The 55835-nt window shown below is 70.2% G+C and carries 53 protein-coding genes and 3 pseudogenes (1 of these 56 running past the window's edge); 26 read left to right on the top strand and 30 right to left on the bottom strand.

The genetic code is table 11. From position 1 onward, the window contains the following. Positions 1–52 precede the first annotated feature (52 nt). On the top strand, positions 53–688 hold the full coding sequence (locus tag ABZ815_RS45825) for a hypothetical protein (protein ID WP_357708106.1): 636 nt from the start codon (positions 53–55) through the stop codon (positions 686–688). A 316-nt stretch (positions 689–1004) separates the two neighbouring features. Here the strand turns inward: ABZ815_RS45825 and ABZ815_RS45830 are convergent, their stop codons facing one another. From ABZ815_RS45830 to ABZ815_RS45840, 3 genes are all read right to left on the bottom strand, one after another. Then, a complete protein-coding gene (locus ABZ815_RS45830) occupies positions 1005–1316 on the bottom strand; it encodes a hypothetical protein (protein ID WP_357708108.1) in 312 nt (103 codons plus the stop codon). Between the two features lie 825 nt (positions 1317–2141). Continuing rightward, on the bottom strand, positions 2142–2993 hold the full coding sequence (locus ABZ815_RS45835; protein ID WP_357708109.1) for an SDR family oxidoreductase: 852 nt from the start codon (positions 2991–2993) through the stop codon (positions 2142–2144). 72 nt (positions 2994–3065) lie between these two features. Then, a complete protein-coding gene (locus tag ABZ815_RS45840) occupies positions 3066–3959 on the bottom strand; it encodes a LysR substrate-binding domain-containing protein (protein WP_357708110.1) in 894 nt (297 codons plus the stop codon). Between the two features lie 98 nt (positions 3960–4057). Here ABZ815_RS45840 and ABZ815_RS45845 point away from each other — a divergent pair, with 98 nt between their 5' ends. From ABZ815_RS45845 to ABZ815_RS45870, 6 genes are all read left to right on the top strand, one after another. Continuing rightward, positions 4058–5236, top strand: coding sequence for an acyl-CoA dehydrogenase family protein (locus tag ABZ815_RS45845; RefSeq protein ID WP_357708111.1), 1179 nt, complete (start codon positions 4058–4060; stop codon positions 5234–5236). Beyond that, positions 5233–6411, top strand: a complete 1179-nt coding sequence (locus ABZ815_RS45850) for a CaiB/BaiF CoA-transferase family protein (protein WP_357708112.1) — start codon at positions 5233–5235, stop codon at positions 6409–6411. Before ABZ815_RS45845 ends, ABZ815_RS45850 begins: the two co-directional genes overlap by 4 nt. Next, positions 6408–7139, top strand: a complete 732-nt coding sequence (locus tag ABZ815_RS45855) for an enoyl-CoA hydratase/isomerase family protein (RefSeq protein ID WP_357708113.1) — start codon at positions 6408–6410, stop codon at positions 7137–7139. The genes ABZ815_RS45850 and ABZ815_RS45855 overlap by 4 nt, the downstream gene beginning before the upstream one ends. 11 nt (positions 7140–7150) lie before the next feature. Further along, the gene (locus ABZ815_RS45860; protein ID WP_357708186.1) at positions 7151–7990 is read left to right on the top strand and encodes a 3-hydroxyacyl-CoA dehydrogenase family protein; all 840 of its coding nucleotides are present in this window, start codon (positions 7151–7153) and stop codon (positions 7988–7990) included. Positions 7991–8031: 41 nt separating this feature from the next. Continuing rightward, positions 8032–8721 (top strand): OB-fold nucleic acid binding domain-containing protein, encoded by a 690-nt coding sequence (locus ABZ815_RS45865; RefSeq protein ID WP_357708114.1) that lies wholly within the window; start codon positions 8032–8034, stop codon positions 8719–8721. 71 nt (positions 8722–8792) lie between these two features. Further along, on the top strand, positions 8793–9917 hold the full coding sequence (locus ABZ815_RS45870) for an FAD-dependent oxidoreductase (protein WP_357708116.1): 1125 nt from the start codon (positions 8793–8795) through the stop codon (positions 9915–9917). A gap of 86 nt (positions 9918–10003) precedes the next feature. On the opposite strand, the gene ABZ815_RS45875 is transcribed toward ABZ815_RS45870, so the two are convergent. Then, on the bottom strand, positions 10004–10816 hold the full coding sequence (locus ABZ815_RS45875) for a MurR/RpiR family transcriptional regulator (RefSeq protein WP_357708117.1): 813 nt from the start codon (positions 10814–10816) through the stop codon (positions 10004–10006). Between the two features lie 55 nt (positions 10817–10871). Between ABZ815_RS45875 and thrC the strand changes: the two genes are divergently transcribed. Further along, entirely contained in the window at positions 10872–11936 is a 1065-nt protein-coding gene (thrC, locus tag ABZ815_RS45880) for a threonine synthase (RefSeq protein ID WP_357708119.1), read from the top strand. A 185-nt stretch (positions 11937–12121) separates the two neighbouring features. Here thrC and ABZ815_RS45885 read toward each other — a convergent pair whose 3' ends face one another. Both ABZ815_RS45885 and ABZ815_RS45890 read right to left on the bottom strand, forming a co-directional pair. Continuing rightward, positions 12122–13789, bottom strand: coding sequence for a hypothetical protein (locus ABZ815_RS45885; RefSeq protein WP_357708120.1), 1668 nt, complete (start codon positions 13787–13789; stop codon positions 12122–12124). A gap of 582 nt (positions 13790–14371) precedes the next feature. Beyond that, positions 14372–15325 (bottom strand): NAD(P)-dependent alcohol dehydrogenase, encoded by a 954-nt coding sequence (locus ABZ815_RS45890; protein ID WP_357708121.1) that lies wholly within the window; start codon positions 15323–15325, stop codon positions 14372–14374. A gap of 104 nt (positions 15326–15429) precedes the next feature. Here ABZ815_RS45890 and ABZ815_RS45895 point away from each other — a divergent pair, with 104 nt between their 5' ends. Continuing rightward, a complete protein-coding gene (locus ABZ815_RS45895; protein WP_357708122.1) occupies positions 15430–16014 on the top strand; it encodes a TetR family transcriptional regulator in 585 nt (194 codons plus the stop codon). Between the two features lie 66 nt (positions 16015–16080). Further along, positions 16081–16827, top strand: coding sequence for a hypothetical protein (locus tag ABZ815_RS45900; RefSeq protein WP_357708123.1), 747 nt, complete (start codon positions 16081–16083; stop codon positions 16825–16827). A gap of 86 nt (positions 16828–16913) precedes the next feature. Here the strand turns inward: ABZ815_RS45900 and ABZ815_RS45905 are convergent, their stop codons facing one another. Beyond that, positions 16914–17927: a winged helix-turn-helix domain-containing protein gene (locus tag ABZ815_RS45905; RefSeq protein ID WP_357708124.1), complete on the bottom strand. Its 1014-nt coding sequence runs from the start codon at positions 17925–17927 to the stop codon at positions 16914–16916. 67 nt (positions 17928–17994) lie between these two features. Here ABZ815_RS45905 and ABZ815_RS45910 point away from each other — a divergent pair, with 67 nt between their 5' ends. Further along, on the top strand, positions 17995–18903 hold the full coding sequence (locus tag ABZ815_RS45910) for an oxidoreductase (protein ID WP_357708125.1): 909 nt from the start codon (positions 17995–17997) through the stop codon (positions 18901–18903). A 20-nt stretch (positions 18904–18923) separates the two neighbouring features. Here ABZ815_RS45910 and ABZ815_RS45915 read toward each other — a convergent pair whose 3' ends face one another. Further along, positions 18924–19592, bottom strand: coding sequence for a hypothetical protein (locus ABZ815_RS45915; RefSeq protein ID WP_357708126.1), 669 nt, complete (start codon positions 19590–19592; stop codon positions 18924–18926). 677 nt (positions 19593–20269) lie between these two features. On the opposite strand from ABZ815_RS45915, the gene ABZ815_RS45920 reads away from it, so the two are divergent. From ABZ815_RS45920 to ABZ815_RS45930, 3 genes are read left to right on the top strand one after another with little or no spacing between them, the layout of a single operon-like run. Then, positions 20270–20908, top strand: coding sequence for a hemerythrin domain-containing protein (locus ABZ815_RS45920; RefSeq protein WP_357708127.1), 639 nt, complete (start codon positions 20270–20272; stop codon positions 20906–20908). 34 nt (positions 20909–20942) lie between these two features. Continuing rightward, entirely contained in the window at positions 20943–21347 is a 405-nt protein-coding gene (locus ABZ815_RS45925) for a DUF4267 domain-containing protein (RefSeq protein WP_357708128.1), read from the top strand. Positions 21348–21385: 38 nt separating this feature from the next. Further along, positions 21386–22696, top strand: a complete 1311-nt coding sequence (locus ABZ815_RS45930; protein WP_357708129.1) for an FAD-binding protein — start codon at positions 21386–21388, stop codon at positions 22694–22696. A gap of 212 nt (positions 22697–22908) precedes the next feature. Here ABZ815_RS45930 and ABZ815_RS45935 read toward each other — a convergent pair. Next, positions 22909–23328: pseudogene (locus ABZ815_RS45935) on the bottom strand (helix-turn-helix domain-containing protein); the annotation flags it as partial. 261 nt (positions 23329–23589) lie between these two features. Here ABZ815_RS45935 and ABZ815_RS45940 point away from each other — a divergent pair. Further along, positions 23590–26130: an excinuclease ABC subunit UvrA gene (locus tag ABZ815_RS45940; RefSeq protein ID WP_357708130.1), complete on the top strand. Its 2541-nt coding sequence runs from the start codon at positions 23590–23592 to the stop codon at positions 26128–26130. Here ABZ815_RS45940 and ABZ815_RS45945 read toward each other — a convergent pair. Continuing rightward, complete coding sequence (locus ABZ815_RS45945) at positions 26107–26301, bottom strand: hypothetical protein (protein WP_357708131.1); 195 nt, start codon at positions 26299–26301, stop codon at positions 26107–26109. The genes ABZ815_RS45940 and ABZ815_RS45945 overlap by 24 nt on opposite strands. Positions 26302–26449: 148 nt before the next feature. Continuing rightward, positions 26450–27745, bottom strand: coding sequence for an alpha/beta hydrolase (locus tag ABZ815_RS45950; RefSeq protein WP_357708132.1), 1296 nt, complete (start codon positions 27743–27745; stop codon positions 26450–26452). A gap of 493 nt (positions 27746–28238) precedes the next feature. On the opposite strand from ABZ815_RS45950, the gene ABZ815_RS45955 reads away from it, so the two are divergent. Together ABZ815_RS45955 and ABZ815_RS45960 are read left to right on the top strand one after the other, a co-directional pair. Next, positions 28239–29471: a sensor histidine kinase gene (locus ABZ815_RS45955; protein WP_357708133.1), complete on the top strand. Its 1233-nt coding sequence runs from the start codon at positions 28239–28241 to the stop codon at positions 29469–29471. Continuing rightward, the gene (locus ABZ815_RS45960) at positions 29468–30169 is read left to right on the top strand and encodes a response regulator transcription factor (protein ID WP_357708134.1); all 702 of its coding nucleotides are present in this window, start codon (positions 29468–29470) and stop codon (positions 30167–30169) included. Before ABZ815_RS45955 ends, ABZ815_RS45960 begins: the two co-directional genes overlap by 4 nt. Positions 30170–30417: 248 nt before the next feature. Here the strand turns inward: ABZ815_RS45960 and ABZ815_RS45965 are convergent, their stop codons facing one another. Genes ABZ815_RS45965 through ABZ815_RS45990 form a run of 6 tightly spaced genes read right to left on the bottom strand, consistent with a single transcriptional unit; the run spans position 30418 to position 36631 of the window. After that, on the bottom strand, positions 30418–31605 hold the full coding sequence (locus ABZ815_RS45965) for a GDSL-type esterase/lipase family protein (protein WP_357708135.1): 1188 nt from the start codon (positions 31603–31605) through the stop codon (positions 30418–30420). An 11-nt stretch (positions 31606–31616) separates the two neighbouring features. Then, entirely contained in the window at positions 31617–32444 is an 828-nt protein-coding gene (locus ABZ815_RS45970) for an endonuclease/exonuclease/phosphatase family protein (protein ID WP_357708136.1), read from the bottom strand. Between the two features lie 23 nt (positions 32445–32467). Then, entirely contained in the window at positions 32468–33274 is an 807-nt protein-coding gene (locus tag ABZ815_RS45975) for a carbohydrate ABC transporter permease (protein ID WP_357708137.1), read from the bottom strand. Continuing rightward, entirely contained in the window at positions 33271–34131 is an 861-nt protein-coding gene (locus ABZ815_RS45980; protein WP_357708138.1) for a sugar ABC transporter permease, read from the bottom strand. Before ABZ815_RS45980 ends, ABZ815_RS45975 begins: the two co-directional genes overlap by 4 nt. 29 nt (positions 34132–34160) lie before the next feature. Beyond that, entirely contained in the window at positions 34161–35402 is a 1242-nt protein-coding gene (locus ABZ815_RS45985; RefSeq protein WP_357708139.1) for an ABC transporter substrate-binding protein, read from the bottom strand. Next, positions 35399–36631 carry a Gfo/Idh/MocA family oxidoreductase gene (locus tag ABZ815_RS45990; protein WP_357708140.1) on the bottom strand — a complete coding sequence of 411 codons (1233 nt, stop codon included), beginning with the start codon at positions 36629–36631 and terminating at the stop codon, positions 35399–35401. The genes ABZ815_RS45985 and ABZ815_RS45990 overlap by 4 nt, the downstream gene beginning before the upstream one ends. A gap of 72 nt (positions 36632–36703) precedes the next feature. Here ABZ815_RS45990 and ABZ815_RS45995 point away from each other — a divergent pair, with 72 nt between their 5' ends. Continuing rightward, entirely contained in the window at positions 36704–37807 is a 1104-nt protein-coding gene (locus ABZ815_RS45995; protein WP_357708141.1) for an ROK family protein, read from the top strand. Positions 37808–38142: 335 nt separating this feature from the next. Beyond that, a complete protein-coding gene (locus tag ABZ815_RS46000; protein ID WP_357708142.1) occupies positions 38143–38949 on the top strand; it encodes a hypothetical protein in 807 nt (268 codons plus the stop codon). A 122-nt stretch (positions 38950–39071) separates the two neighbouring features. On the opposite strand, the gene ABZ815_RS46005 is transcribed toward ABZ815_RS46000, so the two are convergent. Further along, positions 39072–39458, bottom strand: coding sequence for a 2Fe-2S iron-sulfur cluster-binding protein (locus ABZ815_RS46005; RefSeq protein ID WP_357708144.1), 387 nt, complete (start codon positions 39456–39458; stop codon positions 39072–39074). Positions 39459–39761: 303 nt separating this feature from the next. Here ABZ815_RS46005 and ABZ815_RS46010 point away from each other — a divergent pair, with 303 nt between their 5' ends. Genes ABZ815_RS46010 through soxR form a run of 3 tightly spaced genes read left to right on the top strand, consistent with a single transcriptional unit; the run spans position 39762 to position 41763 of the window. Next, the gene (locus tag ABZ815_RS46010; RefSeq protein WP_357708145.1) at positions 39762–40052 is read left to right on the top strand and encodes a hypothetical protein; all 291 of its coding nucleotides are present in this window, start codon (positions 39762–39764) and stop codon (positions 40050–40052) included. Continuing rightward, on the top strand, positions 40007–41236 hold the full coding sequence (locus ABZ815_RS46015; RefSeq protein ID WP_357708146.1) for an MFS transporter: 1230 nt from the start codon (positions 40007–40009) through the stop codon (positions 41234–41236). Before ABZ815_RS46010 ends, ABZ815_RS46015 begins: the two co-directional genes overlap by 46 nt. Positions 41237–41274: 38 nt before the next feature. After that, on the top strand, positions 41275–41763 hold the full coding sequence (soxR, locus tag ABZ815_RS46020; RefSeq protein ID WP_357708147.1) for a redox-sensitive transcriptional activator SoxR: 489 nt from the start codon (positions 41275–41277) through the stop codon (positions 41761–41763). Between the two features lie 6 nt (positions 41764–41769). Here soxR and ABZ815_RS46025 read toward each other — a convergent pair whose 3' ends face one another. The 4 genes and pseudogenes from ABZ815_RS46025 to ABZ815_RS46040 all read right to left on the bottom strand — a co-directional run bounded on the left by ABZ815_RS46025 (position 41770) and on the right by ABZ815_RS46040 (position 46012). Beyond that, a complete protein-coding gene (locus ABZ815_RS46025; protein ID WP_357708149.1) occupies positions 41770–42156 on the bottom strand; it encodes a hypothetical protein in 387 nt (128 codons plus the stop codon). 217 nt (positions 42157–42373) lie between these two features. After that, positions 42374–42925 (bottom strand): hypothetical protein, encoded by a 552-nt coding sequence (locus ABZ815_RS46030; RefSeq protein WP_357708150.1) that lies wholly within the window; start codon positions 42923–42925, stop codon positions 42374–42376. Between the two features lie 836 nt (positions 42926–43761). After that, positions 43762–44394 (bottom strand): annotated as a pseudogene (locus ABZ815_RS46035) (SAVMC3_10250 family protein); the annotation flags it as partial. Between the two features lie 739 nt (positions 44395–45133). Beyond that, positions 45134–46012: a sigma-70 family RNA polymerase sigma factor gene (locus ABZ815_RS46040; RefSeq protein WP_357708151.1), complete on the bottom strand. Its 879-nt coding sequence runs from the start codon at positions 46010–46012 to the stop codon at positions 45134–45136. Positions 46013–46147: 135 nt separating this feature from the next. On the opposite strand from ABZ815_RS46040, the gene ABZ815_RS46045 reads away from it, so the two are divergent. Together ABZ815_RS46045 and ABZ815_RS46050 are read left to right on the top strand one after the other, a co-directional pair. Further along, complete coding sequence (locus ABZ815_RS46045; protein WP_357708153.1) at positions 46148–46606, top strand: carboxymuconolactone decarboxylase family protein; 459 nt, start codon at positions 46148–46150, stop codon at positions 46604–46606. A 28-nt stretch (positions 46607–46634) separates the two neighbouring features. Continuing rightward, on the top strand, positions 46635–47099 hold the full coding sequence (locus tag ABZ815_RS46050; RefSeq protein WP_357708155.1) for a DoxX family protein: 465 nt from the start codon (positions 46635–46637) through the stop codon (positions 47097–47099). A gap of 50 nt (positions 47100–47149) precedes the next feature. Here the strand turns inward: ABZ815_RS46050 and ABZ815_RS46055 are convergent, their stop codons facing one another. Further along, positions 47150–47539 (bottom strand): antibiotic biosynthesis monooxygenase family protein, encoded by a 390-nt coding sequence (locus ABZ815_RS46055; RefSeq protein WP_357708156.1) that lies wholly within the window; start codon positions 47537–47539, stop codon positions 47150–47152. A gap of 31 nt (positions 47540–47570) precedes the next feature. Further along, positions 47571–48242: an NAD(P)H-binding protein gene (locus ABZ815_RS46060; protein ID WP_357708157.1), complete on the bottom strand. Its 672-nt coding sequence runs from the start codon at positions 48240–48242 to the stop codon at positions 47571–47573. A 339-nt stretch (positions 48243–48581) separates the two neighbouring features. Here ABZ815_RS46060 and ABZ815_RS46065 point away from each other — a divergent pair. Further along, positions 48582–48855 (top strand): annotated as a pseudogene (locus ABZ815_RS46065) (transposase); the annotation flags it as partial. A gap of 240 nt (positions 48856–49095) precedes the next feature. Beyond that, positions 49096–49299 (top strand): hypothetical protein, encoded by a 204-nt coding sequence (locus tag ABZ815_RS46070; protein WP_357708158.1) that lies wholly within the window; start codon positions 49096–49098, stop codon positions 49297–49299. 47 nt (positions 49300–49346) lie between these two features. On the opposite strand, the gene ABZ815_RS46075 is transcribed toward ABZ815_RS46070, so the two are convergent. The 6 genes from ABZ815_RS46075 to ABZ815_RS46100 form a co-directional block, all read right to left on the bottom strand. Further along, positions 49347–50144: a maleylpyruvate isomerase family mycothiol-dependent enzyme gene (locus ABZ815_RS46075; RefSeq protein WP_357708159.1), complete on the bottom strand. Its 798-nt coding sequence runs from the start codon at positions 50142–50144 to the stop codon at positions 49347–49349. Positions 50145–50263: 119 nt separating this feature from the next. Next, positions 50264–51700 carry a hypothetical protein gene (locus ABZ815_RS46080; protein WP_357708160.1) on the bottom strand — a complete coding sequence of 479 codons (1437 nt, stop codon included), beginning with the start codon at positions 51698–51700 and terminating at the stop codon, positions 50264–50266. 11 nt (positions 51701–51711) lie between these two features. Then, the gene (locus tag ABZ815_RS46085; protein WP_357708162.1) at positions 51712–52218 is read right to left on the bottom strand and encodes a hypothetical protein; all 507 of its coding nucleotides are present in this window, start codon (positions 52216–52218) and stop codon (positions 51712–51714) included. 77 nt (positions 52219–52295) lie between these two features. Beyond that, positions 52296–53180 (bottom strand): hypothetical protein, encoded by an 885-nt coding sequence (locus ABZ815_RS46090; RefSeq protein WP_357708164.1) that lies wholly within the window; start codon positions 53178–53180, stop codon positions 52296–52298. Beyond that, positions 53168–55411 carry a DUF87 domain-containing protein gene (locus ABZ815_RS46095; protein ID WP_357708165.1) on the bottom strand — a complete coding sequence of 748 codons (2244 nt, stop codon included), beginning with the start codon at positions 55409–55411 and terminating at the stop codon, positions 53168–53170. The genes ABZ815_RS46090 and ABZ815_RS46095 overlap by 13 nt, the downstream gene beginning before the upstream one ends. Beyond that, positions 55408–55835: the 3' portion of a hypothetical protein gene (locus ABZ815_RS46100; RefSeq protein WP_357708187.1), read on the bottom strand. Its footprint extends 10 nt past the window's final position; the window shows 428 of its 438 coding nt (coding positions 11–438); the start codon falls outside the window, past its right edge; the stop codon is at positions 55408–55410. Before ABZ815_RS46100 ends, ABZ815_RS46095 begins: the two co-directional genes overlap by 4 nt.

The following is a 55835-nucleotide window of genomic DNA, read 5'->3' on the forward strand; positions in this document are numbered from 1 at the left end:
ATCCAGCCCTGACACCCATGATTGAAGATCATCAGCGGTTAACTCATCAGGCATGACCACAGCCTACAGATCACAAAGCCTGGCTGTAGTACTAGCGATCGTCGACGACGGGCTGCATGGTCTGGTCTGCCTCGCCGAACGTGGTGCGTTCGCTGTAGAGGATTTATCCGACTACGAGCCCTACAGACCCCATTCATATGGCCGATCATCATGCAAGTGTCTCGTCCTGCCCAATCGAGAGAGGAAACCAATGCGCTGGCGAGGGTTCATCAGTTTACGAATTCTCAGACTTCCGGTGTTTGCCGCCGCCATGGCCCTTACCCTGGCCGTCAGCGGCGGGGCTGCTCAAGCCGCGACAAGTGAGCAGGTCATCCATCATGCGGATGGCAAAGCGGCGGGCCATGTGTGGTTCAACTCCGGAACTCACAACATGGAGAAGGGCCGGAATTCCTTCACCGTGAAGGACGTCTTCTGTGGCGATGGCTGGAAAGCCGGAGTGCAGTTCGATATACCCCAGCTCGGCATATCGGGCTGGTACACCAGCGGCGGAGACTGTGCCGGTGAGGCCAGCTTCTCCGCCGAGGAGGGGGACTTGCCGCGTTCCGTAATTCACTGGCGGGGCTTCAAGGCGAGCACGACGGAGACCCGGTATACATACGAACCTTGGATGACGGACTACGTCGACTGATCATCCAGCCCGTCGAAGGGTCTCACGGGAAGGCTCCTGCCACGTCGCGGGTGCGTGCTGTGGGAAACGGGCCGCCATAGACGTATCGCGTTGACTTGATCCAGTGCAACGGCTCTCTCCGTTCAAGGACGGGAGGGCCGCTTGCATGCCCGCGCTCACTGGATGGGAAGGTCAGCGAAGGCTGCTGCGGCCTGGTGCTCTCACCGTGGTGCGGCGGGGCGGAGTGGGCGGCAGGAGCGTGCTCAACGGTGATGCGGGGCGGACATCTCCTCGCCCAGGAGGACGAAGCGGCCGAAACCGGCCAGATGCTGGCTTGCTAAGACGAGTTTTGCCTGACCGAGACTCTGCTCTCGCCTTCGATCACGCGGACTCGCAGATGCAGAGTTGAAGCGGCGTGTCCATGGCAAAGGGTCGACTGGATCAGTCGCCGAAGCGGTGCGACGACGAAGTCGGGCTCGGAGTCAGTCGAGAGGTGCCACGTCCCGCGTGTGACTTGCGCGGGAGCATCGTAGGTGTCGGCGACATCGACGCTGACGTTGCCGCGCTCAGGATCCATGAACGACAACGACTCCCGGGTGCGCCGCACGCCATCGGCGCCGGCAAGCAGGCGCACGCTCGGGTTGAACACATCGAAGACGAACCGTGCTCCAGGCGCCAGGTGTCTTCGGATCTACCGAAGGCAGCCTCATGCAGATGCAGCAGGGAATTGGCGGTGATGAACACGAAGCCGAATGTACGGCCCAGATCGAAGGCCCGCATGTCGCTCTGCGTCCATTCCACCGCCACACCGCGCTCATTCGCCTTACGCTGAGCCTCTCAGCCAGCATGTCTGACGAGAAGTCCAGGCCGACGCACGGATGCCCGTCGGACGCGATGGGGATCAGCTTGTTCCCGGTGCCGCACGCCAGTTCCAACACGCGCCCGCCTTGCCGATTGGCCTCGGCCCGGTAGAAGTCGACTGCGGGCCCGCCGCCCGGGAACATCAGGTCGTAGAGCGCGACAACAGCTTTACCGTCATCTGCGCCAACGTCGGCTTCGCCCCGGTGGCGCAGGCGGCAAATCCTCCCAATGGCGTCGGCCAGCATGCAGGACATCGCAGGGGGCGGCCTACCTGGTGTACGTCTTCGCCTCGTTCAGGGGATGAGGTCGAGTTCCACATCGGCGCCGATCCGTCATCAGGCTGGACCTCAGTGACGACGACGCCATCACGCCCGAGGCCACCATGGAGGTCCTGGAGCCGGCGATCATCCTCTTGCAGGACCTCCCCGAGCAGGACCGGCAAGCTCTCGACCGATCTGATCAACCAGTGCGCCCAGGAGGAAACCGACCCTGACCGGCGCCTGACAGCCTGGGAGGCACCCGAAACCCTGGGTTTTCTGGCCTGAGGGCATCATCAAACCCTGCAGGCTCTTCCTGCACGTCACATGGCTGAGGCCCTTTCCCGTCGGTGTTGTCATGTGACCCAGCGTCGGAACCCGCCCTCGGAGTTGAGCACCTGTCCGGTGATCCACGCCGCTTCGTCCGAGGCGAGCCAGCGGACCAGGCGAGCCACCTCCTCCGGCCGACCCCACCGGCCCGCGGGCAAGGCGCCGGCGAGCTGCCGGGTCAGTTCGGGGCTGGCCCACCCGGTGTCAACGGGACCGGGATTGACCGTGTTGACGGTGATGCCGCGATCGACCAGCGCCTCGGAGAGACTGGCGGTCATCTGGTGGATCGCGCCCTTGCTGATCGCATACGGCAGCTCGGTCGGCATGGGGGCCAGGTGCTGGCCGGAGGTGAACAAGATCACCCGGCCGCCAGGGCGCCGATCGTCGTGCTGAGCGGCGAACGCCTGGGTCAGCAGCACGCTGCCGCGAGCGTTCACCGCCCAGGCCAAGTCGAGCTCGGCCGCGGTCACCTGCTCCAGAGACTGCATCGAGCTGCGGGCGTGGTTGGCGACCAGCACGTCGACATGCCCGAACCGCTCGACAGCCTGCTCGATCACCCACGCGGGCTTCAGCGGATCGGCGAAGTCGGCCTGGACATGCGCCAGCCGGTCGCCCAGGCCGCCCAGGGCCTCAAGCACGCCCGCCATCCCCGCCGGGTCGCTGCCCCACGGCTGATCGGCGTCATGAGATGTCCATGACTGCACCAGCACCCTGGCACCGGCGGCCAGCAGCTCCCGCGTCAGGGCGAACCCGATCCCGGCCTGCCGGCTCACGCCGGTCACCACCGCGACACGGCCGGCCAGAGGACCTCGCTGCGCGCTTGCGGTCTCTTCGACGGTCATCTGGAGATGATCGCTGGTTCGGCCGAACGCCACCACCCCTTTATCGTCAGACAACTCGGACCTCGGTGCGGCAGCGCGGCCAGCACACTTGCCAGGCGCATCGCGTGGCTATGCGGAACCGTCCTCAAGCTCGAAGAGCTCGGTCAGTACGCCGCGCAGCGCCGGTCGGCCGTCGTCACGCCGCCAGGCCGCGCGCAGGTCGACGTCGTGCGGCGCGTCGAGCGGGACGAACACCACGTGCGGGTCGGTCACGTTCCGTGCCACCGAGGCCAGGGTCAGGTGGCAGCCCACCTCCGCGCTGACCAGCGCCAGCGCGGTCTGGGTGTCGGGAGCGACCTGCGCGATGTCGGCAACGAAACCGGCGGCGTGGGCGAGCCGCCGCAACCGGTCGGGCAGCACGGCTCCGTCGTGCGGCGGCAGCGAGACGAAGGGCTCCCCGGCGAGCTGCCCGGCCTCCAGCCGGTCGGCGCCGGCGAGCCGATGGGTGGCGGGGAGCGCGACGACCAGCGAGTCCGGCATCACCACCTGTGCGGCGACATCGGCGGGGATCACGTCCCATCGACCGAAGGCGATGTCGGTCTCACCCTGGACCAGCTTGCGCATCGCCGGCTGCGCGAAGTTCTGGCTCGACAGCTCCAGTTCGATGCCGGGCCGCCGTGAGCGTACCGCTCGTGCCAGTCGCGCCACGAGCGGGTGGGTCGACACACCGGCGAACGCGATCCGGACCAGCCCGACCTCGCCGTCACCGGCGGAACGCGCCGCCTCCTGCGCGCGCCGCAGAGCCGTCAGGACGTCCTTGGCCGGCCCCAGAAGCGCATGCCCGCTCGCGGTGAGGCTGACCGACCGGGTGTTGCGATCGAACAGCCGCGTCCCCAGTTCCCGCTCCAGCTGCTTGATCGTGCGGCTCAACGGCGGCTGCGCGACGTGCAGTCGTTCGGCGGCGCGGCCGAAATGCAGCTCCTCGGCCACGGCCAGGAAGCACCGCAGCTGCTGCAGCTCCACCTCCGGCTCCTTCCCGCCGCGATTTTTGCGCTCAAGGTATCAGAGCAGGACTCATCAAGTATTGGACTGGTCTCAATCGGTGGGGAACGGTAGTCCGTATGTACACCGGCAATCCCGACGTGCCCGACGACGTCTTCGCGGACGTCCTCTCCCAGATCAAGGACTTCGTACGCGCCCGTGTCATGCCGCGCGAGCTGGAGATCATGAACACCGACGCCGTCCCCGCCGACCTGCGCGAGCAGGCCGCGCGGATGGGACTGTTCGGGTACGCGATCCCGCAGGACTGGGGCGGGCTCGGTCTCGACCTCGTCCAGGACGTCGAGGTCGCCATGGCGCTGGGATACACGTCGCTGTCGCTGCGGTCGATGTTCGGCACGAACAACGGCATCGCCGGACAGGTCCTGGTCGGCTTCGGCACCGCCGAGCAGCAGGCCCGATGGCTGCCCGGCATCGCCTCCGGCGAGATCGTCGCCTCTTTCGCGCTCACCGAGCCCGGCGCCGGCTCCAACCCGGCCGGGCTGCGGACCACCGCCACGCCGGACGGCGAAGGCTGGGTCATCGACGGAGACAAGCGGTTCATCACCAATGCCACCGAGGCCGGCCTGTTCGTGGTGTTCGCCCGCACCCGGCCGGCGTCGGACTCCGGTACGGGCATCGCGGTGTTCCTCGTGCCCGCCGACGCGCCGGGAATCCAGGTCGGCGCGAAGGACGCCAAGATGGGGCAGGAGGGCTCGCGTACGGCGGACGTCACCTTCTCGCAGGTCCGCGTAGGCCCGGACGCGCTGGTCGGCGGGGACGAGGAAGCCGGGTACAAGGCGGCGATGACGTCGCTGGCCCGGGGCCGGATCCACATGGCGGGCCTGGCCGTCGGCGCCGCGCAGCGGGCACTGGACGAATCGGTCGCCTACGCGGCCACCGCGACCCAGGGCGGCACGCCGATCGGGGACTTCCAGCTCGTACAGGCCATGATCGCCGACCAGCAGACCGGCGTCCTTGCCGGCCGCGCCCTCGCCCGCGAGGCCGCGCGGCTGTACGTGACCGGCGAGGACCGCCGGATCGCACCCTCGGCCGCGAAGCTGTTCTGCACCGAGATGGCGGGCAAGGCCGCCGACCTGGCGGTCCAGATCCACGGCGGCAGCGGCTACATGCGCGACGTCGCGGTCGAGCGCATCTACCGCGACGTCCGGCTGATGCGCCTGTACGAGGGCACCAGCGAGATCCAGCGCCTCATCATCGGCGGCGGCCTCGTACGCGCCGAGAGAAGGAAGCGGTCATGACCCGCCCACTCGACGGCTTCACCGTCGTCGCCATCGAGCACGCCGTCGCCGCACCGCTGGCCACCCGCAACCTCGCCGACCTCGGCGCGCGCGTGATCAAGGTCGAACGTGTCGACGGCGGCGACTTCGCCCGCCGCTACGACCACGCCGTACACGGCACCGGCGCGCACTTCGTCTGGCTCAACCGCGGCAAGGAGTCGATCGCCGTCGACCTCAAGACCCCGGAGGGACGCGACGTGGTCCGGCGGCTCGTCGCGAAGGCCGACGTCTTCCTGCAGAACCTCGCCCCTGGAGCCGTGGAGCGCCTCGGCCTCGGCGACCTCCGCTCCCGGCGGCCCGAGCTCGTCGTGGTGAACCTGTCCGGGTTCGGTACGGGCGGGCCGATGGAACAGCGCAAGGCGTACGACATGCTGATCCAGGCCGAGGCCGGGCTCATCGCGATCACCGGCACGCCGGAGACCCCGGTGAAGACCGGCATCCCGACCGCCGACATCGCCAGTGGCATGTACTGCGCGCAGGCCGTGCTCGCGGCGCTGCTACGCCGCGCACGCACCGGCGAGGGCGCGACGATCGAAGTCTCGATGTTCGAAGCCACCGTCGAGTGGATGGGCTACGCCCTCTACACCCAGATGTACGCCGGGACACAGCCGGAGCGGATGGGGCTGAGCCACAGCTCGATCGCCCCGTACGACGCGTTCCCCACCCGCGACGGCCAGATGCTGATCGGCGTCCAGAACGACGCCGGCTGGCGAACCCTCGTCACCTCCGTCCTGGACGCCCCCGAGCTCGCCGACGACCCGCGTTTCGCCACGAACGTCCTGCGGGTGCGCAACCGCGCCGAGTGCGACGCCGCGATCGCGGCCCGCACGTCCTGCCGGCCCACGGCCGAGTTGGACGCCCGGCTCGCCGCGGCCGGCATCCCCGCCGCCCAGCTCAAGGACGTCGACCAGGTCGTCGATCACCCCCAGCTGCGCGCCCGCGACCGCTGGCGCACGATCGGCACGGAGCACGCCCAGGTGGACGCCCTCCTGCCGCCGGTGACGTTCACCGATGTCGAAGCGCGTATGGGCGACGTCCCCGCACTCGGCCGGCACACCCGCGCGTTGCTCGAAGAACTCGGCCTGGACCCCGACGACCTCATCGCCCGCGGCATCGCGGCGCAGGGCCACGCATGAACGCCCTCGCCGTCGACGAACGCGACGACCGCGTCGTCGTCACGCTGAACCGTCCGGCCGCCCGCAACGCGATCAACGCGGCGATGATCGAGGAACTGCACGCCGTCTGCGCCCTGCTCGAACGCCGGCCCCGGCTCCTGCTGCTCACCGGCGCGGGTGGCGTGTTCGCCGCCGGCGCCGACATCGCCGAACTACGCGCCCGCGGCCGGGACGAAGCCCTGCAAGGCATCAACAGCAGGCTCTTCGACCGCATCGCCCGGCTTCCGATGCCCACCGTCGCCGCGGTGGACGGCTACGCGATCGGCGGCGGCACCGAGCTCGCCTACGCCTGCGACCTCAGGCTGGCCACCCCGGCCACCGTGTTCGCCAACCCCGAACCCGGCCTGGGCATCCTCGCCGGAGCCGGCGCCTGCTGGCGGCTGGCCGAACTGGTCGGCACCTCCGTCGCCAAACAGGTCCTGCTGGCCGGCCGACGACTGGACGCCGAGGCCTGCCTCGCGTTCGGCCTCGTCACCGAGGTCGTCCCGACCGGCGAGCTGCTCCATGCCGCGCATCGGCTGCTGGACCGGATGACCGGGTGGTCGCCCGCGGCGCTGCGGCTGACCAAGCTGGTCCTCGACGCCCCCGGCGCACACCCGTTGGCGGACGACCTGGCCCAGGCCGTCCTGTTCGAGACCGAGGACAAACACCACCGCATGACAGAGTTCCTGGAACGGAGACGAACGTGACGACAGTGCAGATGCCCACGACGGTCGGCGTGATCGGCGGTGGCCGGATGGGCGCCGGAATCGCACAGGTCTTCGCCGTCGCGGGTGCCGCCGTGTGCGTGGTGGAGACCGGCGACGTCACGGCGACACGTCTGCGCCTGGCCGACGGCCTGGCCAAGGCGGCCGAGCGGGGGAAGCTCCCCCATGCTCCGGAGCTCGTACTGGAGCGGGTGCGCGTCGTCGACGACGTCGCCGGGTTGCCGCCGTCCGCCGAGCTGGTCGTCGAAGCCGTGCCGGAAGAGCCGGCACTCAAGGTGGACGTCCTGGCCCGCGCGGAGAGAGCGGTCGGCGATCAGACGGTGCTGGCCAGCAACACCAGCTCGTTGTCCATCGCCGAACTCGGCGCCGCTCTCCAGCGCCCGGCCCGCTTCCTCGGGACGCACTTCTTCAACCCCGTCCCGGCCTCCAGGCTGGTCGAGGTCGTCACCGCGCCCGAGACGGCCGCCGACGTCGTCGAGCGCGTCCGTGCCTGGGTGCGCGGCCTGGACAAGACCGACGTCGTCGTACGGGACTCGCCGGGCTTCGCCACGAGCCGCCTCGGCGTCCTGCTGGGCCTCGAAGCGATCCGCATGCTCGAAGAAGGCGTCGCCGACGCCGAAGCGATCGACAACGCGATGGAACTAGGCTACCGCCACCCGATGGGGCCGCTGCGGTCGACCGACCTGGTCGGGCTCGACGTGCGCCTCGCGATCGCCGAATACCTGCACGCCAAGCTCGGGGACCGGTTCGCGCCCCCGCAACTGCTGCGCGACAAGGTCGCCGACGGACAGTTGGGACGCAAGACCGGCCAAGGCTTTCACCACTGGGACTGAGGGCAGACGGCAGCGGCGGCGTCCAGGCCAGGGGCCGTCCGATGCGGTGCCGTGGCCGACCAGCCCCGCCGACGACACCGCCGGCTCTGGCCAAGGCCGGCGCCTTCGACAGCCTCGGCCATCACCGCCAGGCCCTGGTGGCGGTGCACGAGCAGGACGTCGACGCGGTCGTCGACCTCAAGCGCAACGAGGCCCACGGCCAGGACTCGCTGTTCGGCGAGCCCGGCCGGAGCAGCGCGTTCTCGACCGCGATCCCGCAGGGCGAATGGGACCGCGCCACCCTGCTCGCCTTCGAACGCGAAATGCTGGGCCTGTACGTCAGCAGCCATCCGCTCGACGGAGCCGAACACGTCCTGGACGCCAACCGCGACACCACCATCGCCGAGCTGCAGTCCTCCGGGCGGCAGGACGCGACCGTCCGCGTCAGCGGCATCGTCTCCGGTCTGCAGCGCAAGATCACCAAGCAGGGCAGCCCCTGGGCGATCGTCACCCTCGAAGACCACGACGCCGCCGTCGAGTGCCTCATCTTTCCCAAGACCTACACCCTGTACGGCGAAGCGCTCGCCGAGGACCGGGTGATCTCCGTGCGCGGACGAGTCAACGTCCGGCTGCACCGCCAAGGAGCCAAAGGGCTGCTGCTGAACCTGCGGCCCTTCCAGGTCACCCCCGAGCCGGCCTTCTACAGCGAAGTCAAGGCGCTGCTCGGCCCCGGCGCCATTTGGCAGGACTGAATCAAGTGGTGCGGTAGGCCCCGGCATCGCATGGACGAGCGGAGGTCATCCGTTCATGAGAGAATCGGACCGTGGAGCGGCCTGGATGTGTTGCTGTCATCGGGGTGGGCGTTCTCGGAGCCTGTGTGGGCTGGAGTTTGGCACGGCACGGCGTCAAGGTGGTCTTCCTCGACGCGGGCCGGCCGGGTGAAGGGGTCACCGACTGGTCGTTCTCGTGGGTCAACGCCAGTGCCAAGACCGCGAGCAGGCCCTACTTCGACCTGAACGTCGCGAGCATGGCGGCGTACCGCGAGCTTGCCGGGATCATCGGGCCTGACCCATGGTGGCACCCCGACGGCCACCTGCGCTGGGCGGACGACCCCGCGGCGGAGGCGAGCCTCCTGGAAACGGCCGGGCTGCTGGCCGGCTGGGGCTACCGGGCCGAGGTGCGCACGGGAGCCGAGGTACGCCGCCACCTCGAACCCGCGCTCACGGTGTCCGACGAGGTTCCGGTCGTGTTCTTTCCCGACGAGGCCTGGGTGCACGGACGCCATCTCGTCGGCCGCCTGGTCGGCCAGGCCGTCGCGTCCGGCGCCGAGCACCGGTTCGGCACCACGGTCCACGACGTCGGCACCGGCGCCGACGGCAGCGTACGGACCGTCGCCCTGTCCGACGGCAGCCGTCTCGACGTCGACGTCGTCGTGAACGCCGCGGGACCCGGCGCCGCCCACGTCGCCGGGCTCGTCGCGCGGCACCTGCCGATGCGCCGGGAGCCCGGCCTCGTCACCCGGATCGAGTGTGCTCAGGTGCCGATCCGCCGGACCATGCACGCGCCCCGCGTCGCGATCCGTCCTGACGGAGACGCTTCGGTGGTCCTCCACAGCCGCGAGGTCGACGCGCTCATCGACACCGGCGAAGATCCGGCGGCGCTCCAGCGGCTGCTCCACGAGTCGGCGCGGCACGTCGTTCCCGGGTTCGTGGACTCCCGCATCGTCGGGACACGGGTGGTCGACCGGCCCATCCCGGGCGATGGATACCCCTCGGTGGGAGCGGTGCCTTCCGTGCCGGGCTACTACGAGGCCGTCTCCCACAGCGGCATCACGCTCGGGCCGGTGATCGGCCGGCTGCTCGCGTCGGAGATCGTCAGTGGGAGGAGGGACGAGACGCTCGCCGACTTCCGCCCGGAACGGTTCTCCCATGACAACCCGGCAAGTTGACGGTACGACCTCTTCGGCATCGTGCCCGGCCCGCGCGGGCGCGCCCGACGGCACACTGCTGGACTGCTGCTTCTTCTACAGGCGGTTCACAACATCTCGGTGAGCGCGTCGAGGTCGGCCAGGCGTCCGGCCGGGTCGAGGCGGGCCGCCACGGCGACCAGCAGCAGCTCGGTGACGGCGATCTGGTGCGCGAGCGGCGCGATCGGCCCGGCGGCCTCGCGCGGCAGCCTGATCAGCACCTCTGCCCGTGCCGCGAGCGGCGACTCCCAGGCGTCGGTGATCAGCGCCAGCCGCGCCCCGCGGGCGCACGCGGCCTCGGTGAAGCGGGCCGTCGTGGGGGAGTAGCGCCGGAAGTCGTACGCGACCACGGCCGCAGAACCGCCCAGGTCGAGCAGCGTACGGGCACGCGCGGACGCCGAGTCGGGCACCCGATGCGCCCCCGGACGCAGGCCGGCGAGCTGCCTGATCAGGTATTCGGCGGCCAGCTCGCTGATCGGCCCGCCGAGCGCCCAGACCGACGCGGCTCCGGCCAGCAGGTCGCCGACGGCGTCGAGCAGGGGCTCGGTGACGGCGGCGAGGGTGCTGTCGAGCCCGGCACGCAGGTCTTCGGCGGCCCGCTGGGTGCCGGGCGGACGGGCGACGAACTCGCGTAGGCGCGACCGGTCGCGTACGCCGTCGCGCACGGCCGCCTGGAACCCGGCGAATCCCGCGTACCCGAGCCGGTCGAACAGGCGGGAGGCGGTCGGCGGGCTGACCCCGGCACGCTCGGCGAGCGCGCGCAGCGAGCCGAGCGCGGCGAAAGGGTGGTCGTCGAGCAGCGCACGAACGACGGCCCGCTCGCCCGGTGGCAGCTCGGGGTAGACCGCGCTGAGCCGGTTCGTCACCGGATCCTCATCCATGCTGACAAATGTTACACATGGCGGAGAACATGAAACGAATGTTACGGTCGCCGGTATGAGTTCCTGGAACGGACTGATCGACAGCGGCTACCGGCGCTGGCTCCCGGTCACCCCCGACACGCCCGCCGTCTCGCTCAACGAGGGCAACACCCCGCTGCTGCGCTCGGCGCACCTGTCCGCGGTGACCGGCTGCGAGGTATGGCTGAAGATCGAGGGCGCCAACCCCACGGGGTCGTTCAAGGACCGCGGGATGACCGTGGCGATCAGCAGGGCCGCCGAGGCCGGGGCCGAGCTGGCCGTGTGCGCCTCCACCGGCAACACCAGCGCCTCGGCCGCCGCCTACGCCGCGCGCGCCGGGCTGACGGCCGCCGTGCTCGTGCCGAAGGGGCGGGTCGCGCTCGCCAAGCTGGGGCAGGCGGTCCGTTACGGCGCGCGGATCGTCGAGATCGACGGCACGTTCGACGACTGCCTGCGCGTCGCCCGCGAGCTCGCCGCCCACCACCCGATCGCGCTGGTCAACTCGGTCGGCAACGAGCTGCGGCTCGCGGGGCAGCGCACGGTCGCCTACGAGATCGTCGACGCGCTCGGCGACGCGCCCGACATCCACTGCCTGCCGGTCGGCAACGGTGGCAACATCACCGCCACCTGGGGCGGCTACCGCGGCTACGAGCAGGAGGGCCTGTCCACGCGGTCGCCGCGCATGTGGGGCTTCCAGGCGGCGGGGGCGGCGCCGCTCGTCCACGGCGCGCCGGTCGCCGAGCCCGAGACCGCGGCGAGCGCGATCCGCATCGGCAGCCCGGCCACCTGGGACGGAGCCCTCGACGCCCGCGACTCGTCCGGCGGGCTGATCGCCGCGGTGACCGACGCGCAGATCTTCGAGGCGTACGAGCTGGTCGCGCGGCGCGACGGCGTCTTCGCCGAGCCCGCCTCGGCCGCCGGGATCGCCGGCCTCCTCGACCAGCACGCCCGGGGCCACCTCGCGCCGGGCCGGCGGATCGTGATCACGCTGAGCGGCAACGGCCTGAAAGACCAGGACGCCTCCCTGCGCGGCGGCTACACCGCCACGGAAACCAGTTCGGCCACCTCGGCCGTGGCCCAGGCCCTCGGCCTCGCCGCCTGATCCCAGGCATGTCCCATGCGTTGACGAGGTCCAGAAGACTCCAACGGCAAGGGTTCACTGACCTGGGCCAACTCCGCTTCCGCTGGTCTGGGGCCTTTCGAGGATTTCGTGGTACTCGGGTGGCGGGGCGGCCCCGGCCGGCATCGCCGAGGCCTACGAGAGGCAGGCCCCGGCTCCCTGGGACGCTATCCCGCCGGCTCGACGACGGTGACCACGTGCTCGGTGCTCGTTCCCTTGACGGTCGAGCTCCCGACCAGCGTGACGGTGTAGGTGTGCTTCCCGGCCGTGGCCGGCGTGTCGGTGAAGGCGAACGTCCCGTCGGTGGCGGCGGCCAGTTTCTGACCCTTGGTGGTGACGGTGCCGTCCGGCGCGACGGCCCTGCGGCTGACAGTGACCGTCGTGCGCGGGTAGACGACGCCCTCGGCGGCAAAGGTGCCTCTGAACTCCAGCAGCTCACCGACGGCGCCCGTCGCGGGCCCTGTCACGGTGAGTGCCGGTTCGTATCTGGCCACCGTGACGGTCGCCGTCGCGTAGGCCCCGTAGTACCAGGAGTTGCCCGGCCAGGACAGGCGATATCTGAACGCCCCGAGGCCCGGTGGGGTGTCGGTGAACTCGTAGGTCCCGTCGGCCGCTGTGGTGACCTCCCGGAAGGGCCGGTCGGTGCCGTCGGGGAGCCAGCTGTACAGTTCCAGCGTCTGTGCGCCGGGGGTCGCCCCGGTGCTGAGCGTGAGCCGTCCGCTGATGGTCAGCGGTTTGAGCGCGTTCGCCTCGGCGGGCGCCGTCAGGGTCAGGGCCGAGGAGTGGTAGGGCGCGGGCGGCAGCCGCCAGAGGTGCATGCGCCCGGTGCCGGGCTCCTTCAGCACCGCGAAGGTGTAGATGCCGTAGAAGCCGATGCTGCCCGGCACCAGCGCCTTTCCCTGGTGGCCGGCCGTGTAGATCACCTCTCTCGTGGTCGCGTCGTAGACCACGAGCTCCGCCGCGTCACCCGCGGCGGAGTTCCAGCCCCCCACGACGTAGTAGCCGTCCTCGCTGGCCGCGACGGTGGCGGCCAGGTCGTGCCCGGCCGGCCCCTTCTGGTCGAAGGCGTGGGCCCGGTCGAAGGTCGTGGTGTCCCAGGCGTCGAAGCGGTGGGCGCCGGACGGCACTGGCAGCACCGCCGACCCTTGGTAGGCGAGGGCCAGGTCCTCCAGGGGCGGCAGCCCGTCCGCGTCGCCGAGGATCTCGCCGACCGGGTTACCCGGGTCGCGGTTGACGTCGTACAGCCTGACGGTGGCGGGGCTGACTCCCGGCTCGGACACGGCGAGGAAGGCGCCGGCGACCGCGACCAGCGGAGGCCGGGTCGTGGCCGGCCCGACCTTGACGAGGGTGGGGGTCGCCCGCACCTCGAGCGCGACGACCCCTCCCTCGCCCGCCCCGCCGCAGCCGTATCCGATCCACAGCCGGTTGTGGGCCTGCGCCAGCGTGGACGGGCACGGATACGCGGACAGATCGATGCGCCGGGTGACGGCGACCGTGGCGGTGTCGATCTCGATCACCTCATGCGTGCCGCTCAGCGTCGCGTACACCTTCCTGGCGCCGTCCGGCGCGGACAGGGCGGTGACTCCCGACAGGCCGCCGATCGTGGTGACGGCCTCGCCGTCGAGGTCCGTGACCACGATCCGGTCGTCGGCGGCGACGAAGACCCTGCCGTGGCCGGTCACCAGGTCCCCGCCCTTGCCCGCGACCCCGAGGTCGGCGACGAGGTCGGCGGCCGCGGCGGCGGGGGCTGGGGCGGCGAGCAGGCTCGCCGCCAGGAGCAGGGACCCGGCCGAGGCGACTAATCGGCCGATGCGTTCAGAGGCTGATGGACGCACATGCACTCCGTTCCGAAAGACGATCTTCGCTCTTCGAACGTATATTCGCATATTGCGGCATCGCCGTGAAGGGCTGGTCGTAAGGCCGTGTAGTCAAGGTCCTGGCGGCGGAGTCCGGTGGCCGTAGCCCGGGCGCAAGCTGCAGGACATCGCGTGCCGGGCCCCGAACCGCTGGCGCCGCAACGCGCGACACACCAGGTCCTCACCGTGATCCGCCGATCCTGCGGCGCGTCACCAAGGGCGAATACTCGGCCGAGTACTACACCGGCTTCCGCCGCCACCGGCGCGACCTCATCGAAGACTCGCATCCGGCCCGGATGGGCCTGGTCGACCCCGCCGCCTTCCGCGCCGCCCTGCTCGCCCCGCAGCGCGACCCCTCCGACGTCGCCGTCCCACAGATGCAGACGCTGGCCTGCGGGACATGGCTACCCGCCACGGACCCTGAACACCCGCAGACGCTGGCGGCTCAACACCACCGCGGCCACCATCCTGCGCGCCCTGCCGGCCGGCACCACCCCAGAGCGGTGGTCCATCCGGGTGCGGGGGGACGAGCACAGGCGGGTTGCGCCGGGCAATCGCGGGTCAGCGCTGCATGTCGATGATGAGCTTCCCGCGGACTCCGCCGGCTTCGAGTCGCCGGTGAGCCTCTGTGACGTCGCCGATCGGGTAGACGGTGTCGATCACAGGGCGGATGCTGCCCGCCTCGGCGGAGGCGGTGAGCTCGGCGATCCGCGCGGGGGAGGGGTTGTTGCTGAAGAGTTTCATGCGCCTGGGCGAGAGGGCGGCTCGCAGTCCCGTGGTGACCATGGAGGCCAGGATGCGGTCCTGGTCGAAGGCGAGCGCGACCATGCGTCCACCCCGGGTGAGCCGGGACTGGTAGGCCCCGAGGTCGGTGCCCACGACGTCGAGGATCACATCGTAATGACCGAGGTCCCGCGGCCGGGTCGTGCGGTAGTCCAGGGCCGCGTCGGCGCCGAGTTCGGTGACCCAGCCGAGATTGCGTGCGCCGGCGAGCGCGGTGACGTGGGCGCCGAGCGCCTTGCCCAGTTGCACGGCGATGCTGCCGACGCCGCCCGTGGCGCCGCGGACCAGGAGCCGTTCACCGCCGGCCAGGCGGGCCTTGTCGGTCAGGGCGGTCAGGGCGGTGGTGCCCGACGAGGGCAGGGCGGCGGCGTCCAGCAGGCTCAGGTTCTCGGGTGCTCGGGCGAGCCGCTGTTCGGGGACGGTGACGTAGTCGGCGATGGCGCCGAAGGCGAAGTGCGGCATCAACCCCCACACCTCCTCCCCCTCTCTCCAGGCGTGCACTCCGGAGCCCAGGGCCGCGATGCGGCCGGTGAAGTCGCCTCCCAGGCCGCGGGGGAAGCGGGCTCGGGCGACGCCGGGGAGTCTGCCTGCGCGGAAGGCGAGTTCTCCGGCGTCCACGCTCGCGGCGCGGACCTCGACGAGCACCTCTCCCGGCCCGGGCTCCGGCGTGGGCACGTCGTTGACGCGCAGCACCTCAGGAGGGCCGAAACGGGTGTATTGGACGGCACGCATGATCTCTCCCAGTCGTTCCGAACCGTAAGTGGGCTGGCGGCCCACTTACGGTTCGGCTACTCTAACCGGAGCGCCAGCCCACTTGTCAAAACCTGGAGGAGGCCATGCCCCACACCACCCGGCGACGGCCCCTGCGTGCGGACGCCCAGCGCAACTACGACCGCATCGTCAGCGCGGCCCGGGACGTCTTCGCACGTGACGGCGCCGGCGCCGCCCTGAAGGAGATCGCCCGTCAAGCCGGGACGGGATCGGCGACGCTGCACCGCCTCTTCCCCTCCCGTCGAGCTCTGCTCGAAGCCGTCTTCCACGACCGCGTCGAGGAGTTGTGCGCCATGGCGGCACAACGCGCCGAGGAGAGCGAGCCGGGCCCCGCGCTCCTGGCCTGGCTGGGGGACCTCAACACCTACGCGGGCACCAGTCGCGGTCTGGCCGCCTCGCTGCTGCACGACGGCCGGGATGCCGACCTGCTGGAGCAGAACGAGGGCTGCCAGGCGATGATCACAGATGCGGCGCGCGAACTCCTGCGACGAGCACAACAAGCAGGCGCCGTACGCCCAGGGATCCGCGCCGAGGACCTGCTCGCGCTCATCAACGCCATCTCACTGGCCACCGAGCATCACGAGGACGACGATCAGGGAGACCGGCTGCTGGACATCGCGATCAAGGGCATCAGCGGCCGGTCGGCATGACGGATCAGGTGGGTCCACACCCGGCCGGGGCGCAGGGTGTCAGTGGCGCATGGCACTGTGACGTCCATGAAGGTGAGCGTGCGTGAAGCCGTCCTCGACGCCGGACGGGCCCTTGACCTACCCGAGCCGGTGGCCGAGGCGTTCATCCGCCTCCTGCGCCCCTGTGTCTACCTCTGCCCCCATGACGAACTGCCGGAAGAGCTGAAGAAGAATGCCCGTCCGGCCGCTCGGGCCCTCGGGCTTCCCCATCTGCCCGAGGACCTGGAACTGCCCTCATACGTGCCGCACGTGGTGACCATCGACTGCGCCGCCCTACCCGCCGGCGTCCTCGACATCGACTTTCCCGCCGACGGCCACCTGGTCGTCCTCGCCGAGATCACCGACCTCGACGAAGGCGTCATCGTCCACCTGCCGCCAGGCACCGAGACCGTCGAACGCCACACGCAGGCGAAGGCTCACGAGTCGTTCCCGCTCTACGCGGTTCCTGGCACCACCTGGTCTGCCGATCTCCGCTGGTCCGACGTTGCGGAAGCGGCCGACTACGCCGAGGGGGACGCCGAGCGGGCCCGCCTGGTGGCCAAGTTCATCGATGACATAGGGGAGATTCCCGACGTCCGATGGAGATTTGACATCCAGCTCGGCGGCTACTCCCGAGCCTGGCACAACCCGGTGGAAGAGCGCGGGAAGGTGCTGTTCGCCTCCATCCCGGAAAGTGCGGTCTTCGGGGACGGCTGCATCACCCTCATCTCGGGGACCCGGGAGCAGATCGCGGAGTTCCGCTACAACGAGCTCGATTTCGACGTCGAGTGCTGACTTCCAAGTCGTGGGCTCGACCAGGCTGATCAAACATGCGGTCAGCGGCGGACGACGCGACGACCGCGCCGTTGCAGCCGTACGGTTCACGAACCTTGCGCCAAGGACGCGGAGGCGGCCTTGAGGAGGGTTTCGGCGGCGGCGGTGCGGGCGTAGAGGACGGAGCGACCGGCGCGATGCGCGCTGACCAGGCCCGCGTCGCGCAGCGCGGTGAGATCGCGGGAGACCCCGGACGCGGAGAGCCCGGTGCGGCGGGCCAGTTCGGTGGTGGAGGCCGGGGCCTCCAGTTCGGCCAGCAGCAGGGTGCGCGAGCGGCCGAGGACGGGGGCGAGGGCGGCGGCTCCGATGGCGGGTCGCGCCTCCCACAGCCGGCCGACGCCACGTGCGGGATAGGCGAGCTGCGGTGGCTCCGGCGGCCTCATCTTCGTACGCAGGCCGGGGCCGGTGAACGCCGAAGGGATCAGCAGCAGCCCAGGGCCCGCTGCCTCCCGGGGCAGGATGCGTTTCCAGCGGGCCACCCTCAGCTCGTTGTCGTTCCACCTCATCGAGTCATGCAGGTCGTTGAGCAGGTGGCCCGCGCCGTGTTCGGCGACCGTGCGGGCCCGGTAGAAGATGTCGGCGTCCAGCACGGCCCGGATCCGTGCCCAATAGGGGGCAAGGGCCAGCTCCCAGTAGGTCTCGATCTCCTGTGTGACCTTGGCCAGGCGGGAAGGTGGGTCGGCGTGCAGGGCCCGCAGGCGGGGGCCGAGATGCCCTTGGTGACGGGCGAGGTGATCGAGATCCTGCCGTACCCGGTCGGCGGGCGAGGCCGTGATCGCGTCCCACTCCTGCCGTGGGGCAGGCGCCGCCCCGCCAGGGGACGGGGTGAGGAAGTCCGGCACGTAGCCGGTGAGCGGGATCAGCTCAGCGAGCCACCCCCGGTCCAGCCCGGCGGTCACCATACGTGGCCGCACCTGGTCGACCCAGGCCCGATGGACCGGATGAGACCTGCCGGACGTCAGCAACCGGAAGCTGGGCGCCACCTCCCACATCGGTGAGACGACGAACCGCACCTGCGCCAGATCGCTCGCCGAGAACGCCAGCTCAGCCAGAACGACCACTCCTCAATGGATTCCGGCATATGTGAATCACTAGCACGCAAGTCTACCGAGTGGAGATCATGCCGCCATGACCTCACAGACGATCTCCGCGACGGCATCGGGCACCTGGAGGCTCGGCGACCGCACGGTCAACCGGATCGGGTTCGGCGCGATGCGCCTGCCGCAGCACGGCGAGGCGCTCACGCCCGACGCCGTCCCCCGCGACCGCGAGCAGGCGATCGATGTGCTGCGCCGTGCGATCGAGCTCGGCGTGAATCACATCGACACGGCCGCGTTCTACTTCTCGCCGCGCCGCTCGGCCAACGAGCTGATCAACAGGGCCCTGGCCCCCTACCCGGATGACCTGGTCATCGCCACCAAAGTCGGGCCAAGCCGCGACCCCGATGGCAACTGGCTGCCACACGCCACCCCCGGGCAACTGCGCGGCCAGGTCGAGGAGAACCTGCGTCAGCTTGGTCGCGACCATCTCGACGTGGTGAACCTGCGTATCGTCGGCACCGGCTCCATCGCCGAACGCTTCGGCGCGCTCGCCGACCTGCGCGACGCCGGGCTCATCCGCCACCTGGGCCTGTCCAACGTCCGCCGCCACCATCTCGCCGAGGCCCAGGGCATCGCGCCGGTGGTCTGCGTCCAGAACATGTACGGCATCGGCGCAACGCCTGAGCAGGAGGAGTTCCTGCGCGTCTGTGGCGAACAGCGCGTCGCGTTCGTGCCGTTCTACTCGATCGCCGGCCACGGACGCACGGCCGGCGCGAGCACCGGGGACAACGACGAGGTGCACGCGATCGCCCGCGCCCGCGGGGTGAGCACCGCCCAGGTCCGGCTGGCGTGGACGCTGCACCGCGGCCCGCATGTCCTGGCCATCCCCGGCACCGGCGACGTCGACCACCTCGTCCAGAACGTGGCCGCCGGATCTCTGTGTCTGTCCGAGGACGAACTGACCGTCCTGGACACCCTCCACCACGAAACAGCGTGAACAACGTCCTGCCCCGGGCGTCAGCGCGACTCAGATGGCGGCGCCGCGGGCAGAGGCCAGGTGGTCGTTCGTGATCGGGCCTCGGCGGCTCGATGAGGTGCGTTCCACCGGTCGGCGATGGTGGCGGCCTGTGCGAAGTGGGCGGCGGCCTCGTCGTCGTGGCCGAGGAAGGCGGCCAGCTCGCCGAGGGTGTGAGCGACCGGGCGCAGCTCCACGGACAGGCTCGTGACGTCCGGCGGGAGGCCGTCGCGGCGCGCAGGCAGCGTCGCGTAGATCTCCTCGGCCGCGGCGCGGTCGTCCAGGGCGATGGCGGCCATCGCGCGGACGGTCGTGGGGAAGGTGAAGAAGTAATCGGGCCGGATCGGGTTCGAGGTGCGTCCCCGGCGGGCTTCGTCGATCAGGCCGTTGGAGTGCAGGGCGAGGACCAGCAGATCGGAGGCGATCGGGCCGAACGCCTCGTGGAAGGCGCGCACCTCCTCCAGGTGCTCGCCGAGGGTGCCGTTGTTCACCCGGATCGCGGCCCGCGCGCGGCCGAGGGCCTCGGCCGCCGCGCGGGGCATGGTGGCCGGGTCGTGGGCCCCGGCGGCGGCGCCGGCCTGGTTGGGCAGCCCGGTGACGCGATAGACGGGCAGGTCGTGCTCGGTGCCGATCGCCACCAACTCGCGGCAGAGGTCGTCGCGTTCGGGCAAGCCGCGGTGGCCGCGGACAAGAACCTGGAGGGCCGCCGCCCGCAGGGCGGGGTGAGGTGGCGAGGTCGAGCGCCTCGCGGGCCGCCGCCAGGGCGGTGGGGTCGTCCTCGCCGACCAGTTCTTCGGCGTAGGCGGCGAGGAGGTGGCTGCGTGCCTCCGGGGCCAGGTCGGTGTGCTTGAGCAGGCGGCTCAGCCTGTCGACGATGGGCCGGTCCACCGTGCCGTACTCGCGGGACTGCCATGGTGCCGGCTCGGTCCAGGCCGTGAACGCGGCGATCATCAAGTCGTCGCGTCCCAGGGACTCGGCGTACTCGACGGCCTGCAGGCGGGTCTGGCGCGCGGCAGGCAAGGCGCCGGACCGGATCCGCGCCCGCAGCAGCCTGCCAGACAGGTCTATGCGCTCCTCCGGGTCGGTCGAGCTCGCGACCGCGTCGGTGAGGAGATCGGCCGGCACGACCTGCCCGCGCGCCGCCACCAGCAACGCCGGCACGCCCCGCTGCCCGAGGCCCGCCCAGGGGCACGGGCTCGCCGCAGACCTCGGCCCCGAACGAGCCCAGCACCCGGACGAAGACCATGATCCGCACATCCCACGTGGACGTTCCAAATCGCTTCCAAATGCCTTCCAAACACCCAGGAGCAGCCTGAACACATCGCAACCGACGAAGGAGCGGGAACAGATGAGCGTCAACACCCAGGACATGGAGATCGTCCACCGCGTGCTCCGCCGTGAGTCACGGCTGCTGGTGGAGCTCGTCGCGGCCGTCGCCCCGGGTGACACCGCTCGCGCCAAGGTGATCGCCGGCCACTTCCGCGTCTACCGGCTGGGCCTGCACAACCACCACGAGGGCGAGGACGAGCTGCTGTGGCCGCCGCTGCTGTCCCGGGTGGACCTGGAGGCCGACATCGTCCTGCGCATGCAGGCCCAGCACGAACGCGTCGCGGCCACCCTGAGCAGGCTGGACGCCGTGCTCCCCGCCTGGGAGGCCACCGCGGGCGCCGACGAACGCGACACCCTGGCGGCCGCCCTCTACGAGCACCGCGCGGTCCTGCTGGAACACCTCGACGACGAGGAGGCCACCCTCCTCCCGCTCGCGGCCAAGCACATCACCCAACAGGAGTGGGCCTCCCTGGGCGACCACCTGGTGAACAACACCCCCAAGCTCACCCTGCTCACGCTCTTCGGCGCCGTCCTGGAGGACGCGAACCCGGCCGAGCGCGCCCTCGTCCTCGGCGGTCTGCCCGCCCCGGTCCGCGCCATCTGGCACGTCATCGGCCGCCCCCGCTACGCCCGCCACATCCGCCGCGTCCGCGGCTGAACCCTGCCCGTCCGAACAAACAAGGAGAACGACCATGTCGCTGAAGAAGCTCAACACCGTCCTGGCCGCCGTCGTCGTCCTGTTCACCCTCTACCTCGGGTTGTCCTTCGTCCTGCCCCTCGGGACGACCTTCCCGGGGCTGGCGAACTGGCCCTCGGACGGCAGCGGCTTCTCCATCGTGAAGGGCAGCCGCGAGATCGGGATGGGCCTGGCCATGGGCATCCTGCTGGTGACAGGCCACCGCCGCCCGTTGGGCTGGGTCCTGCTGATGACGGCCGTCACCCCGTTCGGCGACATGGTCAACGTCCTGGCCCACCACGGATCCACGGCCGCCGCGCTCGGCGTCCACGGCCTGACCGCGGCGCTGATCGCGGTCACGGGGTTGCTGATCCTCCGGGAGACCAGCACCACCCCGGCGACCGCCGCGCAGTCCGCCTGACGTCCGCATTCTCTGACAACTCGAAAAGGGAGACGACAATGACGATCAACGATCTGCGCGGTGTCCTGAAGGGGCGCGTGCTCCTGCCCGGTGACGACGGCTTCGAACAGGCGGCCACCGCGTGGAATCTCACCGTCAGGCAGCCGGTGGCGGCCGTGGCGGAGGCCGCGGACGCCGACGATGTGGCGGCGCTCGTGCGTCACGCGCGGCGGGCAGGTATGACGGTGACCGCGCAGCCGAGCGGGCACGGCGCCTCGGGTGACGTGGACGGCCTGATCCTGTTGCGTACCGGCCTGCTGAACGAGGTGGAGATACGCGCCGAGGAGCGCGTGGTCCGGGTGGGCGCGGGTGTGAAGTGGGGGCAGGTGCTGGCGGCGGCCGGTCCGCTGGGTCTGACCGGCCTGTCCGGCAGCGCGCCGGGGGTCAGCGTGACCGGCTACACGCTGGGCGGTGGGGTCGGCTGGTTCAGCCGCAAGCACGGCTTCGCCTCCGACAGCGTCCGGGCCTTCGACATCGTGGACGCCGACGGCGAGCCGGGCCGGGTGACCGCCGAGTCCGACCCCGACCTGTTCTGGGCCCTGCGCGGCGGTGGCGGCGACTACGCGATGGTGACCGCCCTCGAACTCGACCTGTATCCCGCTCCGGCCCTGTACGGCGGGCGCGTGATCTGGCCGGAGCACCGCACCAGGGAGGTGTACGACGCGTTCCTGGAGATCACCGCCGAGGCGCCGCGTGAACTCAGCGTCTGGATCAACCGGTTCCAGCCGCCCGGCGCGCCGCCGATGGTGACGCTGGATCTGGCCTACCTGGGCGAGGCGGCTCAGGCTGAGGAGCTGCTGGTGCGCGTCGACAAGATCGGAGGCGCGGTCTTCGACAGCCGAGGCGTCGTCCCGGTCGCCGAACTGGGTGGCATCGCCGCCGAGCCGACCGATCCGGCCCCGTCCATCACTCGTGCGGAGCTGCTCACCGGCCTGGACGCGGACGCGGTGGAGCTGCTGCTGGCCAAGCCGGTCGAACCGCTCATCAACGTGCAGATCAGGCACCTGGGCGGGGCGCTGGCCGAGCCGGGCGGCGCGGCCGGTGCGAGCGGCGCGGTGGCTGAGCCGTACCTGCTCGGACTGGTGGGTCTCGGCCTGCCGCACACGGCCGACGCGACCCGCGCCAAGCAGGCCGAGATCGTGGCCGACCTGGACGCCTACATCGGCGGCCGCAAGCCGTACACCTTGCTGTCCCCCGGTGACACGGCGGCGCAGTCCTTCGCCGGCGGCACGCTCGCGCGGCTGCGGGAGATCAAGCGGGCCCGCGACCCGCACAACGTGTTCCGCGCGAACTACCCGGTGCTCGGATAGATCGGCTCCCAGCAGGTCACGGCCCCTCCGCCCGCCACGGCGGCGGGGCCGTACCGCACCCGCTCCCGCTCCACCGACAGCGCGGCCGGCAACGTCACCGCGGACGCCTGCGAACCGCGCGCACGGCGCCGCAGATGCGACGGCAACTCGACCGCAGCCCGCGCCCGCCAGCACCAAGGCATGGAACAACGAGGACGCGCAGGCCCTGGTGGCACGGCCCGGCCGGTGGCCCGCACCACCGCCTTGGCGATCACACAGCAGCGCGAGTGGTCGTCGACGCCGGTCACCACCTTGACCTCACGCCCGTCAGCCGGCAGCACGCCGCCGACGACGTCCGTCTGCCACAACTCCATCGGCGCCTCACGCCGCCAACGGCGCAAGACCCTCGCACCCGGCTCGACCAGCCCGTGACGCACCAGCGCCCGATGCACGCCACGGCGCCCGGCCTCGTGCGCCAGCCGGACCGGCCCCCACCGCGCATGCTGACGCCGCAACTCACACACCAGCACCTCCACCTCCGCCCGCATCTGCGACGGAGACGAACGCGGCCGCCGCGAACGGTCCACCAGCCCGCCGAGCCCCGCCTGCCGACAGCGCGACACCCAGCCCGACAACGTCTGCCGCGCCACCCCACCTGCCGGGCGACGCCGCAACGACGCAGGACAGACGGGCCGAAGACAGCACCTGTCACCCAGGTCTTGGGATCGACGTGTCAAGCATGTCCCGGGACAGGACACGGATGAAAACATGACACAAGGCGTCGGGTTTCAGAGTGATCATCAATGCACCGGTCGGCGCCGATGTGGGTGTGGACCGGGGGGAATCAACTTGTTCGACATGGGTGGGAGTCCGTCCGCCCGTGTTCTGCTGTGTTGCGAGAGGGTGGATCAAGGTTGACTGCGTTCGTACGGGACGTCGCCACTATGGGGCGAGAGGCCATCGAGGTGGTGGGGGCTCGTACCAACAATCTGCGGGACGTGTCGGTGAGCATCCCCAAAGGGTGGCTCACCGCCTTCACCGGGGTGAGCGGCAGCGGCAAGACCTCGCTGGCCATCGACACCCTGCACAACGAGGCCCAACTGCGGTACCTGGAGGGGCTTTCGCCGTTCGTGCGGCAGTACATCACCCAGCGCAATCGGCCGAAGGTCGACCGCATCCTGGGACTCGGCGCGACGCTCGCAGTCGACCAGCGCCGCCTGAACCGCAACCCCCGGTCCACGGTCGCGACGATCACCGGCATCGACGGGCATCTGGGACTGCTGTACTCGCGCCTTCCGGGGATCGGCGCGGAGCCGGCGGCGCAGAGCGTCAACGGGCCTCTGACGACCGCTCATTTCGACCGCAACTCCCCGGAAGGCAGCTGCGCGGACTGTCACGGCGTGGGCGGGCGCTGGCGGGCGCAGGAGGACCTCATCATCACCCATCCGGAGCTTCCCCTCTTCGAGGGGGCCTCGCCCTGGTACGCCAAGTGGCGGTCGGGGGAGCACGCGTTCGTGCCGGCGCTCGCCGACAAGCGCGGCGTGGACCTCGGCCTGCCATGGCGGTCGCTGCCGGAGGAGTTCCGCCACTGCGTGCTGTACGGCACAGGTGAGGAGAAGGTCGAGGCGACCGTCGACATGACCAGCAAGAAGGAGACGGTCTCGGTGACCTACACCTCCAGCCAGCCGCTGCGGGGGGCGCTGGCCGAGGTGGAGCGGGTGTTCTTGAACGCCCAGACCGCCAGCGCCAAGCAGCGCTACCTGCCGTACATGCGCAAGCAGCCGTGCGGCACCTGCGGCGGCAGCGGGTACGACCAGGTGGCCCGGTCCGTGCGGCTCGGCGGGCTGACCTTTCCCGACCTGCTCCAGGTGGACGTACGGGAGGTACGCAGCTGGGCCGAGCGGGTGGCCGGCGACCTGGACGCCCGGCAGCGCGAGGTGGGTGAGCCGCTGCTGCAGGACCTGGGCCGCAGACTCGGGATCCTCGACCGCCTCGGCCTGGCCCATCTCCAGCTGTCCCGGAGCGCGGCGACACTGTCCGGGGGCGAGTTGCAGCGAACCCGGCTCGCCGCGCAGCTCAGCACCGAGCTGAGCGGCATCGTCTTCGTCCTGGACGAGCCCGGGACCGGGCTGCATCCGGCGGACAAGGCGCACCTGCTCGACATCACCCTGGAGCTGCGCAAGGCCGGCAACACGGTGCTCCTGGTCGAGCACGACCCCGAACTGATCGCCCGGGCCGACTGGGTGATCGACATGGGGCCCGGAGCGGGCCGCCTCGGCGGTGAGATCCTGGTGTCGGGGCTTCCCTCCGACGCGGCCGCCCACCCCACGTCACTGACCGGACGCTACCTGGCCGGTGAGGGGCCACGGCTGCGCCGGACCTGCCGTCCGGCCGGGGATGACACCGGCTGGGTGGAGCTGCACGGCCTGCGTGCGCACAACGTGACCGCAGAGGTGGTGCGTTTCCCCGCCGGCCGGCTCACCTGCCTGACCGGGGTGAGCGGCAGCGGCAAGAGCAGCCTGCTCGGCGCGCTCGCGGCGAGCGTGGAGGCCGCTCTGAACGGGACGACGATCGACACCGTGCGACAGGTGACCGGCCTGGAAGGGTTCGACTGGGTCGCCGTCGTCGATCAGGAACCGCTCGGGCGCACGCCGCGATCCAACCCGGCCACCTACAGCAAGGCGTTCGACGTCGTCCGTAAGCTGTTCGCCGAAACCGACATGGCACGCGCACGTGGGGTCAACGCGTCCTGGTTCAGCTTCAACACCGCGGGCGGTGGCCGCTGCGAACCCTGCACCGGTTATGGCCGCAAGCTGGTCGACATGCACTTCCTGCCGGATGTGTGGGTGGTCTGCGACGCATGCCAGGGGCGGCGCTACACGCCGGAGGCCTTGGAGATCAAGTACCAGGGATTGGCCATCGATCAGGTGCTGGAGCTGACCGTCGCCGAGGCGGTGGAGCAGTTCCCCGAACCCCGGCAACTCGCCGAAACCCTGGGAGCCTTGCACCAGGTCGGGCTCGGCTACCTGCAGCTCGGCCAGAGCGCCACGGAGTTGTCCGGCGGCGAGGCGCAGCGGCTGAAGCTGGCGTCCGCCATCCAGCGCGGTGCCGCGGGCCGCAAGGCCGGTCTTGTCGTTCTCGACGAACCCGTCTCGGGCCTGCACCCCTCTGACATCCAGCGTGTGGTGGATGCGTTCGACGTGTTGCTCGACTCGGGCAACACCGTCGTCGTGGCCGAACATGACATCCCCGTCGCCGCGTCCGCGGACTGGGTGATCGACCTGGGGCCGGGAGCCGGTCCGGACGGGGGCGCGGTGGTCGCGGAGGGCACCCCGGACGCCATCGCAACCGCGAACACCCCGACCGCCGGCTACTTCCGGCGGTACGCGGCGGGCCTGCCGCTCCTGGAAGGGCCGCGGCTCGGGTCCGTGTCACCAGCCGCACAGTGGTTGTGAGGGACACCAGGCCGCGATGCCGCGCTGGAACAGGTCGTTGAGGACGATGAGCCCTTCCAGGAGGTTGCGGCCGAGCCGGTCGGGGGCGTTGGAGTTCACCCACGCGGCACCGGCGCGGAAGGCTTCCCCAACGAGTCGATCGGGGTGCGCGTCGGCCCCGGCCCGGATCATGCGCACCGCCGTCGCGGGGCCCAGGGGACGCGACGTCGTCCATGACGGCGCGAGGGATCTCGTGCAGCCGGTTCAGCGAGGTCAGCGTGGATCTCCAGCTTCGAGGCCCGGTTCCGGCAGGGACGGCTGGTGGTGGGGCGCGAACGTGTCAGACGGCCGGGCGGCCGCAGGTGACGTCCTCACCGGGCAGGACACCGTCGGCCAGGTAGCTGGTGACCTTGGTGTCGACGCAGGCGTTGCCCGCCGCGAGGTAGACGCCGTGGCGGAAGGCGCCGGTCAATGTGATCATGCGGGAGCCGGTCAGCGCCCGGTGCATGGCCTGCTGGCCCGGATAGGGCGTCGCGGGGTCGCCGGCCGCGCCGACGATCAACGCCGGTACGGCGTTGCCGATCCTCGTGGGCGCTTCAAGCGGCTTGACCGGCCAGAACGCGCACGGGGAGATGTTGCGGACGAGCGGTCCGAACAGTGGTTCGGCGGTGCGGTGCCGCTGGATGTCGCGGTAGTAGGTCGCCGGGTCGCGGGGTGCGGCCCGGTCACCGCACAGGATCGCCGTGCCCGCCCGGTCCGAGGCCTTTCCGGCACCGGTGAACAGGCCGTCGAGGAACTCCTTCAGCGAGGCGGGCGGCGGTGTCTCGCCGCCGCGGCTCAGCGCCCGCGCCTCCTCGGCGAGGACGGCATAGGACTGCGGGCCGTCGCTGTAGAGGCGTGCGAACAGCCAGTACGGCACGACATGGGCATCGACGCGGTATGCGCCGATCTGCACGGGATGCCGGTTGATCTTCTCTACGGTCGCCAGGACGGCGTCACGTGACCCGCCCAGCCCGTACTCCTTGTCATGTGACGCACCCCAGGACGCCCAGCGCCGCAGCGCGGCGTCGATCGCGGGGGCGGCGCGTGAGAACATGCGCGGGCCGTACACCCGCGGGTCGACGGCGCTGTCGAGCACCACCCGGTCGGCCCGCGAGCCGAACATCTGCAGGTAGGTCGCACCCAGGTAGGTGCCGTAGGAGTAGCCGAGGTAGGACAGCTTCTGCTCGCCGAGCGCGGCCCGGATCACGTCCATGTCGCGGGCGGTGTTCCTGGTCGTGGCGTACGGCAGGGTCTGGAGATTGCCCTTGGCGCAGCCCGCCGCCAACTGTTCGGCGAGGCGCCCCCCCTCATCGAAGGCACGCCGGTCGGGTCCCGCCGAGCGGAGGAAGGTGTCGGTCTGCCACCGGCAGCTGATCGGCGTGCTGCGGCCGACGAATCGGGGGTCCATGCCCACCAGGTCGTAACGGGCCGCGACCTCGGGCATCTCCTTGCCCAGGAGCGTCATCGGGAGGCCGGAGCCTCCCGGACCGCCGGGGTTGAGCAGCAAGACGCCGCGGCGCCGGGAGGAATCGGTGGCCTTGATCCGGGAGAGCGCGATGGAGAGGGTCCGCCCCTGCGGTCTGCGGTAGTCCATCGGGACCAGAACGGTGGCGCATCGAGCACCGGCGGCGTCCATCTGTTCGCCCATCTGATCGCCGGGTCCGGTTGCGCAGGCGCGCCAGGTGATCGTCTGATGGTGGAAGCGGTCCAGGGGGGTGGCCGCCTGCGCCGGTCCGGCGGCGCCCAATCCGATTCCGGCCGTGAGTGCCACTGCGGCAGCCGTTCCACTCTTGATGAGGAGCATGCGTCATTCCTTGGTGAAGGGGTTGTTTCCTGCGGATCCGGCACGCGTCGAATTCCGACGCTCCGGTCATGATGTGTCCGGTCTCAGGGGTGCCCCCTGTTGATCATTGATCACCGGCTGTATCCAAACTAGGGGCCTGACCAGCCCCTGGACATCGTGCGGAAGGTCGATCCGGGCCCTGCCACCGGCACACCAACCGCCCGCTTCTCTGCAACCGCTGCCCTAACGACGAGTCCTCCCAAAGGAGGACAAAGCGGGTCACGCTGGCGGCTACCTTCGTCTCATGAACGTGGTGCGACGATGGGGCCGCTGGTGGCGCGGCTTGCCGGTGCTGGTCGCCGACAGCCTGCTGGCCGGTGTGTCGACCGCGCTGGCGGTGACGCAGGCCGCCTCGTCCGCCCATGACCCGGTCGTGCTGGCGTACCTGCTGGCGGTGCTCACCAGCGCGCCGCTGGTGCTGCGCAGGCGCCACCCCGTCCCCGTCCTCGCGGTGATCACGGCGGGCCTGATCGGCTGCGGCCTGGCCGGCTACCCCAACGGATTCCAGGCCCCGCCGGTGCTGGTCAGCCTCTACACCGTCGCGGCCTACCGCCGGGAGGGCTACCGCGACGGCGTCCTGGCCCTGGTGTTGATGGCGGGCATCCTCGTTCCCGACCTGATCAGGTCCGGACTGACCTTCGCGATCGTCAAAAGCCTGGTCGAGAACGCGCTTCAGCTCGGCGCGGCCTGGGCCATCGGGGAGGGGGTGCGCAGCCGCCGGCTGCGCCACCAGGACCTCATCGAGCATGCCCGCCACCTGGAGATCGAACGCGAGGAGAAAGCCCTGCGAGCGGTCGCCGAAGAACGCGTGCGCATCGCCAGGGAACTGCACGACGTGGTCGCCCACCACCTGTCGGTCGTCTCGATCCAGTCCGGTGCCGGCGGCCGCCTGATCGACACCGAGCCCGACGCCGCACGCGAAGCATTCACCGCGATCGCCGCCACCACCCGCGAGGCACTGGCCGAACTCCGGAACATGCTGTCGGTCCTGCGCCTCACGTCCGACACCGGCGAGGACTCCTACGCCCCGCAGCCGGGGCTGGCCCAGCTGGACACGCTGCTGGAACGCTCCCGCCTGTCCGGCCTGTCGATCCGGCGGGAAACCTCCGGTCAGGTACGCCCGCTGCCGCCCGGCGTGGACCGGTGCCTGTACCGCATCACCCAGGAATCATTGACCAACGTGCTCAAACACGCCCCACACGCCGACGTGACCCTCACCCTGACCTACCAGCCCGCCGCGGTCACGCTGCAGGTCGGCAACAACGGCCCGGCCACCACCGGGCGCAGCGCCGACGGGCACGGCCTGATCGGCATGCGCGAACGAGCCACCCTCTACGGCGGCACCCTCACCGCCGGCCCACGTACGGACGGCGGCTTCACCGTGACCGCGCACCTGCCCGCCTCCCCACTCGCCGAGCCCGCTTTCGCCACGGCCCACCCGCAGCAGAGCGCACTACGGCCCGGGGCACCCCGATGACCGGCCCCGACACCGACCGCGGGACCATCCGCGTCCTGGTCGTCGACGACCAGGCCCTGGTCCGCGCGGGCCTGGTCGCCCTCCTCCGCACCGACGCCGCTCTCGCGGTCGTCGGCGAGGCCGCCGACGGCCACGAAGCCATCGCCCAGGCCGCGGCGACCGCCCCGGATGTCATCCTGATGGACATCCGCATGCCCAACCTGGACGGCGTCGCCGCCACGCGCCACATTCTCGCCCACGCCGCCGGCCCGGCACCGAAGATCCTCATCCTGACCACCTTCGACCTGGACGAACACGTCTTCGCCGCCCTGCGCGCCGGCGCCTCGGGATTTCTGCTCAAGGACACCCCCGCCGACCAGATGCTGGCCGCGATCGCCACGGTCGCCCGCGGCGAGGTGCTGCTGGCGCCCAGCGTCACCCGGCGCCTGGTCCACCATTTCGTCACGGCGCCCGAACCCGACCGGCGCCGGCCCGAGGAACTCGCCCGGCTCACCAGCCAGGAAACCACCGTGCTCCACCTGGTCGGCCAGGGCCTGACCAACCAGCAGATCGCCACCCGTCTGAACATCGCCGAGGCCACCGTCAAATCCCACCTGGGCCGCCTCATGACCAAGCTCAAGCTGTCCAGCCGCGCCCAAGCCGTGGTCATCGCATACGAGACCGGCTTGATCGTCCCTGGAGCCGGAGACCGCACCTGATGCCCGGCAACTCACCGGTTCGGGGCCCCTCAAGTGAGGCACTTCCCCACGGCTTCCCGCCCCCAGGCGCCGGAACCCGGCGCGGGGATCACCGATCCGCAGTCACTGCGGGCCGCGGAGACCGTCGCCACCGGCTCACGCGGATATGACGGTGCCGAGAAGGTACATGGCCTGAACGGTGTCAAAACGGCGGACCGGGCGGGACGCGGTGTGCGCGTCCCGCCCGGTGGTGTTCAGCCCGGCGGTGTTCAGCGCAGCAGGTCGAGGTCCACGGCGGCGGCCATGGCCGCGAAGCCCGCGGCGTTGGGGTGGATGTGGTCGCCCCGGTCGTAGGCGGGCAGGTAGCGCAGCGGGTCCGCGGGGTCGGCCAGCGCGCTCGCGAAGTCCACGACCCCGTCGAACGCGCCGCCGGTGGTGATCCAGGTGTTGACGGCCTGGCGTTCGGCCTCCAACGCCTCGTCGTACCCGGCGCTGCCCTTCAGCGGCGGGAGCGTCCCGCCGATGATCCGCGCGCCCGCCGCGTGCACCCGGTCGGCGATCTGGCGGTAGGCGGTGACGAGCCGGCCGGCTGTGGCACGGTTGCGCAGGTCGTTCGTGCCTTCGAGGAGCAGCACGTACCTCAGGCCGTCGCGGGTGAGCACGTCGTGCTCCAGCCGGTTCAGCACGCTCAGGCCGTCCTGTGCGGTGTCGGCCAGCACGCGGTTGCCGCCGATGCCCACGTTCACGACGGCGGGGTCGCGTCCGGGGACGGCGGCGAGCCGGGCCGCCAGATGGTCCGGCCAGCGCTCGAACCCGTCGACGGCCGTGCCGGAGCCGTCGGTGATGGAGTCGCCGAGCGCGACCAGCGTCTCGTGCGTGGGACCGTGGGTGACGGCGACCGCGTTGAGGAAGAGCCAGCTCCTCACCGTGGTGGTGAACGAGCCGCCGTCCTCGTCGGCGGTGTGGTCGCCGGTCGTGAGGTAGTTGGTCTGCACGGCGGAGCGGTGCCAGGTGGCCGGCCCGGTGGCGTCCGGGAGGTAGATGCTGACGGCCAGGTCCTGGCCGCTCCTGACCTTCAGCTCCACCGGGTCGCTGGAGACGTCCTGACCGGCGGGGACCGTCACCGAGGGCGCGCCGCCGAAGGCGAGCCGCCTCAGTGTGCCCTCGGCCAGCGCCGGGCCGGAGCTGCGCAGTGCCACGGTGGCGGCGCCGAAGGTCACCGGCCGGTCGCCATGGAGGTTGGAGAGCCGGACGCGCACCTGGTCGCCGTCGCCGCGCATCCGTACGACCATGCGGATGCTCTGGTTCTCGTACGCGGGCGGCACGACGGCGGCGGCCGAGGAGTGCAGGGAGGTGGCCCAGGCGTCGGCCCAGTGCCCGCCGGCCCGCGCGGGAAGCGCGATCGGCGCGGTCAGCGCGACGCCGAGCAACGCGGTGAGCAGGCGCCGGGGGGTCATGGAGGCGTTCTTCACGGGAGCAGAAGGTCGGTGACCAGCGGCAGGTGGTCCGAGGCGTCGGTGCTCACCAGCCAGGCCGAGCGCACGTCGGAGCCCTTGGGCACGAAGACGTAGTCGAAGCGCCACGTGTTCGCCGCCGACAGGCCGGGGCCCACGCCGACCCGTGCCCACACGTCGTCGTACCGGTCGGTGAAGGTCTTGATGCCGGGGAAGGACGGAACGGCGTTGGTGTCGCCGAGCAGGATGACCGGCTGGGCCGACTGGGCGAGCCGGGCCGTGATGGCGTCGGCCTGCTCCTGCCACTCGGCGTCGCTGGTGTGCTGCATGTGCGAGTTGCCCAGCCGTACCTGCTTGCCCTGGATGTTGACGACGACCTCCAGCAGGCCGCGCGGCTCGCTGCCGGTGTACTGCGGAAGGCGGGTGTTGCTCGATTCGAGGATCGGCCAGCGGGACAGGAACGCGGTGCCGTACTGCCTGCGCGGCCGGCCCGGCTCCAGCGGGTCCAGGTCGTAGTTGGCGCCGTACGCCTGGTGCATGCCGAGCATGCCGGCCAGCTCGCCGGCGGTGTCGAGCCACTCGCTGCGCGCGCGGAAGTGCTTGTCGACCTCTTGGAGGCCGATGACGTCCGGGTCGATGGCCTCGATCATCTCGGCGGTGTGCCGGAGGTCGAAGACGTTGTCGGGACCGGCGCCGTAGTGGATGTTGAAGGTGGCCACGCGGATGACCCCGCGCCGGATCCTGCGCTTCTCCACGGTCGCGGAGGCGGGCATCGCGGCCAGTCCGACGCCGGCCGCCGCCACGGCGCCGGCGCCGAGCAGACCTCTCCTGCTGATGCTCATGATGGGGGGTTCCTTTCCGGGGGTTACTTGAGCGCGCCGGACGTGAGCCCGGCGACGATCCTCTTCTGGAAGACCAGGACGAGGATCACGAGGGGGATCGTGACGACGACCCCCGCGGCCATCTGGGTGCCGAACGGGGTGTCGAAGTCGGAGGCTCCGCCGAACTGGGCCACCCGCACGGTGGCGGTCTGCATGTCCGCCTTGCTGATCATGGTCAGCGCGATCATGAACTCGTTCCAGGTGGCGAAGAAGGCCAGGATGGCCGTGGTGAACACGCCCGGCGCGGCGATCGGCAGGATCACCCGCCGGAACGCGCCCCAGCGGGTGCAGCCGTCGATCGTGGCGGCCTGCTCCAGCTCGTGCGGCATCTGGCGGAAGAACGCGGTGAGCGTCCAGACGGCCAGTGGCAGCGCGAACGACATGCTCGGCACGATCATCGCGTGGTAGGTGTTGATCCAGCCCAACTCGGTGAAGAGCTTGAGCAGCGGCACGATCAGCAGCGCGCCGGGGAACATCGAGGTGCCCATGATCAGGCCGAGCACGAGGTTCTTGCCGCGGAAGGTGAGCCGGGCCAGCGCGTAGGCGCAGCAGACGCCGAGGACCAGCGTCAGCGCGGTGGTGCCGGCCGACACGATCAGGCTGTTGAGCAGTGCCCGGCCGAAGTCGCTGTGCCCGGAGAACACCGCGGTGTAGTTCTCCAGTGACGGCGGCGACGGCCAGGGCGTGGTGGAGAAGATGTCGCCGGTGCGCCGCAGGCTGGAGACGACCATCCAGTAGAACGGCGCCAGACAGTACACCACGACGAGCCCGGCCCCCAAGGCCCTCTTCATGCCGTCCTCTTCCTTGATCGTGCGTCGGCGAGCAGGTCGGCGCCGAGCAGGCGGACGAAGACGAACACCACCACGGCCACGTACGAGATGAGCACGATCCCGTAGGCGGCGGCCGATCCGTATCGGAGCTGGGTGGCCTCGTCCCAGACCAGGGCCGACAGGGTCTCCACGGACAGCTTGCCCCGGCCGATCATCACGAACGGCAGGTCGAACATGGCCAGCGCGTCGAGGATGCGGAACAGGACCGCCACCACCAGCGCGGGCCTGACCAGCGGCAACGTGATGCGCCAGAACGTCTGCCAGGCCGAGGCGCCGTCCACCTTCGCGGCCTCGTACACCATCGTGGGGATGATCTGCAGCCCGGCGAGCACCAGCAGCCCGACGAACGGCGCGGTCTTCCACGTGTCGGCGATGACGACGGCGAGCTTGGCCTGGACGCCCTCGGTGGTCCACAGGATCTTCTCGCCGATGACGGCGTTGGCCACGCCGTCGGCCTGGAACACCCACCGCCACATCAGGCCGGAGATGGCGGTCGGCACCGCCCAGGGGATGAGGATGCTGGCCCGCACCAGGCCGCGGCCGCGCAGGACGTTGTGCATGACCAGCGCCATCGCGACGCCGAGCACGGTCTCCAGCGAGACGGTGACGACGGTGAAGACCGTGGTGTTGGCCAGGGCGTTGAGGAAGCGCTCGCCGACCAGCTCGGCGTAGTGCGCCAGGCCGACGAACCGTTCGCCCTCGACGACGAAACCGTCGGCGTCCAGGCCCTCGCCCCGGACGTACATCGACTCCCGCGCGGCCGCGACCAGCGGGTACAGGACCACCAGGGCGAGGGCGAGCAGTGTCGGGGAGATCATCAGTGCGGTGAACCACCGCGAGCCGCGCCTCATTGCTTGAGCAGCCCCGACAGTTGCTGCTGCAGCCCGGACAGCGCCTGGTCGACGGCCACCTCGCCGGACAGCGCCGGGTAGACGGCGTTCTGGATCGCCGCGGTCACGTCCCCGTACTTGACGGCGACCGGCCGGGGCTTGGCCGCGACGATGCCGTCCTTCAGGGAGGGCAGGTACGGGTACTGCTTGACGAGCTCCGGGTCGTCGTAGAGTGCCGCGCGGGCGACGGGTGTGCTGTTGACCGTGGCCCAGGTCTTCATCTGCTCGGGCGAGGTGAGGAAGGCCAGGAAGTCCTTGGCGGTCTCCTTGTGCTTGGAGAAGGCGGAGATCGCCAGGTTCGCCCCGCCGAGGGTGCCGCTGCCCGGACCGTCGAGGCCGGGAATGGGGGCGACCCCGACCTTGCCCGCCACGGGGCTGTCGGCGGCGTTGGCGGTGCCGTACAGCGAGGCCCAGCTGCGGGCGAAGAGCACCTTGCCGCTCTGCAGGGCGTTCTTGACCTCGTCCTCCTTGAAGGTGATGCCCTCCTTGGGGATCATGCCGCTCTTGAGTCCGTCGACGAGGAAGGCCAGTCCCGCCTTGGCGGCGTCGGTGTCCAGGTGCGGCACGCCGGACTCGTCGGCCACGGTGCCGCCTGCGGACTGCACGGCCTCGGAGAAGGAGACGGTCAGGCCCTCGTACTTGTCGAGCAGGCCCGCGTAGCAGGACATCTCCTTGTGCCCGGGCAGCACCTCGTCGCAGGTCTTCTTCATCTCGGCCCAGGTCGTGGGGGCCTTGTCGACCAGGTCGCCGCGGTAGTAGAGCAGGCCGGTCCCGGTGAGCCAGGGCATCGCGTACAGGGTGCCTCGGTAGGTGGCGGTCTGCAGGGTGGGGGCGAGGAACTCCTCGGCCTTGAACGTGCCGGCGGCGATGGGGTCCACCCAGCGGTTGGCGGCGAACTCGGCCGTCCAGACGGCGTCCAGCATGATGACGTCCATGGCGTCGGACTTGGTCTGCGCGTTGTTGATCAGGCGCTGCCGCTGGCTGTCGGCGTCCTTGGGCTGGATGTCCAGGGTCACCTGCTGGTCGGGGTGGGCCGCGTTCCAGGCGTCGATCACCTTTCTGGTCGCGGCCTCGTGGCTCTGGGTGTCGACGATGGTGATCGGGCCGCGTCCATCGGCGGGCGATTCCTCCTCGTCGGCGCCGCACGCGGTGGTCGTGGCGAGTGTCAGCGCGCAGGCGAGCAAGAGGGTCTTCTTCATCGTGGTTCCTTCAGGGTGACGACGGTTCCGGTGAGGCGGGCTTCCTCGGCCGCCCACGCGATCTCGTGGCTGTGCAGGCTTTCCCGGGGGTCGGAGAGGATGGGGGAGGGGTCGTTGCGGGTGAGGGCGTCCAGGAACGCCGTGACCAGGCCCTGGTCGCCGCCGCTGTGACCGTCCGCGGGCGGGTTGGTGTCGATGACCTCGACGTCCCCGGTCACGAAGTCGGTGACGGTGAGCCGGGCGCCGTCCCCTTCGAGGGAGCCGTGTGTGCCGAAGATGCGGGTCTGGCGCGGGGTCTTGGGGGAGAAGGCGGTCATGGTGAACGAGGCGGTCGCGCCGCCGTCGAAGTCGAGGTTGACCACCTGGTGGTCGACCACGTCGTTGTCGCACGCGTAGACGCACCTGCCGTAGGGGCCCTCGCGCAGTGCGCGCAGCACGCCCGCCTCGGTGGTGTCCTCGCTCAGCACGGTCAGCGGCCAGCGGTCCTGGCTGCCCACGAAGGGCAGGTAGATGCGCTGCGCGTCGTAGGGGCAGGTGTCCGCGACGGCGCAGTCCAGGCAGCGCTCCGCCGCGCCCGCCGGCTGGTTGTCGGCCGTGAAGTGCTTCAACCCGCCGAACGACGACACCCGTGTCACCCGGCGGCCCATCACGTACGTCAGCCAGTCAAGATCGTGGCACGATTTGGCCAGCAGCATGAACGTGGCCTGATCGGTGCGGCGCCAGTTGCCGCGCACATAGGAGTGGGCGTGATGCCACCAGCCGACGGGCTCCAGGTGCTCGATGTTGACGATCTCGCCGAGCCGTCCGCTGTCGAGCACGTCCTTCACCCCGCGGGTGTAGGACGTGTAGCGCATCACGTGACAGACGGCGAACAACACGCCCGCCCGTTCGGCGGCCGCGACGATCCTGCGGCAGTCCTCCAGCCGGATCGCCATCGGCTTCTCCAGCAGGATGTGGTAGCCGAGCTCGGCGAAGCGCACCGCCGGTTCCACGTGGCCGGCGTCCAGCGTCGCGATCACCACCGCGTCCGCGAGCCGCGGCTGCTCGGCGAGCTCCCGCCAGTCGCCGAAGCCCACGGCGTCCGGGTGCTCGGCGAGCAGTCCTTCCCGGCGTCCCGGATCGGGCTCGGCCACGGCGGTGAGCCTGGCACGGCCGTCCGCCGTCGCATATCGCGTGTATCTCGTCCCCCGGTCGCCCGCACCGACCAAGGCCAGCCCAACCTGTCGCATATCCCCAACTCCAATTATGAGAAGACGCGACGTAAAGCTAGAGTTCGCGTAGTCCTACCGTCAAGGGGCCTTATGAGAAGTCTCGGTGTTACCAACGACACCGCCCTGCTGCGCCGCCTCAACACGCGCGCCACCCTGCACGCCCTGCGCCAGGGCGGGCCGCAGACGCTGACCCAGCTCGCACGCGCCGCCGGCCTGTCGCGGCAGACGGCTGAGGTGGCGCTGTCCGACCTGACCGAGCGGGGGCTCGCGGAGGAGGCCGCGCCGACCGAAGGCAGGGCCGGGCGGCCCGCCCGCCGCTTCAGGTTCAGGTCCGAGGCCGGTCACGTCGTCGGCCTGGACGTGGGGCCGCGGCGGATTCTCGCCATGCTGGCCGACCTCGACGGCGACGTGATCGAGGAGCGGCGGCTCGACGTGGACGAGCACCTGCCCGCCGCCGAACGCCTCGCGCTGGCCGAGCGGGCCGCCACCGCGTGCGTGGAGGCGGCTGAGCTGGCCCGCGGAGGCGTGTGGGCGGCCACGGCGGGCACCTCGGGCGTCGTGGACCGGTCCGGCCGGGTGTCGGTCTCGCACCTCATCCCCGGCTGGACCGGGCTCGACCTCGGCGGCCTGGTGGGGCGATGGTTCGGCTGCCCGGGGTTCGCGGCCAACGACGCCAACCTGGCGGCCGTCGCCGAGCACTGGCGGGGGAGCGCGCGGCACGTCGAGGACCTCGTCTACGTGTTGTCCGGGTACCGGGCCGGGCACGGCCTGCTGCTCGACGGCCGGTTGCGTACCGGCCGCACCGGGAGCGCCGGCGAGCTGGGCAGGCTGCCGCTGACCGGCTGGGAGGACTCCTCCGTCGTGCTCGCCGAGGCGGGACGGGACGCCGAGGAGGTCTTCCGGGCGGCGCGGGCGGGCGACGAGCGGGCGCTCGCGGTGGTGGACCGGCTCGCGCACGGGCTCGCGCGCGGCGCGTCCGCGCTCGTCCTCGTGGTGGACCCCGAGCTGGTCGTCGTGGGCGGTGGGTTCTCGCGCGCGGGCGAGTTGCTACTCGGGCGCATGCGGGCGCATCTGGCCCAGATGTGCCTGAACCCTCCCGAGGTCACGCTGTCCACGTTCGGCGAGGAGAGCATCGCGCTCGGCGCGGTGCGCATGGCGTTGGACCACGTCGATCGGGAACGGCTCGGGCTGTGACCGGAGGAGGCGGCCCGCCGTGCCCTCAAAGGTTGTGCTCGCGGCCGTCTTCGCCCTGGTCACAGGCGTCAACGACGAGCCCCTTGGCGCGGCCCTCATTTGTCTGGGAAGCGTCCGGACACGGTGGGCGGGGAGATGCCGGTGCGGCCGGCGAAGCCACTGCGCGATCCGGCGGTGGTGCCGGCCACCGCGCCGCTGGCCGAGCAGCATGTCACAGCAGCACTGTGACGCGAGTGGCGTAGCGTCATCGACGTGGACGTCGTCACTGTGCTTGACCCGCCGAACACGCTCACCACGGGTGGGCGGAACCTCCGCTGCAGGCAGTAGGACGAGAGGTGACCTTGAGCGGTGCAGTCGACAGCACGATGTTCGCAGCCCTGCATGGCGAACTGACGCCTTACCCATGGCGAGAGCCGACTCCGGCTCCCGACGCCTACAGTCTTTTCGTTGCTCGATCGTCGGCGATGGGGTGGCTCATCGAGCCGACCGGAGAGCACTGCGGCCTGTGGGGGATGAATGACGCCGGGTTCGATTCTTCTGCCGGTCCCCGGCACTCCCGGGCTGCCTGGTTCCAGGTGTCGCTGCCGACGCCGACCGCGATCGATCGGCCGCTGCCGGTCCAGCCGTTCCTGGCCTGCGCAGAAAGCGTCGCCGCCCGCGTGGGCGTGCTGCATCTGAAGGCCGTCCAGGTTTTGCTGCCGGTGCAGAGCCTGGCTTCGCCCGAAGGCGAGTCCCAGCGCACGGGCGCCGTAGTGCGACTTCTGCAGGAGATCGGCTGGTTCGGCGACCTCCCTCCGCAGGAGAGAACAGGCGTACGAGTGACGTTGGACGGCGGACAGAACCCGACGATCCGGTCAGTGGCGCCAGACATGCTCGGATGGTTGCGAGAGCTGAAACACGATGTGTTCGGCGACTTCTTTCTCACCGACAAGCCCGTCATGCTGCGCCCCGCCATCACCGATGAGTTGTGGCGAGGGCCGGCCCGGCACAGCGTAACCATCGACGGCACCTTGGCCGAGTGGTCGCTGGACGGACTCGGTTGGCTGGCCGCGCTTCTCGCCGAAGCGGGCCGCCATCATCGGCTCGACTCCCCGCTCATGCTGTCAGCGGCTCCCATCCTCGATTCGGTATCCGCCCCGTAACGTCGAGCGTCTCGTACCGCACGACCGCGTCGAACGCCGGCAGCGCGACCGCCATGTCAGAGGCATGGGTGGCCGGGGCAGCTCGGGGCCCAGCCGAGGATGGCCGGTCAGCACCGCCTGGCTCAGCGCCGGGTAGCGCCGCCGTACCTCGGGTGGGACGAGATTGGTGCCGCCACCCAGTACCGGGCGCCGCCGTCGGCCGCGATCAGCGCGTCACGGACGTCCGCCGCGTCCAGCGCCGGCGCGGGGCCGTCCGGGGACACGTCGGCGGTGACCGCGCCGGGCCGGCCCGCCGCGTGCTCGGCCAGCATCCCGACCGCCGAGCAGAGCTGCCCGGACGTGCGGTATCCGCATGGGAAACCGTCGAGCGCGATGAACGCCCGCTGCAGCGGCGGCAGCTCGCCCTCACCGGCCGGCCCTTCGACGATCGTGACCGCGGCGCCCTCGGCGGTCACCGCCGGCGTCAGGCAGGCCACCACCCGCCGGCCGTCGAGCAGCACGGTCTTCATGGAGGCGACGGCGGCGGTTTCGTACTGATCTGCCCTGACGGCTACGTCGCCCTCGCAGGTGGCACCTGGGAGGACCATTCCGTGTCCGAACACCTCAACCGCGTGGTCGGCGATCGGGCGCATGACCACGAGAGCGCCTGCGGCTCCAATCCCTCGACGGTGCCTCCGAAGCCGCGGCTGCGGGTGACCGAAAACGCAGCCCCTTCCTTATCCGAGTGGCCCTGACATGGGCCTTTGACCTCAACTTAGGTTGAGCTGATGGGATGTTCGCCGTCGTCCGCAGAATCAGAGGGAGCGAACACCATGGACACCACGGCCACCGGCTCATCCCGACATCCGACCGCGACGAACCGGCCGCCGCGGTTGACGCTTCCGGTGGTGTTGGTCGGCGTCGTCATCGTGGCGATGTCCATCTCGGGGACCGCGGTCGCGCTGCCGAGCATCGGCCGCGACCTCGGCGCCTCGGGAGCCTCGCTGAACTGGGTCGTCGCCGGATACAACCTGGCCTTCGCGGCGATGACCCTCATCGCGGGGTCGGCCGCCGCCGGGTGTTCATCGTCGCGGCGCTGGTGTTCGCGGCCGGATTCCTGGTGACGGCGCTGAGTCCGTCGATCGTCGTCATCGACGTCGCCCGCATCGTCTCCGGCGCCGGCGGAGCAGGGATCATGGCTGCCGGTGGAGCCATACTCGCCTCCAGCTACGACGGCGCGGCCCGCAACCGGGCCTTCGCGCTGATGGGGACCATGGCCGGCATCGGCATCGCCATCGGCCCCACCCTGTCGGGGCTACTGATAGACGCCACGGGCTGGCGGGGCGGCTTCGCGGTCTACACCGTCGTCAGCCTGCTGGTGAGCCTGGGGGCCACCCGTGCCCGCGAGTCCCGGGCGGACGTCAGCGGCCCGGTCGACCGGGCAGGCAGCGCCCTGTTCGTCGCCGCGCTGTCGCTGCTGATGTTCGCGCTGCTGGAGGCACCCGCCCTCGGCTGGCTGCACCCGGTCATCCTGATCGCCGAGATCGCCGGCCTGGCCGGGCTGGCCCTGTTCGGCGTCATGCAGCGACGCAGCCCCGCTCCGGTGCTGGCCCCTGCCCTGGTCGCCAACCGAGGCTTCCTGGGCTGGAGCCTCGCGACCCTGACCACCTCGATCGGCTTCCTCGGCGTTCTGGTCTTCCTGCCGACATACCTGCAGTCGGCGGCGGAGCTGTCCCCCTCGGCCGCTGGGGCGGCGATGCTGCTGCTGACCGCGCCCGTACTGGTCGTGCCCATGGTGGCGGTGACGCTGGTGAACAAGGGGATGTCGCCTCGCCTGCTGATCATGATCGCTCTGACACTGGTCGTGGCCGGGAACCTGTGGCTGACGGCGCTGAACGCCGACCATGCGGTCACGGTCGTCGCGGCCCCGATGGTGATGATCGGCATCGGCATGGGCGCCTCCTTCGGCATCACCGACGGCCAGGCAATGTCCCTGGTCCTGGCCGAGGCTGTCGGCATGGCGGCCGGATTCCTCAACACCCTGCGTGGAGCGGCAGAGGCACTCGTGATCGCCGCGTTCGGCGCCTCCCTGGCCGGCCTCCTCTCCGTGAAGCTGGGCGACACCTCACGTGCCGCCGCGGTCGGCGCAGGACGCCTCACCCCTGGGGCCGAGGCCGAGGAACTCGACGCGTTCACCTGGTCCTGGCAACTGACCCAGCTCGGGATCGGGCTGCTCTGCCTCCTACTGTCGGTCATCGTGATCGTCCTGATCCGTGGCCGCGCCGCGACGCCCGGAGAAACCACCTGACCACCCCGCCGTCTCGATCGCGACGAAGGAGAGTGACCATGCGCGCCAGCCCGGAGGACCACCTGACGATCGGCGAGGTCATCCGCCGGACCGGCGTGCCGGCCTCCGCGCTGCACTTCTACGAACGCAAGGGTTTGATCATCAGCGAACGCGGTGCCGGCGGCCAGCGGGTCTTCTCCCGGCACATGCTGCGCCGGATCTCCCTGATCATCGTGGCCAAACGCCTGCACATCCCGCTGTCGGACGTCGCCGAGGTCTTCACCACCCTGCCTGCCGACCGTGCCCCCACCCACAAGGACTGGCAGCGCGTCTCCCGCATCTGGAAGAAGCAACTCGAGGAACGCCGCCGCGCCATCGAGAACCTCGAACAGGAACTCATCGGCTGCATCGGCTGCGGTTGCCTGTCGATGAAAGCATGCCTGCTCCTCAACCCCGACGACGCCCTCGAAGGGCAGGGGCCCGGCCCGGTACGACTCCAACAGCCCGAATACGTGCGGGGAGCGCTGCCACGACCAGGCACACCCTGAAGGGTGTCAAAAGCCAGGCCCGAGGCGTTGACCTGCGCATTTGTGACGGTACCTCGTCGGTTGGCCAGTGCGCTGGTACTCGTTGATCAGCCCGCCGAGGATGTGGCGGCGCTTGATCTCGTTGAGCACGGTGCGAAGGTGTCGTTGGCCGGAGATCAGCAGTCGGTCGGTGCATTCCGTGCGTGTGGTGCGGACCCATCGCTCGGCGAACGCGTTCGCGCGAGGCGCCCGCGGCGGGATCTTCAGCACGTGAATGCTGTTGCTGGTGAACTTCGTGTCCCGATCTCGAAGCAGGAACCGGACCGTGTTGGCCCCGTGGTCCAGATTGACGAGAAGGTTACGGGTTTGCTGGGTGACCCGTGCGCCATCAGGGTGTGCGGTCATGCCGAGCACGTGCACGAACCGGGGTGCCGGTCTCCACCACGAAGAAGACGTACAACCGGCGCGGCGTGACGGTGTCCACGCGAAGAAATCACAAGCCGGCGTGCTCGCGGCCTGGGCGCGGACGAAATCACGCCAACGGTCATCGGCACGTCGCGGCGCCGGACCCAGGCGCGCCCGTGCCAGTACTTGGCGGATCTGCGCCTGCCGGAAATTCCATCCACGCAGGTCAAGCCGCTTGTGAGTATTCGTGGAGAACGCCGCCGAGCCGGTCTCGTCGGCGTACGTTCAGATCGGTGATTCGCGCTGGGGCCGTGATCGGATCGGGGACGGTGCGCGGCGGGGCTGCTTGGTTCAGGGCTGGATGGGCCCGGTGCCGCTTGTAGAAGTGTTCGTACTCGCGCAGGGCGTGCCGAAGGTGGCGTTCGTTCCCGATCAGGCAGCGGTCGAGAAGCTCGTGCCGGCACGACTGCACCCACTGCTCCGTGATCGAGTTCATCCGCGGCATCCGAATACCAGTGAGCACCGTCGTGATGCCGCTTTCGGCGAGGGCCTCGTTCATGAGAACCGGAAACTTCCCATCTCGATCTCGGGTCAGGAAGCGTGCCCGGCAGCCCGCGTCGTTCAGGTCCATCACCAGATTCTTGATCGCTTGGATGACCCGGTCGGCGCTTGGGTGAGAGGTGGTGCCGAGCAAGCGGATCCGTCTGGTGGTGTGCTCGATGACGGCCAGGATGTACTGGCGCTGCCCGTTCAAGGTGATGGTTTCGAATGAAATCACAGGCCGGCAGGGCGTCGGCTTGCGAGCGCAGGCAGTCCGCCCGCGTGGTGGACGCCCGCTCGGGTGCCGGATCAAGCCCTGCCTGCTTGAGGCTCTCCCGCACTGTGGACGGCGCGACCTTGATACCCAGTGTGGCGAGCTCACGGTGGACCCGCCGGTAGTCCCAGCGGAGGTTCTCCCGAACCAGACGCAGGATGAGGGCACGGATGGAGCGGACGGTGGGTGGACGGCCAGGCCGCTTCGGCCGACAGGTACGAGCGTGACGACGTCTCATCAGATCGCGATGCCGGCGCAAGACGGTGTCCGGGCGGATGAGCAGCCGTAGCCGGCGGAGGACCTCGCAGGGCAGCGAGGTCAGGAGCGCGGCGAGGAAGGCTCGGTCCTCGGGCGCGAATCGCACTCTGGTGTCGGCGCCGAGTTGGCGTTCAAGGACGGTGATCTGGTGGCGCTGGGCGGGGATCTCGATGTCCTTGTCCCGATCGCCCATGGGGGCGACCGCAGCGCGGTGAACGCGTTCGTGACGGTGTGATGGGCCAGACGAAGCGGCAGGCGCAGTGATGCCAGAGAATATTCGCACCGGAATTTCGCTGCTGATAAGTATCGCTCTGGCCCGCGGTTGAGGGCCAGGAAGCGGTGTTTGTGCGTTGACGTCGTCTCGACGAGTTCGAATGTCGTTCCACAAAGAGAGGGCTGGCGACTACCAGTTGGCCGGTGTCGAACTTGGAATCGAGATGCAAGACTGCGGTCACTTGAGCATAGCCGGCCATCCAACCTGCCATCTGTGATGCAAGCGCATCCACGAACCTCTCGGTGGGCTCATTTCGCTTCAGTTCGTGCTGGAGGATCTCGCCAGGGGTCCGTTGAATCGGTAAGCTTAGGTCGAGATCGCGTAGTGTTTGGCCAGCGTACTTTGCTGGGTCTATGAACGGTGACAGGTTCGCGGTTTCATTGATTATCCGTTCGCGAATTGCCTCGTTCTCCTCCTCGGCGATGGTAGCTAGCCATTCGGCGAAAGCTGGGCCATGGGAGAAGCTGAACGAGGTTTCGGGAACGTCGGCGGCGCCGACGAGATGAGCAGGTGACCCATGAAGGAGCAGACGCGTAACCGTCGGAGAATCAGGGGGTGTCGGCTCCCAAAAGAAGAGCATGGCGCGAGATTGCCCATGCCCGTCCTCCCATCGTCGAAACTTGTAACTGATGCGTGCCTCAAACTTCATCCATTGGCCAGGCTTAAGTGCCTCGTCTAAATATGATGCAAGAGGTCGATGGGCTCGCTCAATATGGCGGATGACTTGAGCAAGACTGAGGTGGCGGACTGAGGTGCCGTTGGCCAGCGAGACACTTGCCTCTCCCAACCCAAATGGACCTTTGATCGCCAGGCCGGTGATCCGGTGCCACCAGCCACTCGCGGATCTTCTTGGACTGAACTGCCTGAGCTTCCGCTCTGACACGTAGACAAGCTCCCGCATGGACCAATCATGGCACCAGTTCGAATCCTGCGGCGGCTGGAAAACGATGGCCCTTCGATGGCTCAACCACGGTGGAGGGCGCAACAGCGCCAAGGTCCAGTAACAGCTTGGAGCTGGGCATGGGAGGTCGGTTGCGCTTCTCGGATCAATGGCGGCACTGGTACTGGTCTGCGGGCGGCCATGAGGCGGAGTGGCCGGCTCATACCGACAAGATCATTCCTGAGCGGAGTCGGCGTGCGGCAGCTGCCTTGACCCGTGGTGGGGCCGCGGGCCGTCGAGGTGGGCCGTCCCGACTTGCGAGAACTGCCCGGTGCAGGGCGGCGGGCGGGCGCCCGCACCCGTGGCGCCGTCTGTCGGGTAACGGCCAAGCCGGCCAACGATGAGGGCCCGCGCCCGCTCGGTGACGAACCCTCATGCGTCACCGACTCAGTTGTCCGGTGAGGGGTTCGGATTGACTAGTTCCCCGTGCCATGTGCCGCCCCAGCAGAAATCACCGGAGAGCGGCGCATTCCGGACTTGTCCACCTCCCGCCATGCACTGGCTCGGGGTGACGTCCTCGGGGTCGGGGAAGGGGGTGGCGCCGGCGGCCGACGCCGCGCCGAGCAGCAGCGCAGCGGCTGCCGCCGGGACGGCGACGAGCTTGAGAATCGGACCCGGACTGGTATCCCGGTCGCCGGCCCAGTTCTTCGCCTGACGGCTCCGCGCCGGGAACCGTGTGGTCGGTGGCCCGGCCGGACGCCTACCCACCGAGCATCACCAGTTCGATGTCCTCCAGGTATTCGGGGTCGGCGAGCAGGCCGACGTGTGTGATCCGGTCGTTCGCGATGGTGAAGGCGAAGACGATCCGTGGCCGTCCACCGGGCGCCCACACCAGACCCGGCGCCCCGTCGATGAGCGCGAGCTCGGCGGCCTGAGCCCGGCCGGCGAAGGTCTCGGCCACGCCGTCCGCCCCTCGTACCAGCCTCGACGCGCCGGAGAGCACGGCGGTGCGGTCCGCGCTGATCTCCACGTCGGGGTCGAGCAGCGCGAGCAGGGCCGCGAAGTCACCGTCACGGGACGCGGCCCGGAAGGCGGCGACGATCTCCCGCTGTCTGACGGAGTCGGTCCCGGCCTCCGGGGCCGCCGGGTGCTGTACGCGCCGGCGGGCGCGGCTGGCCAGTTGCCGGGCCGCGGCCGGCGAACGGTTCACGATCAAGGCGATCTCGCCGAACGGCACGGCGAACATGTCGTGCAGGACGAACGCGATTCGTTCCGCCGGCGCGAGCATGTCGAGCACCACCAGCAGAGCCAGGCCGACCGAATCGGCGACGACCACCTCGTGCTCCGGATCGTCCGTCCCGCGAAGGCCGGCCATCGGGTCCGGACCGGAGACGCGTAGCGGCTCCTCGCGGCGCGTCCGGCGATCGCGCAGCATGCTCAGTGCCACCCGTGCGACGATCGTGGTGAGCCAGCCCGGCACGTTCCGAACGTCCTCCACGCCGGCGCGGCTGAGCCGTAGCCATGCCTCCTGGAGCGCGTCGTCGGCCTCGCTCGCCGAGCCGAGCAGCCGGTAGGCCACCGCCCACAGATGGTCGCGATGCTGCTGGAACCAACCGGCCAGCAGGTCCTTCTCCTCCATGACGCCGTCCCTCTCGTGCTGTCTGTAACAGATGACGGAAACGACCGCGCAGATGTGACAGGCGGCGCGCTGTCACAACCTCCCCTCGCGGCGAGTCATCAGGGCGGAAGTCCAGCCGATGAAGCGGAGAAACACATGCAGACACGGATGAAGAATCCCGCCGCCGTCCTGCCGACGGCGATGGCGCCCATCCAGGAGCTCTTCAAGGCCGCCCGTACGGGCGGCGTGCCGGAGACCACGCTGGGGCTGGTGCACCTGCGCGCCAGCCAGATCAACGGTTGCGGCCCCTGCGTGGAGTCGGGGGTCCGTAGCGCCAGGAAGAGCGGCGAGAGCGACGAGCGGACGGGGCTGGTCGTCGCCTGGCGGGAGACGCCGTACTTCACCGACGCCGAGCGGGCCGCGCTGGCTCTCACCGAGGCCGCCACCCGGCTCGCCGACCGCAGCGACCCGGTCCCCGACGACATCTGGGACGAGGTGGCCCGGCATTACGACGAGGCGGGACTGGCCGCGATCATCCTGATGGCCGCGGTCACGAACCTGGCGAACCGGCTCAACGTCACCACCCGGCAGCTCGCCGGCCAGAAGTGGGGCTGAGTCGCATGGCGAACACGACGGAGGGCTCATGACCGCACGTACCTGGCCGCGACGGCTCGCCACAGTCCTCTACTGGTATCTGGCCGCGTCGTTCTTCATCGGCTTCGTCACCAAGTTCTGGCCTGGGCCGACCTTCTTCGGTCCGGCCTACGCGGAGAAGTTCGTCGACTGGGGCTGGCCGCCGTGGATGCGGTTCGTGGTCGGCGCCCTGGAGCTCGCCTTCGGGCTGATGATGCTCGTCCCGCGGCGGCGGGTCAGGTTCGTCGGCGCGGCGGGGCTGGTGTTCGTGCTGATCGGCGCGGTGACGACCCACCTCATCGACGTCGCCCCCTTGTATGAGGAGGTGTCGGCGCCGCTGCACCTGATCATCATGATCGGCGTGGCGCTGGCGAACTGGCCGGCGGACTGGCGGGACCTTCTCCACCCCCTCGACGACCGGAGCGTCCGCGCGGCGCCGGGCCCGCCGGTGGGACGGGCGTCGACCGTTCGGTAGGAGAAACCGGCATGGCCATGATCAGACACGTGATCATGGCCGTGCCGGCTTCAGCGCGTCACTGGCGTGGTGCTTCCGTCGCGGGAGGGCTGGAGGTCGACGATGACCTCGTAGATGCTGGGCCGCGCGGTGATGTGCAGGCCGGGGTCATTGAGCAGCCGCTGCGCGCTCTCCTGCCATTCGGGTCTGGCCAGCGCCTCTTCGAGCCGCCTCCCGCTCTCCCAGTGGGCCACGTTGACGAACCGCAGCTCGGCGTCGTCGATCAACGATCGGTGCAGCCGCGCCCGGACGAATCCCGGCTGTCTTGCCATGATCTCGGCGTTCTCCATCCACAGCGGCAGGAACGTCTCCGACTCCTCCACCGGGACGGTGAAGGCGTTGATCATGGTGATCGGCTCGTCGACCGGCGTTTCGGTACGGGTGATCGGAACTTCATTCACGATTTCTCCCTTGTGATCGGTGAGGAGAGGGTCAGTTCGCCATGCCGATGACCTGCTCGACCGTTTCCGGCCGGTCGAGCACCGCAAGCATGGCGTGGGCCACGTCGGCGCGTGAGACGTACCGGCCGCCCGGCACGTTCTGTCCCACCGCCGTCCGGTAAGCGCCGGTCACCGGCTTGTCGGTCAGTTGCACCGGCCGGAGCACCGTCCAGTCCAGGCCGCTGTCGCGCACGTCGTCCTCCATGACGGCCAGGTCGAGGTACTGCGGACGGAGCGCGGCCTTGACGATCGGATACACCACGTAGCGCAGGAACGGCCCGTCGCCGGGGTCGTGCCGGGGCGGGTTGGGGCGGCCGGGAGAGGGGGTGGTGCCCACCGGGGCGGCGCTCACCACGACCAGCCGACGGGTCCCGGCGACCTGCATCGCCGCGAGGATCGCCTTGGTGCCCTTGGAAGCCACCCCGGCCGCGGCGTTGTTCGGCGGGCCGAGCGCCGACAGAACGACATCGGCTCCTTCGACGGCAGGCAGCAGCGTCGTGACGTCGGCCGTGGCCAGATCGGCGGCACGCACGACGCGGACCGGCTTCCCGTCCAGCTTGGCCGGACTCCGTACGACGGCCGTGACGTCGTGCCCCTTGGCCAGAGCCTGGTCGAGCAGCTGCCGGCCGACGCCGCCACTGGCGCCGAAGACGGTGAGTTTCATGGACGATTCCCTCCGGGTTCGTGAAAGGGGGTTGCCGAGGCAGGCGATCCCTGCGCGTGGGCGGCGGCCGGCGGGACAGCCTCGAAGACGCCCCAGTCGCTGACATATACGGACACCCACTTGCTCGCGTTTCGTCTTCGCCTGTACGACGACGCGGGCACGGCGAAGGTGACGACTCTCGCGAGGTGTCGGCGGCCGAGCCCGTTCCGTCGCCTCCATGACCCGGCGCACGGCGAGAATGTGACAGCGGGAGTGGCCACATTCGTCGGATCTCGGGAGTCATGGTCATGACCAGCAGACGACCAAGCAGGCCGGCCGATGGTGCATGACCTACGAGCGATGCTGGACGCGATCGGCTATGTGACCCGGTACCGGATCGAGTGGCGGGCCCCGCCGGTCGACTTCCCACCACATGAGGCGGTGTATGCGTTCTTCCTGCGCTGGTCGCGGCGTGGTCTGCCCGAGCGGCTGGCCGGGAGGTTGCGGGGGTTGCGCCTGCTGGCTCAACGGGCAGAAGCGGCATGTCGTGGTGGATACCCTCGGGCTGCTGTTGTGCGTGATGGTCACCGCCGCGTCCGTGCAGGACCGCGACGGCGCATCCGGTCCTGTCGCTGCTGCGCCGGAAGTTCTCCACCATCACGCTGGTCTGGGCTGATGGCGGCTACGCCGGACGGCTGCAGGTCTGAACCCGGCAGATCCTCGGCCTGGCCGTCACGATCGTCAAGCGCAGCGACGACCTGCGAGGCTTCGTGGTGCTGCCCCGCAGGCGGGTGGTGGAAAGGACGTTTGCCTGGCTGGTCCGCTACCGCCGCCTGGTGCGTATCTATGAACGCTCGGGAGGGCGGCCGCGGGCGTGGTGAACGTCCTGGCCGTACGGGCGCTGGCGGTGATCGGCGAGAGCCACGTGCTGTGGCCGTATCTGGAGCCCGGGTTCCGGCCGGCGTTGGAGAGCGGCGTGCTGTCGGGAGTGGAGATCATGGTCCGCCCCTGGGACGACAGCGGCCACGCCCGAGGCGCCGCCACCCTGGCCCTGTCGGCCACGGTCGCCGCCCGCTGACCGGCGGCTCCTTCTCCGCGTCCGGCGCGCGGACCCGAGCGCCGGGTCTACTCCTCCGGCTCCCAGGCGCGGAGCAGGTCAAGCAGCCCTGCGTCTCCGTCAACGTGCAAGGAGCCGGCCGGGATACGGTCGTACAAGTAGAGGACCAGTTCACTGGCCGTGCCATGGATGGAGGCGCCGGCTGCGTCCGATTCCTCGCCGGTCGCGGCAGCGGGCGCGGGGATGCGGGTAGAGCGTGCGCCGTCGCCGTCGACCGTGAGGCGCCAGGAGCGGCCCTCGGCGGCGTGGAAGTCGAAGGCCGTGGGCCTGTGCGGCCAGGCGCTGGGCGTCGCGACACAGGTGAACAGGAACTCCTCGACACCGTCGAGGGCGACCTCGGCCGGCACCGGCTGCGGGGCGTCCGCGGCGAGCTGGGCGTCGTACGTGTGCACCGCGCTCTCCTGAACCCTGTGCCGGGCGACTCCGCCGGAGGTCCGTGGCGTCTGCAGGGCACTCCACCACGCCCAGCAGCCGGCGTCCGGGCCCGCCTCCCGCAGGACGCCCAGCAGAAGTTGCGTCGACTCCTTCAGCCAGGCCAGCAGGGCCTCGCGCTCCCGCGGCACTTCCAGAGCGGCGCGCGCGGCGGTGGCTTCGGCAGGGGGAGCGTCGGCAGGACCCGCGCCGACGATGGCGGCCCAGAAACGGTCTCCCCCACCCAGGTGCTTCACCAGATCAAACAGCTTCCACTCGGGGCAGGTCGGCACCTGTGCGTCGAGACTGGGTGCGGCGGCGACCGCGGCCCGGAAGGCGGTCGACCGTTCATGGATCAGTCGCAGCAGGTCAGGGAACTCAAGAGTCTTTTCCACGCGGGATGTCTATCACCGTCGATTCCGAGACCGGTAAGCGGAGCGGTCCACTCAATGCGCACGAGGTCGAAGTGCTGTCCCATCCTGGCTCTGCGTGAGCAGGACCGTCGACGCGCGGTCTACCGGAAGCGGTAGTCGGGCCGGTCGAAGGTGTGCACGTGGTCGTTGCCCAGCACCTTGCCGGCCGCTTCCAGGACGGCCTTCGGAGTGTCCCTGGTGAAGTACGCCTCCGCGTTGACACCACGGGACTCCGCCGCCCGCTGCAGATGCGTGAGGTCGCCGATGGTCTTCGACAGATTCTCAGCCTTGGCGGGGCCGCCGACCTGGATCAGCTCCCCTTTGGGCCCCAGCACGTCGACCTTGGCGACGCCACCCTGGCCGTTGGGCAGGGTGTAGCGGATCTCGGTGTCCTTCAGGGCACCGCCTTCACTGATCGAGGCGGCCCGGTTGTCCCTGGCCAGGCTGCCGCCGGTGAGGTCGGCGACCGCCTTCTCGTTCTGGAAGCCCTTCGCGGCACTCATCTCGCCCGCGCTGGGGCCTGCCATCGAGCGTACGGTCGAGGGAGCCTCCGGCTTGTAGGCTCCCTGCCTCGGTTCGTACGTCTGGGCCGGTCGCGGCTCGTAGCCGCGTGAGACCTCGGGCGCGGGCTTGACCAGCCCTTCGGAGGCTGAGCCCGGCCTTCCCCCTGCCATGCCTCCGGCGACTCCGGACACGAAGTCCTTGCGAACGGCTTCCTGCCCGGCCTTGGAGGCGGCCTCGACCTTGGACTCGGGCCCCACCCGGCCTTCGGTGACGTACCGGCCGGCCTGGTATTCATGCGGGACCAGGACATTGCCGATGACGGTCGGTTCCTTGGTGTCTCTCGTGGGCAGCGCCTTCTTGCTCTCCAGTTCCTGCTCCACCTGCCGGGGCGAGATCTTGGCGGGGTCGAGAGGGCCGCGGCCGAGTTCCATGACGAGCTGGGAGTAGCTCTTGCCGGACCGCTGTTCGAGGTCGGCTCGGATCTGGGACTCGGTCCGTCCGTCCGGGCCCGGGGTTTCCGGTTTGCCGGCCTTCTCGCCGGTCTTGCCGGGGCCGCCGGTTTCTGGGCCCTTGCCCGGCGTACCGGCGTCCTTCGGCTGGCTCACGCGCGGATCGGCGGTCTGCGTCGCATCTGCCGGAGAGGTGCCTTTGGAGGAGGTGGCCTCCGGGCCGCTCATGCCATCGGCGCCGGTGGGCTGCTGTTCGCCGCACAGCTGTACGGCGTTCTCCGAGACCGGACCCCGCTGGACCGCGTCATCCCACTGCGCAGGTTCGTTCAGTTTGCCGGGCAGCGTACGGTTCTCCGGGCTCGCCAGCCCTCCGGCGTTCCCGGAGGCGTGACTCGGCGTGTCAGGCAGGTCGGGACGATCACGATCGTCGGGCCCGGAGGCGGACTGTTCGCGGCCCTCCGGCTTGGGCTGCTCGGTGGTCGATTCGCGGGAGTTCAGGCTGGGCCGTTCGGAGCTGGCCGCGCTCTCCGTCCCTTCCGGTTTGTCGGTGGAGTGTTGGGTCTGCTCGAGATCTCGTTCCGACATGGCCGCTCCTCCTATCCCGTGCCGAGTTCCTTCTTGCGGAAGGAGTCGATCTGTTCGGGGTTCGCCGACGCCTCGGCGGGGCGGGCCGCCAGCCCCGGCTCGGGCACCTGGGTGGAGGTGTCCGACTTGTCGGGAAGGGAGATGGCCCCTTCCTTTGACTCGTGCTGCTCGTGGTCGGAGCCTGGGGTGCCGCGCTCGCACAGGTACTCGAATCCCAGCGTCTTCTGCTCGAAACCTTGCGGTGCGTCAAGGCGGGCCCCCAGGTCGATGCCCTCACCGAACTGCGTCTTCGACGACCCCGCCGCGAGCATGGAGTTTCCCGATGCTTTCTCGGCTGATATGTCGGCTTCGCCGCCAGTTCCGATGCCGAGGCCCGCGGTTTTGCCTCCACTGGAGCAGAACTTCTGCCCCTCTTTGAGCTGTGCGCCGGCCGCGTCGTAGGCGCGCCGCATCACCGCCGCGGCCTCGCTCGCCCCTGGCGCGCCCGATGCCTCCAGCGCATTGGCGGCCAGTTCCATGACCTCCCTGCTGGACTGTTCCAACCCCTCCAGGACGGCGGCAGCATCGCTACCCCCGCCCCGGGGCCGGCCGGCCATCACAGACCCGCCTCCTCGATCACCCTGGCCACGATGCGCCGGCCGCTGCGTGGAGCCTTGCGGCGGTCGTCGGCGAGCATCTGCTGCTCGAAGCACAGGCACACCCTGCGGGCCGCCGTGTCCAGTGCCGTTCTGGCCGGTTCCGGCAGCTCATCGGAGGGGAATTCGATCAGTTCGTACGCGGCGTCCTGACAGACCTCCCAGGTGCGGCGCCGCCGCTTGTCCTCCGAGACGGCGTCGATGCTGTCGGCCTCCAGCCATCCGGGCTGATAGCGGCCGCTGTTGACCAGATCGGCGACCGCCGAGCGGTACAGGCACAGGGCCGGGTCCTGGGTGCACACCAGATGACAGGCCGGGTACGGCTCGCCCTGTCGGGCATGCAGGCGGTGGGCCGTCTGCTGCAGCGCGCCGATGAGCGCGGCCTCGTCGCGGCCCTGGTTGTCGAGCCGGTCCAGCAGGACGGCGCGCAGCCGGTCACGCAACTCGGCCGTGTCACTGTAGGACCAGGCGCGCTGGGCTCCGCGCCGGGTGGCCAGCCAGTCGGTCCCGTGCCCGGCGAACGCCCGCAGCAGCGCGTCGGCGGGAACGGTGGGCGGGCGCCGGGCGCCAAGGGTGGAGACGAGGTCGTCCCACAGGCGGTCCAGGGCGCCCGCCTCGTCGATGACGGAGGTGACGAGTCGGGAGGTGACACGCTGGACGTACTCGTCGCCGGCCAGCAGCCGGGCGGTGTCGCACGTCGCCGGATCGGCGCACGTCTCGGCGCAGAACGGCCGCGGCAGGAAGAGCGCGGCCAGCGAGCCTTCCTGCCGCCAGCGCGCCATGTGCTGCTGCACCCGGTCGTCCGGCGGGGGCTGCGGCGACAGCGGGTCCTTCACCAGCGGCATTCGTACCAGCAGGGGCGCGTCGTCGCCCCGCCGAAGACGGCGGCCTCGCCGGTCTGAAGGGTGATCAGGGCCTTGGCCTGCTGTTCGTCCATCGCCATGGCTCCGGCCAGCGCAGTACGGTCATCGGCTGCGATGATGCGATGCGCGATCTTCAGGTTGGTGTTCTTGATCACGTCGGGCGCCAGCCGGACCGGCACCTGGTCGGCGATGACGACCCCCTGGCCGTAGGCGCGGATCTCCGACAGCAGGTTGGAGAAGGTCTCCACGGCCTGACCACGCGGGTTGCCCGACTCCTCCGAACTGTCCGTGCGCACGTTGGCCAGCAGCCGGTGTGCTTCCTCCACGACCAGGAGGTGCACCAGATCCTGGCACTGGCCTCGGGCGCGGCGATGCTCGGCCAGGCGGATCAGCAGCAGCCCGGTGACGAACGCCTTGTCCCCCTCGTCGCCCAGAGCGTCGAGTTCGACCACGGTCGGCCGGTCGAACAGCACCTCGGGCGGCAAGGACCGGGCCACGTCGAGCATCGCGCCCTTGGCGCCGTGGCGCAGCGACTCCAGGCGGGTGAGCAGGGCGGCGCGCATGTCGCCGGCGATGCGGTCCTCGTAGCCCAGTGCGGGGATGACCTCGCCGACCTTGGGGAAGGCGTCGTGCGTCCCGGTCAGCTCGCCGAGCCGGATGTTGGCGTTGGTACGCAGATCCCAGCCCCGGTCGACGTACACCTCGTGCAGGCACCGTTCAAGGATCTGGGGGAGCGGGGTCCACATCCCGAAGGCCGCGTTGAACACGGCCCTCAGCAGGTCGAGATGCTCGCTGACGGTGGTGCCCGCCGGCACCTCGAACGGGTTGAGGACGAACGGCGCGACGGTGGCCTTGCCGGCGGTGAAGATCTGCACGTCCCGGCCGAGAGCGGGATGGTCGATCAGAGCGCGGTACTCCGTCTTGGCGGGTTCGATCACCATGAACGGAATGCCCTGCGCGCCCGCTTCCACCAGCAGGCCCATGATGGTGTTGGTCTTGCCCGAACCGGTGGTGCCCGGGACGAAGACGTGGCGGGTGAGCGAGCGCAGCGGCATCGTGTAGGCGCCGCCCATCGGCTGACGATGCTGGAGCACCTGCCCCAGGGGCACCTGCGGCTCCCCGCTGTCGACCCGCGGGACCACCGTGTCGAAACGTGCCGCTCGGGTGATCGCGAAGCCGGGCGTCTCCAGGTTCGGCAGGTGCACGTATGCCGACAGCTGCGCCGAGCTCAGCAAGGTCTGTGCTCCGTAGGGGTGCTGGTAAAGGTTGGGTCCAGGCTGCTCGGGGGCGTCGGGCAGCGCCCAGCGGGCTCCCAGCTCGGCGGCCAGGGGGTGCGGGATCGTACGCACCGGCTCGGGGATGGACCTGATGCCCGAGTGCACCGCCCGCCATGCGGCGGCCAGGGCGGTCAGGTCGCCGGAGGCGGCACCGAACAGGTACACGGCCGTGCGCCAGCCGCCACGGGCCTGCGCGTCGGAGAGTGCGTCCAGGCGCGCTTGCAGCATGCTCAGGTAGTGCTCGGCCAGCGGGCTGCTGATGCCCGCCGCATCCACGGCCACGGCGACCGCCCGCATCTCGTTGAGCACCCGGTTCCGGTCGGCGCCGAGCGTGTCGGCATCGACCGGCGTGGCGAGCACGAGAGCGGCCCACCGCAGGCCGATCATCGACCGCACCAGCCGGTCGATCGGCAGCCCTCCGTCCCTGGGGTCCACCGTGGCCGGGCTGGGCACGCCGAGCACGAGCGCGCCATGGTCCAGCCGTGGTGTGGCGACCCCGGCGGCGTTGATGCTCAAGGCTGGGTAGCAGCCGTCCAGGACGGCCAGCAGCATGGCCTGCCGTGCCTCGGCTGCCGCCTCGACCGCGGTGTCGTCCGCCGCTCCCGGCCCGTCGCCGGCCCGGGTGCCCATCCGCACGGACACGTCGTCGCCGTGACCGTCCAGCAGGAACGCCACCGGCGTGCCCGCGCCGGCCAGGCCGACCAGGAGAGGCAGCGTGGGAAGGGTGAAGCCGGGCTCGGGAGCCCGCTTGCCGTCCGGCGGCGAGAGGTCCGGCTCCGGTACCGATTCACGCACCGGCTGCCCGGTTCCGGCGATGTGGACGAGGCGGCGCGCGGCCAGGGGCGCCATGCTTCCCGTGGCGCCGGGCAGTGGTGGCATGAGCCGCACCCGCTGGAGATAGTCGACGGCGGCCGTGCTCACAGGATCGACGGTCATGACAGCTCCGGTGGCCATGGAGATGAACACATGGAGATGACGCTGCTGAGGATGATCGTGACAATGATCACGAAGAAGGTGATGACCACGACGGCCACGACGATGCGCAGCCGGCGATAGGACTTGGCGCGGACGCGGGCGTTGGTGGTGAGGTTGGCGACCTCCTCGACTCGTAGCGTGCCTTCGCGCCACTTACCCTCGACGGTGACGTGGTCGCCGTTGCTCAGAGCGCCCACGAAGGACAGGCCCGTCATCTCCACGGGGATCGGGGTCAGGCGGTTGCCGCTCGGGTCGTACCGTTCGATACGGAAGTGCCAGATTTCTTCTTCGATATCGGTGTTTCCCAGCGACCGATCCCGGCGTTGCTGGAAGTCGCGGACAATGCCGGTGAACCGGGCGGTCTGACCGGCTTGACCTCCCGCCG

The sequence above is a fragment of the Nonomuraea sp. NPDC047529 genome, from assembly GCF_040642995.1.
Classification (GTDB): Bacteria; Actinomycetota; Actinomycetes; order Streptosporangiales; family Streptosporangiaceae; genus Nonomuraea.

Bases quoted from the DNA above. Each gene is read 5' to 3' on its own strand.
- ABZ815_RS45825 (WP_357708106.1), top strand. From the start codon at position 53: ATGACCACAGCCTACAGATCACAAAGCCTGGCTGTAGTACTAGCGATC.
- ABZ815_RS45845 (WP_357708111.1), top strand. From the start codon at position 4,058: ATGTACACCGGCAATCCCGACGTGCCCGACGACGTCTTCGCGGACGTC.
- ABZ815_RS45850 (WP_357708112.1), top strand. From the start codon at position 5,233: ATGACCCGCCCACTCGACGGCTTCACCGTCGTCGCCATCGAGCACGCC.
- ABZ815_RS45855 (WP_357708113.1), top strand. From the start codon at position 6,408: ATGAACGCCCTCGCCGTCGACGAACGCGACGACCGCGTCGTCGTCACG.
- ABZ815_RS45860 (WP_357708186.1), top strand. From the start codon at position 7,151: ATGCCCACGACGGTCGGCGTGATCGGCGGTGGCCGGATGGGCGCCGGA.
- ABZ815_RS45865 (WP_357708114.1), top strand. From the start codon at position 8,032: ATGCGGTGCCGTGGCCGACCAGCCCCGCCGACGACACCGCCGGCTCTG.
- ABZ815_RS45875 (WP_357708117.1), bottom strand. From the start codon at position 10,816: ATGGATGAGGATCCGGTGACGAACCGGCTCAGCGCGGTCTACCCCGAG.
- thrC (WP_357708119.1), top strand. From the start codon at position 10,872: ATGAGTTCCTGGAACGGACTGATCGACAGCGGCTACCGGCGCTGGCTC.
- ABZ815_RS45890 (WP_357708121.1), bottom strand. From the start codon at position 15,325: ATGCGTGCCGTCCAATACACCCGTTTCGGCCCTCCTGAGGTGCTGCGC.
- ABZ815_RS45895 (WP_357708122.1), top strand. From the start codon at position 15,430: ATGCCCCACACCACCCGGCGACGGCCCCTGCGTGCGGACGCCCAGCGC.
- ABZ815_RS45900 (WP_357708123.1), top strand. From the start codon at position 16,081: ATGAAGGTGAGCGTGCGTGAAGCCGTCCTCGACGCCGGACGGGCCCTT.
- ABZ815_RS45910 (WP_357708125.1), top strand. From the start codon at position 17,995: ATGACCTCACAGACGATCTCCGCGACGGCATCGGGCACCTGGAGGCTC.
- ABZ815_RS45920 (WP_357708127.1), top strand. From the start codon at position 20,270: ATGAGCGTCAACACCCAGGACATGGAGATCGTCCACCGCGTGCTCCGC.
- ABZ815_RS45925 (WP_357708128.1), top strand. From the start codon at position 20,943: ATGTCGCTGAAGAAGCTCAACACCGTCCTGGCCGCCGTCGTCGTCCTG.
- ABZ815_RS45930 (WP_357708129.1), top strand. From the start codon at position 21,386: ATGACGATCAACGATCTGCGCGGTGTCCTGAAGGGGCGCGTGCTCCTG.
- ABZ815_RS45945 (WP_357708131.1), bottom strand. From the start codon at position 26,301: ATGATCCGGGCCGGGGCCGACGCGCACCCCGATCGACTCGTTGGGGAA.
- ABZ815_RS45950 (WP_357708132.1), bottom strand. From the start codon at position 27,745: ATGGACTACCGCAGACCGCAGGGGCGGACCCTCTCCATCGCGCTCTCC.
- ABZ815_RS45955 (WP_357708133.1), top strand. From the start codon at position 28,239: ATGAACGTGGTGCGACGATGGGGCCGCTGGTGGCGCGGCTTGCCGGTG.
- ABZ815_RS45960 (WP_357708134.1), top strand. From the start codon at position 29,468: ATGACCGGCCCCGACACCGACCGCGGGACCATCCGCGTCCTGGTCGTC.
- ABZ815_RS45965 (WP_357708135.1), bottom strand. From the start codon at position 31,605: ATGACCCCCCGGCGCCTGCTCACCGCGTTGCTCGGCGTCGCGCTGACC.
- ABZ815_RS45970 (WP_357708136.1), bottom strand. From the start codon at position 32,444: ATGAGCATCAGCAGGAGAGGTCTGCTCGGCGCCGGCGCCGTGGCGGCG.
- ABZ815_RS45975 (WP_357708137.1), bottom strand. From the start codon at position 33,274: ATGAAGAGGGCCTTGGGGGCCGGGCTCGTCGTGGTGTACTGTCTGGCG.
- ABZ815_RS45980 (WP_357708138.1), bottom strand. From the start codon at position 34,131: ATGATCTCCCCGACACTGCTCGCCCTCGCCCTGGTGGTCCTGTACCCG.
- ABZ815_RS45985 (WP_357708139.1), bottom strand. From the start codon at position 35,402: ATGAAGAAGACCCTCTTGCTCGCCTGCGCGCTGACACTCGCCACGACC.
- ABZ815_RS45990 (WP_357708140.1), bottom strand. From the start codon at position 36,631: ATGCGACAGGTTGGGCTGGCCTTGGTCGGTGCGGGCGACCGGGGGACG.
- ABZ815_RS45995 (WP_357708141.1), top strand. From the start codon at position 36,704: ATGAGAAGTCTCGGTGTTACCAACGACACCGCCCTGCTGCGCCGCCTC.
- ABZ815_RS46005 (WP_357708144.1), bottom strand. From the start codon at position 39,458: ATGAAGACCGTGCTGCTCGACGGCCGGCGGGTGGTGGCCTGCCTGACG.
- ABZ815_RS46010 (WP_357708145.1), top strand. From the start codon at position 39,762: ATGGACACCACGGCCACCGGCTCATCCCGACATCCGACCGCGACGAAC.
- soxR (WP_357708147.1), top strand. From the start codon at position 41,275: ATGCGCGCCAGCCCGGAGGACCACCTGACGATCGGCGAGGTCATCCGC.
- ABZ815_RS46040 (WP_357708151.1), bottom strand. From the start codon at position 46,012: ATGGAGGAGAAGGACCTGCTGGCCGGTTGGTTCCAGCAGCATCGCGAC.
- ABZ815_RS46045 (WP_357708153.1), top strand. From the start codon at position 46,148: ATGCAGACACGGATGAAGAATCCCGCCGCCGTCCTGCCGACGGCGATG.
- ABZ815_RS46050 (WP_357708155.1), top strand. From the start codon at position 46,635: ATGACCGCACGTACCTGGCCGCGACGGCTCGCCACAGTCCTCTACTGG.
- ABZ815_RS46060 (WP_357708157.1), bottom strand. From the start codon at position 48,242: ATGAAACTCACCGTCTTCGGCGCCAGTGGCGGCGTCGGCCGGCAGCTG.
- ABZ815_RS46080 (WP_357708160.1), bottom strand. From the start codon at position 51,700: ATGTCGGAACGAGATCTCGAGCAGACCCAACACTCCACCGACAAACCG.
- ABZ815_RS46085 (WP_357708162.1), bottom strand. From the start codon at position 52,218: ATGGAACTGGCCGCCAATGCGCTGGAGGCATCGGGCGCGCCAGGGGCG.
- ABZ815_RS46090 (WP_357708164.1), bottom strand. From the start codon at position 53,180: ATGCCGCTGGTGAAGGACCCGCTGTCGCCGCAGCCCCCGCCGGACGAC.
- ABZ815_RS46095 (WP_357708165.1), bottom strand. From the start codon at position 55,411: ATGACCGTCGATCCTGTGAGCACGGCCGCCGTCGACTATCTCCAGCGG.